This is a genomic window from Bifidobacterium apis, assembly GCF_036986835.1.
Classification (GTDB): domain Bacteria; phylum Actinomycetota; class Actinomycetes; order Actinomycetales; family Bifidobacteriaceae; genus Bombiscardovia; species Bombiscardovia apis_A.
In genome coordinates this window covers 1-57,671 of sequence record NZ_BTXD01000002.1, presented here as the reverse complement: position 1 = coordinate 57,671, position 57,671 = coordinate 1, and the positions used below count along the sequence as shown (strand labels likewise).

Annotated in this window: 50 protein-coding genes and 1 tRNA gene (1 of these 51 running past the window's edge); 38 read left to right on the top strand and 13 right to left on the bottom strand. The window is 62.7% G+C overall.

Annotated elements, in window-relative coordinates; translation table 11 throughout:
• On the top strand, nt 1–196 hold the end of the coding sequence (locus tag AACP62_RS04200; protein WP_339346617.1) for a RelA/SpoT family protein. The gene continues 2,165 nt to the left of window position 1, outside the view; the window shows 196 of its 2,361 coding nt (coding positions 2,166–2,361); its start codon lies off the left edge, out of view; its stop codon occupies nt 194–196.
• 206 nt (nt 197–402) lie between these two features.
• On the opposite strand, the gene AACP62_RS04195 is transcribed toward AACP62_RS04200, so the two are convergent.
• Nucleotides 403–1,947, bottom strand: coding sequence for a DUF349 domain-containing protein (locus AACP62_RS04195; RefSeq protein ID WP_339346615.1), 1,545 nt, complete (start codon nt 1,945–1,947; stop codon nt 403–405).
• Between the two features lie 84 nt (nt 1,948–2,031).
• Between AACP62_RS04195 and hisS the strand changes: the two genes are divergently transcribed.
• The 7 genes from hisS (at nt 2,032) to AACP62_RS04160 (ending at nt 11,708) form a co-directional block, all read left to right on the top strand.
• On the top strand, nt 2,032–3,417 hold the full coding sequence (hisS, locus tag AACP62_RS04190; protein WP_339346613.1) for a histidine--tRNA ligase: 1,386 nt from the start codon (nt 2,032–2,034) through the stop codon (nt 3,415–3,417).
• 39 nt (nt 3,418–3,456) lie between these two features.
• A complete protein-coding gene (gene aspS / locus AACP62_RS04185) occupies nt 3,457–5,259 on the top strand; it encodes an aspartate--tRNA ligase (RefSeq protein WP_045935270.1) in 1,803 nt (600 codons plus the stop codon).
• 161 nt (nt 5,260–5,420) lie between these two features.
• On the top strand, nt 5,421–6,236 hold the full coding sequence (locus tag AACP62_RS04180; RefSeq protein ID WP_269420626.1) for an amino acid ABC transporter ATP-binding protein: 816 nt from the start codon (nt 5,421–5,423) through the stop codon (nt 6,234–6,236).
• Between the two features lie 43 nt (nt 6,237–6,279).
• Nucleotides 6,280–7,110 (top strand): glutamate ABC transporter substrate-binding protein, encoded by an 831-nt coding sequence (locus tag AACP62_RS04175; RefSeq protein WP_339347280.1) that lies wholly within the window; start codon nt 6,280–6,282, stop codon nt 7,108–7,110.
• 1 nt (nt 7,111) lies between these two features.
• Nucleotides 7,112–7,789, top strand: coding sequence for an amino acid ABC transporter permease (locus AACP62_RS04170; protein WP_024627819.1), 678 nt, complete (start codon nt 7,112–7,114; stop codon nt 7,787–7,789).
• A 6-nt stretch (nt 7,790–7,795) separates the two neighbouring features.
• A complete protein-coding gene (locus AACP62_RS04165; RefSeq protein WP_339346609.1) occupies nt 7,796–8,986 on the top strand; it encodes an amino acid ABC transporter permease in 1,191 nt (396 codons plus the stop codon).
• Between the two features lie 118 nt (nt 8,987–9,104).
• A complete protein-coding gene (locus AACP62_RS04160) occupies nt 9,105–11,708 on the top strand; it encodes a DEAD/DEAH box helicase (protein WP_339346607.1) in 2,604 nt (867 codons plus the stop codon).
• A 10-nt stretch (nt 11,709–11,718) separates the two neighbouring features.
• Here AACP62_RS04160 and AACP62_RS04155 read toward each other — a convergent pair whose 3' ends face one another.
• Nucleotides 11,719–12,444, bottom strand: a complete 726-nt coding sequence (locus AACP62_RS04155) for an amino acid ABC transporter ATP-binding protein (protein WP_045936082.1) — start codon at nt 12,442–12,444, stop codon at nt 11,719–11,721.
• 86 nt (nt 12,445–12,530) lie between these two features.
• Entirely contained in the window at nt 12,531–14,045 is a 1,515-nt protein-coding gene (locus AACP62_RS04150) for an amino acid ABC transporter substrate-binding protein/permease (RefSeq protein WP_339346605.1), read from the bottom strand.
• A 246-nt stretch (nt 14,046–14,291) separates the two neighbouring features.
• Between AACP62_RS04150 and AACP62_RS04145 the strand changes: the two genes are divergently transcribed.
• Nucleotides 14,292–15,686, top strand: coding sequence for a replication-associated recombination protein A (locus AACP62_RS04145; protein WP_339346604.1), 1,395 nt, complete (start codon nt 14,292–14,294; stop codon nt 15,684–15,686).
• Nucleotides 15,687–15,928: 242 nt separating this feature from the next.
• A complete protein-coding gene (locus AACP62_RS04140; RefSeq protein ID WP_339346602.1) occupies nt 15,929–17,269 on the top strand; it encodes an MFS transporter in 1,341 nt (446 codons plus the stop codon).
• 113 nt (nt 17,270–17,382) lie between these two features.
• On the opposite strand, the gene AACP62_RS04135 is transcribed toward AACP62_RS04140, so the two are convergent.
• Nucleotides 17,383–17,823 carry a MarR family winged helix-turn-helix transcriptional regulator gene (locus AACP62_RS04135; RefSeq protein WP_045935273.1) on the bottom strand — a complete coding sequence of 147 codons (441 nt, stop codon included), beginning with the start codon at nt 17,821–17,823 and terminating at the stop codon, nt 17,383–17,385.
• Between the two features lie 409 nt (nt 17,824–18,232).
• Between AACP62_RS04135 and AACP62_RS04130 the strand changes: the two genes are divergently transcribed.
• Complete coding sequence (locus tag AACP62_RS04130) at nt 18,233–18,811, top strand: haloacid dehalogenase-like hydrolase (RefSeq protein ID WP_198179255.1); 579 nt, start codon at nt 18,233–18,235, stop codon at nt 18,809–18,811.
• Between the two features lie 34 nt (nt 18,812–18,845).
• Here the strand turns inward: AACP62_RS04130 and AACP62_RS04125 are convergent, their stop codons facing one another.
• From AACP62_RS04125 to AACP62_RS04105, 5 genes are read right to left on the bottom strand one after another with little or no spacing between them, the layout of a single operon-like run.
• Complete coding sequence (locus AACP62_RS04125) at nt 18,846–19,904, bottom strand: Gfo/Idh/MocA family protein (protein WP_339346598.1); 1,059 nt, start codon at nt 19,902–19,904, stop codon at nt 18,846–18,848.
• Nucleotides 19,870–20,361 (bottom strand): very short patch repair endonuclease, encoded by a 492-nt coding sequence (locus AACP62_RS04120; RefSeq protein ID WP_339346596.1) that lies wholly within the window; start codon nt 20,359–20,361, stop codon nt 19,870–19,872. Before AACP62_RS04120 ends, AACP62_RS04125 begins: the two co-directional genes overlap by 35 nt.
• 12 nt (nt 20,362–20,373) lie before the next feature.
• On the bottom strand, nt 20,374–20,913 hold the full coding sequence (locus AACP62_RS04115; RefSeq protein ID WP_198206474.1) for a peptidylprolyl isomerase: 540 nt from the start codon (nt 20,911–20,913) through the stop codon (nt 20,374–20,376).
• 13 nt (nt 20,914–20,926) lie between these two features.
• Nucleotides 20,927–21,298, bottom strand: a complete 372-nt coding sequence (locus tag AACP62_RS04110; protein WP_198206476.1) for a YccF domain-containing protein — start codon at nt 21,296–21,298, stop codon at nt 20,927–20,929.
• Nucleotides 21,289–21,996: a TetR/AcrR family transcriptional regulator gene (locus AACP62_RS04105; RefSeq protein ID WP_198206477.1), complete on the bottom strand. Its 708-nt coding sequence runs from the start codon at nt 21,994–21,996 to the stop codon at nt 21,289–21,291. The genes AACP62_RS04110 and AACP62_RS04105 overlap by 10 nt, the downstream gene beginning before the upstream one ends.
• A 207-nt stretch (nt 21,997–22,203) precedes the next feature.
• Here AACP62_RS04105 and AACP62_RS04100 point away from each other — a divergent pair, with 207 nt between their 5' ends.
• The 15 genes from AACP62_RS04100 to AACP62_RS04030 all read left to right on the top strand — a co-directional run bounded on the left by AACP62_RS04100 (nt 22,204) and on the right by AACP62_RS04030 (nt 40,866).
• Nucleotides 22,204–23,898: an MFS transporter gene (locus tag AACP62_RS04100; RefSeq protein WP_339346591.1), complete on the top strand. Its 1,695-nt coding sequence runs from the start codon at nt 22,204–22,206 to the stop codon at nt 23,896–23,898.
• Nucleotides 23,899–23,985: 87 nt separating this feature from the next.
• Nucleotides 23,986–25,665 carry an NAD+ synthase gene (locus tag AACP62_RS04095; RefSeq protein ID WP_425332905.1) on the top strand — a complete coding sequence of 560 codons (1,680 nt, stop codon included), beginning with the start codon at nt 23,986–23,988 and terminating at the stop codon, nt 25,663–25,665.
• A gap of 5 nt (nt 25,666–25,670) precedes the next feature.
• On the top strand, nt 25,671–25,907 hold the full coding sequence (locus AACP62_RS04090; RefSeq protein ID WP_029678951.1) for a hypothetical protein: 237 nt from the start codon (nt 25,671–25,673) through the stop codon (nt 25,905–25,907).
• 242 nt (nt 25,908–26,149) lie between these two features.
• Nucleotides 26,150–28,525, top strand: coding sequence for a formate C-acetyltransferase (pflB, locus tag AACP62_RS04085; protein ID WP_339346587.1), 2,376 nt, complete (start codon nt 26,150–26,152; stop codon nt 28,523–28,525).
• A 98-nt stretch (nt 28,526–28,623) separates the two neighbouring features.
• A complete protein-coding gene (gene pflA / locus AACP62_RS04080; protein WP_015021700.1) occupies nt 28,624–29,505 on the top strand; it encodes a pyruvate formate-lyase-activating protein in 882 nt (293 codons plus the stop codon).
• Nucleotides 29,506–29,920: 415 nt separating this feature from the next.
• Nucleotides 29,921–31,207, top strand: a complete 1,287-nt coding sequence (locus AACP62_RS04075; protein WP_339346580.1) for an HRDC domain-containing protein — start codon at nt 29,921–29,923, stop codon at nt 31,205–31,207.
• Between the two features lie 49 nt (nt 31,208–31,256).
• Nucleotides 31,257–32,633, top strand: a complete 1,377-nt coding sequence (gene tig, locus AACP62_RS04070) for a trigger factor (protein ID WP_339346579.1) — start codon at nt 31,257–31,259, stop codon at nt 32,631–32,633.
• Between the two features lie 179 nt (nt 32,634–32,812).
• Entirely contained in the window at nt 32,813–33,400 is a 588-nt protein-coding gene (locus AACP62_RS04065) for an ATP-dependent Clp protease proteolytic subunit (protein ID WP_029678947.1), read from the top strand.
• A gap of 9 nt (nt 33,401–33,409) precedes the next feature.
• A complete protein-coding gene (locus tag AACP62_RS04060; protein WP_045935285.1) occupies nt 33,410–34,078 on the top strand; it encodes an ATP-dependent Clp protease proteolytic subunit in 669 nt (222 codons plus the stop codon).
• Nucleotides 34,079–34,222: 144 nt separating this feature from the next.
• Nucleotides 34,223–35,536 carry an ATP-dependent Clp protease ATP-binding subunit ClpX gene (gene clpX, locus AACP62_RS04055; RefSeq protein ID WP_339346576.1) on the top strand — a complete coding sequence of 438 codons (1,314 nt, stop codon included), beginning with the start codon at nt 34,223–34,225 and terminating at the stop codon, nt 35,534–35,536.
• A gap of 70 nt (nt 35,537–35,606) precedes the next feature.
• Nucleotides 35,607–36,545, top strand: a complete 939-nt coding sequence (locus AACP62_RS04050; RefSeq protein WP_029678944.1) for an NAD kinase — start codon at nt 35,607–35,609, stop codon at nt 36,543–36,545.
• Nucleotides 36,545–38,317, top strand: coding sequence for a DNA repair protein RecN (locus AACP62_RS04045; RefSeq protein ID WP_339346572.1), 1,773 nt, complete (start codon nt 36,545–36,547; stop codon nt 38,315–38,317). The genes AACP62_RS04050 and AACP62_RS04045 overlap by 1 nt, the downstream gene beginning before the upstream one ends.
• Nucleotides 38,318–38,766: 449 nt before the next feature.
• The gene (locus AACP62_RS04040) at nt 38,767–39,174 is read left to right on the top strand and encodes a GntR family transcriptional regulator (RefSeq protein WP_339346570.1); all 408 of its coding nucleotides are present in this window, start codon (nt 38,767–38,769) and stop codon (nt 39,172–39,174) included.
• A 22-nt stretch (nt 39,175–39,196) separates the two neighbouring features.
• Nucleotides 39,197–40,153, top strand: a complete 957-nt coding sequence (locus AACP62_RS04035) for an ABC transporter ATP-binding protein (protein WP_425332921.1) — start codon at nt 39,197–39,199, stop codon at nt 40,151–40,153.
• The gene (locus tag AACP62_RS04030) at nt 40,150–40,866 is read left to right on the top strand and encodes an ABC-2 transporter permease (protein WP_339346567.1); all 717 of its coding nucleotides are present in this window, start codon (nt 40,150–40,152) and stop codon (nt 40,864–40,866) included. The genes AACP62_RS04035 and AACP62_RS04030 overlap by 4 nt, the downstream gene beginning before the upstream one ends.
• Before the next feature lie 17 nt (nt 40,867–40,883).
• On the opposite strand, the gene thrC is transcribed toward AACP62_RS04030, so the two are convergent.
• Nucleotides 40,884–42,365 carry a threonine synthase gene (thrC, locus tag AACP62_RS04025; protein WP_339346566.1) on the bottom strand — a complete coding sequence of 494 codons (1,482 nt, stop codon included), beginning with the start codon at nt 42,363–42,365 and terminating at the stop codon, nt 40,884–40,886.
• Nucleotides 42,366–42,567: 202 nt separating this feature from the next.
• Between thrC and glyA the strand changes: the two genes are divergently transcribed.
• From glyA to AACP62_RS03965, 12 genes are all read left to right on the top strand, one after another.
• Complete coding sequence (glyA, locus tag AACP62_RS04020) at nt 42,568–43,875, top strand: serine hydroxymethyltransferase (RefSeq protein WP_339346564.1); 1,308 nt, start codon at nt 42,568–42,570, stop codon at nt 43,873–43,875.
• A 118-nt stretch (nt 43,876–43,993) separates the two neighbouring features.
• Nucleotides 43,994–45,307: a glutamate-5-semialdehyde dehydrogenase gene (locus tag AACP62_RS04015; RefSeq protein ID WP_425332920.1), complete on the top strand. Its 1,314-nt coding sequence runs from the start codon at nt 43,994–43,996 to the stop codon at nt 45,305–45,307.
• Nucleotides 45,304–45,861 (top strand): phosphoribosylglycinamide synthetase, encoded by a 558-nt coding sequence (locus AACP62_RS04010; RefSeq protein ID WP_082069483.1) that lies wholly within the window; start codon nt 45,304–45,306, stop codon nt 45,859–45,861. The genes AACP62_RS04015 and AACP62_RS04010 overlap by 4 nt, the downstream gene beginning before the upstream one ends.
• A 5-nt stretch (nt 45,862–45,866) precedes the next feature.
• Complete coding sequence (nadD, locus tag AACP62_RS04005; protein WP_156149583.1) at nt 45,867–46,547, top strand: nicotinate-nucleotide adenylyltransferase; 681 nt, start codon at nt 45,867–45,869, stop codon at nt 46,545–46,547.
• Between the two features lie 103 nt (nt 46,548–46,650).
• The gene (locus AACP62_RS04000) at nt 46,651–47,667 is read left to right on the top strand and encodes a ribose-phosphate diphosphokinase (RefSeq protein WP_045935295.1); all 1,017 of its coding nucleotides are present in this window, start codon (nt 46,651–46,653) and stop codon (nt 47,665–47,667) included.
• An 81-nt stretch (nt 47,668–47,748) separates the two neighbouring features.
• Nucleotides 47,749–47,819 (top strand) — tRNA-Gln (locus AACP62_RS03995).
• 67 nt (nt 47,820–47,886) lie between these two features.
• Nucleotides 47,887–48,684, top strand: a complete 798-nt coding sequence (locus AACP62_RS03990; protein WP_082069369.1) for an HAD-IIA family hydrolase — start codon at nt 47,887–47,889, stop codon at nt 48,682–48,684.
• Between the two features lie 14 nt (nt 48,685–48,698).
• Nucleotides 48,699–50,081, top strand: a complete 1,383-nt coding sequence (gene glmU, locus AACP62_RS03985) for a bifunctional UDP-N-acetylglucosamine diphosphorylase/glucosamine-1-phosphate N-acetyltransferase GlmU (protein ID WP_339347276.1) — start codon at nt 48,699–48,701, stop codon at nt 50,079–50,081.
• Nucleotides 50,082–50,116: 35 nt separating this feature from the next.
• On the top strand, nt 50,117–50,593 hold the full coding sequence (rsfS, locus tag AACP62_RS03980; RefSeq protein WP_339346556.1) for a ribosome silencing factor: 477 nt from the start codon (nt 50,117–50,119) through the stop codon (nt 50,591–50,593).
• Nucleotides 50,586–51,326: a histidine phosphatase family protein gene (locus AACP62_RS03975; protein WP_339346555.1), complete on the top strand. Its 741-nt coding sequence runs from the start codon at nt 50,586–50,588 to the stop codon at nt 51,324–51,326. Before rsfS ends, AACP62_RS03975 begins: the two co-directional genes overlap by 8 nt.
• A gap of 95 nt (nt 51,327–51,421) precedes the next feature.
• A complete protein-coding gene (locus AACP62_RS03970) occupies nt 51,422–52,345 on the top strand; it encodes a hypothetical protein (protein WP_339346554.1) in 924 nt (307 codons plus the stop codon).
• A gap of 128 nt (nt 52,346–52,473) precedes the next feature.
• Nucleotides 52,474–53,559 carry a glycerol dehydrogenase gene (locus AACP62_RS03965; RefSeq protein WP_339346553.1) on the top strand — a complete coding sequence of 362 codons (1,086 nt, stop codon included), beginning with the start codon at nt 52,474–52,476 and terminating at the stop codon, nt 53,557–53,559.
• 79 nt (nt 53,560–53,638) lie between these two features.
• On the opposite strand, the gene AACP62_RS03960 is transcribed toward AACP62_RS03965, so the two are convergent.
• The 3 genes from AACP62_RS03960 to AACP62_RS03950 all read right to left on the bottom strand — a co-directional run bounded on the left by AACP62_RS03960 (nt 53,639) and on the right by AACP62_RS03950 (nt 57,228).
• Nucleotides 53,639–54,616 carry a PfkB family carbohydrate kinase gene (locus tag AACP62_RS03960; protein WP_339346552.1) on the bottom strand — a complete coding sequence of 326 codons (978 nt, stop codon included), beginning with the start codon at nt 54,614–54,616 and terminating at the stop codon, nt 53,639–53,641.
• A complete protein-coding gene (locus tag AACP62_RS03955) occupies nt 54,609–56,075 on the bottom strand; it encodes a purine-cytosine permease family protein (protein ID WP_339346551.1) in 1,467 nt (488 codons plus the stop codon). Before AACP62_RS03955 ends, AACP62_RS03960 begins: the two co-directional genes overlap by 8 nt.
• Before the next feature lie 154 nt (nt 56,076–56,229).
• A complete protein-coding gene (locus AACP62_RS03950; protein ID WP_339346550.1) occupies nt 56,230–57,228 on the bottom strand; it encodes an ADP-ribosylglycohydrolase family protein in 999 nt (332 codons plus the stop codon).
• Nucleotides 57,229–57,671 lie beyond the last annotated feature (443 nt).

The following is a 57,671-nucleotide window of genomic DNA, read 5'->3' as shown; positions in this document are numbered from 1 at the left end:
CGGCGTCAACATCCTGTCGGGCAGCCAGTCCACAGGCCGGGACCGGGTGGCGGTCAGCCAGTTCGTCTTCGAGATGGGCGACCCCCAGCATCTGAACACCCTCCTGTCGGCCGTCAGGAAGATCGACGGGGTCTTCGACGCCTACCGGCTGACAGGAGCCAAGGGCTCGGCCAGTCCCCATATGCGGGCCATCTGACCTTCCCCTGGAACCACCACTATGTGTACTTTTCCTCCAGAGTGTTGCGACGGCATCCTCCCCGCTGTTCCGTCGAAGTGATCACTTGCTTTCAGCCCTGAAAATTCGCCGGGCCAAGGTCTGAGAAGACGGTCGTCAACGGTGGTTACAGAAAGACCCCCGGTGGCCAATGACCAGCCCGGGGGTCCTAGCGGGAACGGCTGCGATCAGCGCACCGCGTTCATCCACTGCTCCTTGGTGGCCTTCTCGGCCTCCAGTTCCTTCTTCTTGGCCGGATCCTGCTCGGCGGCGATACGACGATCCAGGTCCTCAAGCTGGGCGGCCAGCTGCTGCTCGAAGCTGGAGACTCGGGCATCGGCCTCGGGGTCGGACTGGTTCCAGGCCGCATCCTCCACGGCCTTGATCTGCCGGTCCACGGCATCCATCCTGCCCTCGATCCGGCGCACGTCGTCACGGGGGACGAAGCCGATGGCGTCCCATTCCTCCTGGATCCTGGCCAGTTCCTGACGGGCCTGCTTGGCGGCCTTGGTGTCCTTGACGGGCAGCAGGGCCTCGGCCTTGGCCACCAGGGCCTCCTTCTTGGTCAGGTTCTCGCGCTCGTTGACCGAGGTCTTGTCACGGTCGGCCTGACGGGCGTTGAAGAAGACATCCGCGGCCTGACGGAACCGAGCCCAGAGGGCGTCGTCATCCTGACGTCCCGCCCGTCCGGCCTGCTTCCAGCGATCCATGAGCTCGTTGAACTGGCGGGAGGTGGGTCCCCAGTCGGTGGAGTCCTTGATCTGGTCGGCCTCGGCGATGATCTCCTCCTTGATCCGCTTGGTCTCGGACCGCTGGGCGTCACGCTGCTGGGCCCACTTGCGGTGTGCCTGGTTGAAGGTGGTGCGGGCGGAGGAGAAGCGCTTCCAGAGCGCGTCCGCGTCGGCCTTGTCGATGCGGATGGTGGTCCGCTGGTGGTGCTGCCACTGCTCGAAAAGTGAACGGAACTTGTCCGAGGTGGAACGCCAGTTAGTGGAGTCGCCCAGGGAGGCGGCCAGTTCCTCGGCCTTCTCTACGATGGCGGTCCGCTCCTTGATGGCCTTGGCCATGGCGTCCTTGCGGGCCTGCGCCAGCTCAGCCTTGCGGGCCTGGCCCTGTTCGGCCAGCTGGTCCAGCTGCGTGCGCAGGGCGGCCAGGTCGCCCACGGCCTCGGGTTGGCTGGTCTCCTCCTTGAGCGAGGCTATGGACTCGTCGATCTCGTGGGCCTTGATCTTGGGGCTGCGCAGCCGGGTTGCGAAGAGGTTCAGCTTCTCCTTGAGGTCCAGGTATCGGCGGGCGTAGAGGTTCAGGGCCTCCTTGGCATCAGCGTTGGGGAACTGGCCTACCTGGCGCTCCTGGTCGCCCTCGTGGACGAAGACGTTGCCCTGCTCGTCCACCCGGCCAAAAGCTTCCGCCTTGTCGATCTCCTCCTGGCTGTAGGTGGGAGCGGCCGGAGCGGCCTTGACGTGAGGGGCCTTGTGGGCCAGAGCCGCAGGGGAGGGAACCGCCTTGGGCTTGGGCGCGGCAGGCGCTTCGGCAGTTGCAGGCTTTGGCTCAGCCGGTACCGGTGTGCTCTGTGTCTGCGCGTCCTCGGTTGAAGCGGTCTGTCCGGGGGCAGCCTGTTCCTGTCCGGCTTCGGGTGTCGTCGCAGCGGCGACCTGGCCCTCCGCGTCCGCGGTGTGTTCCTCCTGCGGTGTCGAGGTGTTCTCGGGTGTGATGGCGGTGTTGTCGGCCATGGCCAGCTCCTTAGGCTTGTGTGTTGGAGAGATCGCAAAATATGGCAATACCATTTTCCTTGACCTCCTATAGTATAGGTTCTTATGGCAAAAGGCACATCTCTATCCGGTTTCCCTGAATGGCTTCCTTCACAAAGAGTGGTGGAGCAACGCATCATTGACACGCTTCGCAAAGTCTTTGAATTGAACGGCTACATCGGCATTGAGACCAGGGCCGTGGAAGAGGGTTCCAGCCTGCTCAAGAAGGGGGAGACCAGCAAGGAGATCTACCTACTCTCCCGACTGCAGGACCTGGGGCAGGAGAAGGATGTGCCAGTCGAGCGCCGGCTGGGCCTGCATTTTGACCTGACCGTGCCGCTGAGCCGCTATGTGATGGAGCACAGCAACGACTTGACCTTCCCCTTCAAGCGCTGGCAGATTCAGAAGGTCTGGCGGGGGGAGCGCCCCCAGGAGGGTCGGTTCAGGGAGTTCGTCCAGGCCGATATTGATGTGATCGGCAACGGGGAGCTGCCCGACCACTACGAGGTCGAGGTGCCCCTGGTCATGCTGAGCGCCCTGGAGGAGCTGCGGGCCTTCGGCCTGCCCAAGCCCACCGTGCACGCCAACAACCGCAAGCTCTCCGAGGGATTCTACCGGGGTCTGGGCTTGGAGGACGTGGAGGGTGTCCTGCGCGAGATCGACAAGCTGGACAAGATCGGCCCTGATGAGGTGGCCAACCTGCTGGTCGGTGAGTGCGGCGCCAACCAGGACCAGGCCAGGGCCTGCCTGGATCTGGCCGAGCTGACCGCCGACGATGGCAAGCAGCTGCGCCAGCGGTTCGACGCCCTGGTCGACAAGGTTGGCATCGACAAGCAGTCTCCTTCCTACGCTCTGGCCATCGAGGGGCTGGAGACGCTGGCCATGATCATCGACGAGGCCGCCCGCATCCGGCCAGGCTCGGTCATCGCCGACCTGAAGATCGCCCGCGGTCTGGATTACTACACCGGCTCGGTCTACGAGACCTTCCTGGAGGGGGCGCAGTCCCTGGGCTCCATCTGCTCCGGCGGCCGCTATGACAACCTGGCCAGCCAGGGCAACCGCACCTATCCCGGTGTGGGGCTGTCCATCGGGCTTTCACGGCTGCTCTCCTACCTGCTGGCCCAGGGGGTCCAGGCCTCCCGTGTCTCCCCGGCGGCGGTCATGGTCGCTGTCTGGGACGAGGAGGATCGCACCGCCAGCAACCACATCGCCCAGGACCTTCGGGCCAGGGGGATCGCCGCCGACGTGGCTCCCACCGCAGCCAAGATCGGCAAGCAGATCCGCTATGCCGACCACCTGGGGATCCCCTACGTCTGGTTCCCGGCCAAGGAGGGCCAGCAGGAGGGCGACCAGGTCAAGAACATCATTACCGGCGAGCAGATTCCGGCTGATCTGGTGTCGTGGACGCCGGATAGCCTGTATGCCCGGCAGAGTGTGGAATACCAGGCCTGACGCAGGGGCAGGCCGAGCATTATGGAGGTACAGGAAAGCATGGGCCAGTCGGCTTACAGAACGAGCTACGCCACGGATGTCACGCAGGATATGGTCGGTCGCCAGGTGACGGTGGCCGGATGGGTGGATCGCCGCCGGGATCACGGAGGCGTGGCCTTCATCGATCTGCGTGACCGCTCCGGTCTGGTCCAGATCGTCATCTACGATGAGGAAGAGGCCCGGCCCCTGCGCAGTGAGTACGTGATCCAGGTCACCGGCAAGGTTCGCGAACGCCCCGAGGGCAATGACAACGAGCACCTGTCCACCGGGCACATCGAGATCGTGGCCGACAAGATCGAGGTTCTGGCCAAGTCGGCCGCCCTGCCCTTCCAGGTGTCCACTGCCCTGGAGAACGAGGCCGAGAACAAGCTGCCAGGCGAGGATGTGCGGCTGCGCTATCGTTATCTGGACCTGCGTCGCCCCTCCATGCAGCACAACATCCGCCTGAGGGCCGCCATGAACAGGGCCGCCCGTGCCGCCCTGGACAAGATGGACTTCTGCGAGATCGAGACGCCGACCCTGATCAAGTCCACCCCCGAGGGCGCCCGCGACTTCCTGGTGCCTGCCCGCCTGGTGCCCGGATCCTGGTACGCCCTGCCGCAGTCCCCCCAGCTGCTCAAGCAGCTGCTGATGGTGGGCGGCTTCGAGCGTTACTACCAGATCGCCCGCTGCTACCGCGACGAGGACTTCCGTGCCGACAGGCAGCCCGAGTTCACCCAGCTGGACATCGAGATGAGCTTCGCCTCCCAGGAGGACGTCATGGCCATGGCCGAGCAGGTCATCGCCGAGGTCTGGAAGGCTGCGGGATTCGAGGTCACCCTGCCCATCCCCAGGATCAGCTGGCAGGAGGCCATGGACAAGTACGGCTCCGACAAGCCCGACCTGCGCTTCGGCAACCCCATCGTCGAGCTGACCGACTACTTTAAGGACACCCCCTTCCGGGTCTTCCAGGCCCCCTACGTGGGTGCCGTGGTCTACCAGGGCGCGGCCAACCTGCCCCGCCGGCAGTTCGATGCCTGGCAGGAGTGGGCCCGCCAGCGGGGTGCCAAGGGTCTGGCTTACGTCCAGTTCACCGGCGACGGCACCCTCAAGGGACCCGTGGCCAAGAACCTGTCCGATGCCGAACGCCAGGGCCTCAAGGAGGCTGTGGGCGCCTCGGATGGGGATGCCGTCTTCTTCGCAGCCGGACCCCGCGAGGCCTCGCAGACCCTGCTGGGTGCGGCCCGTGTGGAGATCGCCCGCCGCCAGGGGCTGCTCAAGCCCGACGAATTCGCCCTGACCTGGGTGGTGGACTTCCCGCTCTTCAAGCCCACCGACGACCCGGACGACGACGATGTGGCCGTGGGCCATTCCAAGTGGACCTCCATGCACCACCCCTTCACCATGCCCTCGGCCGACTGGATCGACCGCTTCGACAAGGATCCCGAGCACGCCATGAGCGACTCCTACGACATCGTCTGCAACGGCGAGGAGATGGGCGGCGGCTCGGTGCGAATCCACCGTGACGACATCCAGGACAGGATCTTCAAGGTGCTGGGCATCGGCCCCGAGGAGGCCCAGGAGAAGTTCGGCTTCCTGCTGGATGCCTTCAAGTACGGCGCTCCGCCCCACGCGGGCATCGCCTTCGGCTGGGACAGGACCGCACAGATCCTGACGGGGGCCGATTCCATCCGAGATGTCATCGCCTTCCCCAAGTCCGGCGGCGGCCAGGATCCCATGACCGGTGCTCCTGCTCCCATCTCCGACCAGCAACGCGCCGAGACCGGCGTGGACTGGGAGCCGGATCAGGAGGATGCCGACTGAGCGCATTCCGTCACTGATCGGCGAGAGACTACAAGGGCTGGAATCCTGCGGGGTTCCGGCCCTGATTGTTTAGGACCGTTTGTGCGTTTGGCCAGGCTCGGATTTCCAGGAGAACCGTTTCTATGGCCGTTCCGCAACAAAGGATGAGTAAACTGCCCAATATGAGCGAAACAACCAAGCATCCGTCGGAGCGGATCCTGCCGGAGAAACCGGCCTCGGATCGCCCCGTCAAGGACAAGTCCGGGCCGCTGGTCGAGCTGGCCCACGTCGAGAAGCATTTTGGCAGCCTGCACGTCCTCAAGGACATCAACCTGCAGGTCGACACCGGTGAGGTGCTGGTGGTGGTCGGACCCTCAGGCTCGGGCAAGTCCACCATGTGCCGGACCATCAATCGTCTGGAGTCCATCGACTCGGGTGTCATCAGGATCGAGGGGGAGCCCCTGCCCCAGGAGGGACGTGACCTGGCCCGGCTCAGGGCCGAGGTGGGCATGGTCTTCCAGTCCTTCAACCTGTTCGCCAACAAGACCATCCTGGAGAACATGACCCTGGCGCCCATCAAGGTGCGCCACATGCCCAAGAAGGATGCCGAGGACCTGGCCATGGACCTCCTGGCCCGGGTGGGCGTGGAATCCCAGGCCTCCAAGATGCCCTCCCAGCTCTCAGGCGGCCAGCAGCAGCGTGTGGCCATCGCCCGCGCCCTGGCCATGCAGCCCAAGGTCATGCTCTTCGACGAGCCCACTTCGGCGCTGGACCCCGAGATGGTCAACGAGGTGCTGGACGTCATGATCCAGCTGGCCCAGGAGGGCATGACCATGATCTGCGTGACCCACGAGATGGGCTTTGCCCGTCAGGCCGCCGACCATATCGTCTTCATGGCCGATGGGCGCATCCTGGAGAAGGACGACCCCGACGACTTCTTCGACCATCCCCAGACCCAGCGGGCCGCCGACTTCCTGTCCAAGATTCTGACCCACTGAAGCAGGAGGGAAGCATATCCGCATGAATGCAAGCATGCATGGCATGGGCCGGCCGCTGAAACGGCTGGTCAGGAATCTGACTGCAATCCTGTGTGCCCTGGGTTGCCTGGTCTCCCTGGCGGCCTGCGGTTCCGACAAGGAGGCAGGCAAGATCCGCGTGGGCATCAAGTTCGACCAGCCCGGCCTGGGCTTCAAAAAGGCCGGGACCTATGTGGGCTTCGACGTGGACGTGGCCACATACATCGCCGGCAAGCTGGGCTACAGCGCCGACGACATCGTCTGGAAGGAGGCCCCCTCCAAACAGCGTGAGGCCATGCTCCAGAACGGCGACGTGGACATGATCCTGGCCTCATACTCAATAACTGACGAGCGCAAGCGGGCAGTCTCCTTCGCCGGACCCTACATCGTGGCCGGCCAGGACCTGCTGGTGCGCAAGGAGGACCAGCATATCCGCGGCCCCGAGGACCTCAACGGCAAGCGGCTGTGCTCGGTGACCGGATCCACCTCGGCCGTCACCGTCAAGAAACGGTTCGCCAAGGAGGTCCAGCTGATGGAGCAGCCGGGCTATGCCGAATGCGCCACCGCCCTCTTCTCCGGCATCGTCGATGCAGTCACCACCGACGACATCATCCTGGCGGGGCTGGCCTCCGCCTCCCGTGGAAGGCTGCGGCTGGTGGGCAAGCCCTTCACCCAGGAGTATTACGGCGTGGGCATCAAGAAGGGCAATACCGAGCTGGCCCACAAGATCAACGCGGCCCTGGCCGACATGGAAGCCAACGGCTCCTGGCAGCGGGCGTTGGAGAACAACACCCGGGGCACCCACTACAAACCCGACCCGCGCTACAACCCGCCCAAGCCCAAGGAAGGGGAGTGAGATGTCAACCATCATCGAACTGTTTTCCGACTACGACATCCCGGCGGCCTTCTGGGTCAATATCCAGCTGACACTCTGGTCGGCCCTCTTCTCGCTGATCCTGGGCATCATCCTGGTGATCATGCGCATCTCGCCCATCTCCTCCCTGCGGGCCGTCGGCCGGGGGTATGTGGAGTTCTTCCAGAACATGCCTTTGACCATCATCATGGTCTTCATGGTCCTGGGGGCCTTCGCCCAGCTCAAGATCAGCTTCTCGCCGGAATTCTCCGTCAACTTCTTCTGGCTGGCGGTGACGGGCCTGTCCCTGTATACGGCGGCCTTCGTCTGCGAGTCCCTGCGCTCGGGCATCAACACGGTGCCTCTGGGCCAGGCCGAGGCGGCCCGTGCCCTGGGGTTGAGCTTCTTCCAGTCGGCCTCGCAGATCATTCTGCCCCAGGCCTTCCGCGGTTCGGTGGCGCCCCTGGGCAACACCTTCATCGCCCTGTTGAAGAACTCAACCGTTGCCGCAGCGGCCTCCGTGGCCTCCGAGAGCTCCTCCCTGATGAGTGAGATGATCGAGTTCCACGCCAACGCCATCGTGGCCATCTTCCTGATTTTCGCCTTGGGATACGTGATTCTGGTTCTGCCCATCGGGGCTTTGACCACGTACCTGTCCAACAAGCTGGCAGTGAGGAGGTGAGCGGCCATGGCACAGGACAATGAGAGCTCGCTGCTCTTCGATCAGCCCGGTCCCAAGGGCCGGCGCACCATACGAATCGCCAACTGGATAGCCGCCATCATCTTCGCCGTAGTGGTCATCCTGGTGCTGATGCGGCTGCACAACCCCCCGGACGGGGAGAACCAGCTGAGCTGGGAGCTCTGGCGCCCGGCCCTGGACTATGAAGCCTGGTCGGACTTCTACCTGCCCGGGCTCTGGCTGACCATCAAGGCCTCGGTTGTTGCAGTGATTGGTTCGGTCGTCTTCGGGTTCATCTTCGGCATCGGCCGTCTGTTGCCCAACGGACTGGTAAGGGCGGTCTCAGGCATCATAGTGGAGTTCTGCCGGGCCGTTCCGGTGTTGATGATGATGATCTTCTTCTGGCGCTGGTTCGCCTTTGCCGGAGTCAGCCAGGCCTCCTACTGGGCAGTCGTGCTGGGGCTGATCCTCTACAACGGCTCCGTGGTGGCCGAGCTGATCCGTTCGGGCGTGGGCAACCTGCCCAACGGTCAGCGCGAGGCCTCCCTGGCCCTGGGGCTGACCAGGACCCAGTCGCTGATGCAGATCGAGGTTCCGCAGGCCGTCTACGCCATGCTGCCGGCGGCCGTGACCCAGCTGGTCGTGGTCCTCAAGGATACGGCTCTGGGTTCCATCATCATGTATACGGATCTGCTGCAGGAATCCCGTCGTCTGGGTTCCATGTACTTCAACATCCTGCAGACCCTGGTGGTGGCCTCGGTGGTCTACTTCTTCGTCTGCTTCCTGCTCTCCCACTTCGCCCGCTGGCTGCCCAAGAAGATGCAGGAGCGCACCGCCGCCCCCGCCGACTTCGTGGAGCCGGCCGCGCCCGTGGCCATCATGGATCCCTCCAATGTCAACCAGATAGCCGTGGCCAAGGAGGTGGACGAGGACCGGTACGGCGGCGCGCCGTTGCAGTACCACGCCCATCACCGTGGATCCAACGCCTCCATCCAACACTGGAGGAAGACCCGTTACATCCAGGGCTATGACCGGACCCAGCCCGACACGCTGGTCGATCCGCACAAGGCGAGCCTGGAGATTCCGGACTTCCTCAAGCCCGGCCGTGGCAGCCGCTCCGCCGGCGATCAGAAGGCCGAGGGAAAGACCAGGAAGGATAAGAAAGACGGCAGCGGCAAAGACGGCAAGAACAGGAGCTGACAAAGATCACCCGGTTGCTTTGTTGCCTGGTCGCTTGCCCGTTTTATGGACTTAGGCGTCAGGTGACGAAGCCAGCCTCCGGCCGGACTTGTGTGCCTGGCCGGATAGACTGGTGGACATGGTCCAAGAACATGCTGATTCCTCAACCGCCTCAACCGACCGGCCCGTCTCCCTGGGCGACCTGGTCCCCGAGGCGGGAGGCCCCCGCAACCTGACCGAGGATCAGATCTACGACCGCTTCTTCTCCTGGGTGGCTTCCCGGGGCATCACCCCCTGGCCGCACCAGGAGGAGGCTGTCCTCTCCCTGGTTTCTGGCGACCATGTGATCCTGTCGACCCCGACCGGTTCGGGCAAGTCCATGGTGGCCCTGGCCATGCATTTCATCGCCCTGTGCACCGGACGGCGCTCCTACTACACAGCCCCGATCAAGGCCCTGGTCTCCGAGAAGTTCTTCGGCCTGGTCTCGGTTCTGGGCCGCGACCGTGTTGGCATGATTACCGGCGACACCCACATCAACACGGATGCCCCGGTCATCTGCTGCACGGCCGAGATCCTGGCCAACCAGGCCTTGAGGGAGGGCAGGAATGCCGATATCGGCTGCGTGGCCATGGATGAGTTCCACTATTACGGGGATCCGGATCGCGGCTGGGCCTGGCAGGTGCCTCTGCTGACCCTGCCCGATGTGCAGTTCCTGCTCATGTCTGCCACCCTGGGCGACGTGGATCAGATCGCCGTGGACCTGGAGCGCAAAACCGGGGTGGGTGTGGACATCGTCGCCGATGCCCCACGACCGGTCCCACTGGATTACCGTTATGTGGACACCCCCTTGCCCAACACTGTGGAGTCCTTGCTGGCCGATGGTGATTCGCCGGTCTACATTGTTCACTTCTCCCAGGATGCCGCCCTGGAGACGGCCCAGGCCCTGTCCAGTACTGGGGTCTCCGACCGGGGCCAGCGGGACCGGATCAAGGAGGCCATGGCCGGCACCCGCTTCACCACGGCCTTCGGCAGGATTCTGCAGCGGTTGCTGCGCACCGGGGTCGGGGTCCACCATGCGGGCATGCTGCCCAGGTACCGGCGTCTGGTGGAGCAGCTGGCCCAGGATGGTCTTCTGCCGGTCATCTGTGGCACGGACACCCTGGGGGTCGGCATCAATGTGCCCATCCACACGGTCCTACTGACCGGGCTGACCAAGTTCGACGGCTACAGGATGCGCCGCCTGCGGGCCCGGGAATTCCACCAGATCGCAGGCAGGGCCGGGCGCATGGGCTTCGATACCAGCGGGCTGGTCGTGGCCGAGGCCCCCGAATACGAGATAGAGAACGCCAGGGCCGTGGCCAAGGCCGGCAACGACCCCAAGAAGCTCAAGCGAATCAAACGCAAGAAGCCCCAGGAGGGGTTCGTCACCTGGGGCAAGGAAACCTTCGACAAACTGATCGAGGCCCGTCCCGAGACCCTGACGCCGCACCTGAAGATCTCCCACGCCATGGTGCTCAACGAGGTCGACCAGGGCGGGGATGCCAGGAGACGGGTCGAGGACCTGATCGAGGACTCCCGTCAGACACCGCAGCAGAAGGAGCATCTGCAGGACCGGGCCGACGAGATCTTCCAGACCCTGACCGACACCGGGGTCATCGAGACCGAACGGAACCCCGACGGCGGCCTGGACTACTTCACGACCGTGGACCTGCCCGAGGATTTCGCCCTGGACCAGCCCCTCTCGCCCTTCCTGCTGGCCGCCCTGGAGCTGCTGGATCCCGAGGACCCCGACTACGACATGAATCTGCTCTCCATGGTCGAGGCCACCCTGGAGGATCCCCGGCAGATTCTCAAGGCCCAGCAGCGGCAGGCCCGTGACGCGGCCATCCAGCAGATGAAGGAGGATGGCCTGGAGTACGAGGAACGGATGGAGCGTCTGCAGGAGGTGACCTGGCCCAAGCCCCTGGAGGAGCTGCTGGGGGAGGCCTTCGACCGCTACCGTCGGGATGTTCCCTGGGCCAACGACTATGAGATCCACCCCAAGTCCGTTCTGCGGGACATGATCGAGACGGCCTCGGACTTCAACGGCTACATCGCCCGCTACGGAATATCCCGGTCGGAGGGGACCCTGCTGCGCTATCTGTCCGATGCCTATCGGGCGCTCAGCAGGACGGTCCCCGAAGAGTTCATGGATGAGCGACTGGAGGACATCCTGGCCTGGCTGGGACTGATTGTGCGCTCGGTGGACTCCAGCCTGGTGGATGAGTGGGAGGCCGCGGGCAGGGCTGAAAATGGCGAAGTCGCAAGCGGCCTGGATGCCGCTCCGCCCAAGGTGGAGAACCAGGTGGTGGCGGACCGGCGTGGGTTGACCCTGCTGGTGCGCAACGCCATGTTCCAGCGGGTGGAGCTGGTTGCCGCCGACCGGCCGGAGGTCCTGGCCGACCTGGATGCGGACTGGGGCTACGGCCTGCGGGCCTGGAGCGACGCACTGGACGACCTTTACGAGGACCATGAGCAGATTCTGACCGATGCCCAGGCCAGGTCCTCGGACTTCTTCAGCATGGATGACCGTGACGAACGTCAGGGGCACACCTGGCGGGTCCAACAGATCTTCGACGACGTCGAGGGGGAGCGCGACTGGGGCATCGCCGGTATCGTGGACCTGGATGCCACCCAGGAGAGCGGCCAGGTGGTCTTCAAGGAGTACCGGGTGGGTCCCATCGAGGAACTGATGGACCTCTAGCCCCGAGGCGTTACAGGACCTTGGAGAGGAAGGACTGCAGACGAGGGCTCTGCGGGTGGCCGAAGATCTGCTCGGGCGTGCCCTCCTCCTCGATGATCCCGGCATCGGTGAAGATCACCCTGGAGGAGACCTCCCGGGCGAAGGCCATCTCGTGGGTGACCAGAATCATGGTCATGCCGCCCTCTGCCAGGGAGCGGATGACTTCAAGCACGTCGCCCACCATCTCCGGATCCAGGGCCGAGGTGGCCTCGTCGAAGAGCATGATGTCCGGGTGCATGGCCAGTGCGCGGGCGATGGCCACACGCTGCTGCTGCCCGCCTGACAGGTCCGTGGGCCGTGCGTCAGCCTTCTCCTGAAGCCCTACGGTCTCCAGCAGGTCCAGGGCCTGTTGCCGTGCATCCTCCTTGGGTGTCTTGTGCAACATGTGGGGGGCCAGCATGATGTTGTCGGCCACGCTCATGTTGGGGAAGAGGTTGAAGTGCTGGAAGACCATGCCCACGTGCTCGCGGAGCTTGTCGATGTTGGTCTTTGGGTCGGAGATGTCGATCCCGTAGACGCTGATGGTGCCCGAGGTCGGCATCTCCAGGGCGTTGATGCAGCGCAGCAGGGTGGACTTGCCCGCGCCGGAGGGGCCGATGATGGAGATGACCTCGCCCGGCTTGACCTCCATGTCGATCCCCTTGAGGACCTCGGTGTCGCCGTAGCGCTTGTGAAGGTCGCGGATGGATACGGCCATCTGGGACTCTCCCTGGTTGCGGCGACTTTGGTTCTGGCGGATGCGACGGGTCAGTCGTCCGGTGTCCATGTCCGGGTCCTCGAAGTTCATCGATGCAGCCTCCTATCGAGCATATTGGCCATCCAGGTCAGGGCGCTGATGGCGACGAAGTAGATGACGCCCACCATGAAGAGGGTTTCGGTCACGCGGAAGTTGGCCGCGTAGATCTGCTGTGCCTGGTAGAGCAGTTCGCCGAAGCCGATGGCCAGCAGCAGGGAGGAATCCTTGAGCATGATGACCAGCTGGTTGATGATGGAGGGCGTGGCGAACCTGACGGCCTGGGGCAGGATGACCCGGCGCAGGGCCATGTGACGTGTCAGGCCCAGACTTCGGGCCCCCTCCATCTGCCCGACGTCCACCGAGTCGATGGCCCCGCGCACGATCTCAACCAGGTAGGCTCCGGAGTTCAGGGACAGTGTCAGCGCGCCGGCCAGCCAGATGCTGATGCGGTGGCCGATCAGCTGGGGGACACCCAGGTAGAAGAAGAAGGCCCAGACCAGGACGGGTGTGCCCCTGAAGACCGCCACGTAGATGCGGGCAATCCAGGACAGGATCCGGTTGGGGCTGATTCGCCACAGTCCCAGGATGATGCCGATGGCCAAGGCGATGACGAAGGATATTGCCGTGATGGCCAGGGTGTTGCGCAGGCCCAGCATCAGGGAGGGGAAGGCCTGGCGGACCAGTTCGAAGAATCCTGGCCGGGAGGCGGGGGCACTCTTGCTGGAGTGGCCGCTGCCCACATAGGAATCGACCAGCTTCTTATAGCTGCCATCGGCCTTCATCTTGGCCAGGCCCTCGTTGAAGGCGGCCACGAACTCCTTGTTCTCGCCCTTGCGGACGGCTGCCCCGTAGGAGGCGCCAGGCTCCTTCTTGGTCACGGTCTTCAGTCCGTTGCCCTGGGCGATGCCGTAAGCCAGGACCGGGTAGTCGTCGATGACCGCCTGGGCATTGCCGGACTTGACCATCTCATACATGGTGGAGGACTGGTCCACCGCCTTGACCGTGAAACCGTACTGGGCCGCACGCTGCTTGGCGAAGGCCTCGCCCTCGCTGCCCGTCTTGACGGCCACCACGCTGCCTTGCAGATCCTTGTAGCTGTGGATCTGGTCGTTGTCCTTGGCGATGGCCATCTGCACGCCGGAGTCGAAATAGGGGTCGGTGAAGTCGTAGACCTGCTTGCGCTGGTCGGTGATGGTCATACCGGCTATGACCACATCGGCCTGCTGGGAGTTCAAGGCTTGAAGGGCGGCGTTGAAGCCCAGGGACTGGATCTGCACCGAGAACCCCTCGATGTCGGCGATCTTGCGGATCAGATCCATATCGATGCCGACCAGCTTGCCGGAGGAGTCCCTGAATTCAAAGGGGGCGAAGGTGGTATCGGTGGCGACACGGAAGGTGCGTCCATGGACCGCTTGGGCGGCGGGAGAGTCCTCGGCCGCCTGCGCCGGCGTGGCCAGGGGGGCGACGATCAGGGCTGAGAGCCCCAGGACCAGGGCGAGCAGGCCGATGGCCCACCTGCCTGGACCCGATGTCCATCCCTGGCGAACATGCTTGGCGATCACTGGCGATTCTCCTTATTGTTCCGACTGTGCCGGTCCCGGTTTTCCTCGGGCCAACCTGAAGATATATTCAGGCGGATGACCAGTAAACTGTACACACACCGTGTTTCCGGGACCCAACTACGCGCTGGGCGATACGGCCATATGGGTTCCCAGTCTAGCGCGTTCGTCCTGCTGTTTGTGGCAGGCACAGGCCTATGCTGGTGAGGGCGGGGAGCCACAGGGGCCCCGAGGAATGAGGTAGTGCATATGGTTGATGATCTCTTCCAGGCGGCGGATCCCCCCGAGGAGCACACCCTGCCTCTGGCGGTCAGGATGCGGCCCAGGAGCCTGGACGAGGTGGTCGGCCAGGACAAGGTCACGGCTCCTGGAACCCCCTTGGAGCGGCTGGCCCGCTCGGATCCGAACAACCGTCTGACCGCTCCCAGTTCGGTCATTCTTTTCGGTCCTCCCGGGGTGGGCAAGACCACCCTGGCCTATATTGTGGCCCGACAGTCCGGGCGGCATTTCGAGGAGCTTTCGGCCGTCACCTCGGGGGTCAAGGAGGTGCGGCAGGTCCTAGCCCAGGCCCGGGAGCGGCTGGTCAGCCAGGGGCGGGAGACGGTCCTCTTTATCGATGAGGTCCACCGCTTCTCCAAGTCGCAGCAAGATGCCCTGTTGCCCAGCGTGGAGAACCGGGATGTGACGTTTATCGCAGCCACCACGGAGAATCCCAGCTTTTCGGTCATCTCGCCCCTGCTTTCGCGCTCGGTGGTGGTCAAGCTGGAGGCCCTGGACGACCAGGACCTGGCCACGCTGGTCCGCAGGGCCGTCAAGGACCAGCGTGGGCTCAAGGACCAGGTGCGGCTGGCTCCAGAGGCCCTGGACCAAATTGTGCGCTTTGCCGGAGGTGACGCCCGTCGGGCCCTGACCATTCTGGAGGCTGCGGCCGGGGCGGTCACCGAGGACGGGTCTCGCGCCAAGGGTGCGCGTCGCCCGCTGATCAACGCCAAGGTGGTCTCCTCGGTCATGGACGTGGCCACCGTCCGCTATGACAAGAAGGGCGACGATCACTACGATGTGGCATCGGCCTTCATCAAATCCATGCGGGGGTCCGACGTGGATGCGGCCCTGCACTACCTGGCTCGGATGATCCGGGCCGGCGAGGATCCGCGCTTCATCGCCCGACGCATCATGATCGCCTCCGCCGAGGAGGTGGGCATGGCCTCTCCTGAAGTGCTGGAGATCACGGTCGCGGCTGCCCAGGCCGTGGCCATGGTGGGCATGCCTGAGGCCCGTCTGATTCTGGCCGAGGCGGTCATCGCCGTGGCCACAGCGCCCAAGTCCAACGCGTCTTACCTGGCCATCAACCAGGCCCTGGAGGACGTGGACGCCGGGCATATCGGCCAGGTTCCCCTGCACCTGCGCAACGCTCCCACCAAGCTGATGAAGGCCTGGGGCAACCACGAGGGCTATCAGTATGCCCACGATGCGCCGGATGCAGTGGCACCCCAGCAGTACATGCCGGACGAACTGGTCGGACGGCGCTACTATCACCCCAATGATCGGGGCTATGAGCGTCAGCTGGGCCCACGTCTGGAGGCGATCAGGGCCATCCTGGACAGGGCCGTCGGGCCGGAGGGAAACGCCGGGTCTGGGCAATGACCGTCCGGACTCCTATACTGGTCACCCAATAGACGTTGAGTAGCCACACAATGACCGAAACGCCGCAGGGTCCAGGCCTTCCATATTGACGGTCGCCATGCTCCCAGAAGGAGCCTGTCGCCGTCGGCAGGTCTGGCATGGACGCATGGGGCATGCCTGCCTCATGCACGGGCGCGAGGGTGACGATGTCGACAGCGGTCATTGACAATGCAGACATATCCGAACAATCCAAGAATCTCGGCATGGCCGAGGACGACCTGGCGGTCCGAGAGATTACCCGGCGAGTAGACAATGCTCGTGAATCGGCTACTTTTTATAAGATCGTGGCCCTGGTGGCCGCGGGAATGCTCATGGACAGCATCGATGTCTATGTGGGCAGCGCAGTAGCCAGTTCGGCATTGAGCACGGGATGGTCCACGGTCGCCCAGAATTCCCTCTTCCTGTCGGCCGGTTTCCTGGGGCTCCTGGTGGGCTCGCTGCTGGCCGGTTTCATCGGAGACCTGCGGGGGCGCAAGACCGCCTATCAGATCAACCTGCTGCTCTTCGGAGGCTTTACCCTGCTGGGCGCTCTGGCGCCGAACATGGCTGTCCTTTCGGTCTGCCGGTTGGGGGCCGGCCTGGGGCTGGGCGCCGAGATTGTCACCGGATTCTCCATGGTCAACGAATTCGCTCCCATCAGGCACCGCGGCCGCTGGAGCGCCATCGTCTCACTGGTGGCCAACACAGGAGTGCCTCTGGCCATGCTCCTGTGCGCCTGGATCATTCCGCGCTGGTCCTGGCGGCCGCTCTTTGTCGGCATTGGCCTGGCGGCGGCGCTGATCTGGTATCTGCGGCGTGACATCCCCGAGTCCCCTCGCTGGCTGGCCCTGCATGGGCGGATGGACGAGGCCATCCAGGTGGTTGAGCTTCTGGAGGCCGGCAATGGTCGAGGAGGGTCAAGCTCCGATTCTGTCAGCGGTTCCGCACTTGCCGGCAAGGATGAGGGCCTTGAGGCACCCGCCAAGGCATCGGGTAGCGTGATTCGCGGACTGATTGTGGCCACCGTGGCGGTCTCGGCCACCAACGTCTGCTCCTACGCCTTCACATCCTGGGTGCCCACCATCCTGCTCAAGCGGGGCATAGATCTGAGCGGATCCTTGTGGATCAGCACGCTGATGATGCTGGGCGCCCCCCTGGGCTGCCTGATCGGATCCCTGCTTCTGGACCGGATCGGCCGCAAGCGGATCATCGTCACGGCCTTCCTGCTGACGGCGGTCTTCGGCCTGCTCTACGCTGCGCAGACCAGCCAGGTCACGGCCATTCTGGTGGGCATCCTGCTCATGGCCAGCCTCTATGTCCTCATGTCTTCGGTGGTTGCCGTCTACGCCCCCGAGCTCTTCCCGACCACGGTCCGCTTCCGCTGCGTGGGCATCGCCAATGCCGTCGCCAAGCTCTGCAACGTGCTCATGCCAGTGTTGATTGGCGCCATGCTCAGCCAGTGGGGGAGCACTTCGATCTTCGTCACCATCAGCCTGGTGGCCCTGGCCTCCATGCTGGTCGTGGGCCTGATGGGCTGGGAGACCTCCGGTCGTTCGGTGGGCTGATAGAGGCTGGTCCAAGGTCGCCAGGAATCTGAAAATCAAGGGGCCTGGCCTGAGCCTGGAGCCGTCCAAGGGCGGCGAAAGGTTCGGCCAGGCCCCTTTCTCAGTAAGAGATATCAGAGCTGGTTGGCCAGCAGCCGGTTGTAGACGCAGCGCAGTTCGCTCTGGAAGGTCTCGGGGTCGATATCGGGATTCTGCTTGAACAGATCGATCCACCAGTTGTTGACCGACCTGATTCTCCTGCGGGCTATGTCCGCGCCCGACCTGGTCAGGGCGATGATGTTGACCCGGTGATCGGCGGGGTTCTGTTCACGGCTGACCAGACCCTGGGCCTTCAAAGCCTTGAGATCCCGGGCCAGCAGACTGGGGTCTACGCATAGGTCCCGGGCTATCTGGCGCTGGCTGAGGCCGGGGTGGTCATAGAGGTATATAATCAGATCACCCTGGGTGCCTCGTAAGGTGGTTTCGCCTGTGTACCGGCTGGCATCGTTGCGTGCATGCCGGTAGATTCCGGCTATACAGCTGCTCAGGTTGTGGTAGTGGCTCTTCTTCAACATCGCTGCTGCCCCCTAGCTGGTAAGGAAGATCAAAGAGTTCGGCGGGCATGATTGACCGCATGGACCCCTTCGGCGCCGTTCCCCTTCCAGGCCTGTTTCCGGCAACTCCCTAGCCTCGGCCCGGCACGGACGACGCATTTTTCATCATATCAATACCGTCGACACCATGGGTATCGTCCACGATCCAGACATGGGCCGGGCAAGCCATGATTTCTTTGATGCCGATTCGGCTCGAAGCCTTTCATCGTCGATTGTGCAGGGATTCTCTGCCTACTTCGGGCCTGTGCTCAGGCTTATGGGCTTAAAGGAATTGCCTTGTTGCCCTGCCAAGGTCGCGGACTATCACCGTCATTGCTCCACGGTATGCTAAGATGTTCCCTTTTCGTGACGGGACCTGGAAAGGATTGGCATGCGGGTACTGGACTTCGACGGCACCATCTACGATGGCGAGAGCCTGCTTGACTTCTACCTGTTCACTGTCCGCAAGGATCCGCGGGTGCTGCACTACCTGCCGGTTGCCCTCTTCTATGCCGTCCGCTACCGTCTGGGCCGGGTCACCCTGGAGCAGCTGGATTCGGCCATGCGTCGGGTGGGCTCGCGCTACCTGCGTCGACTGACCTCGCGTCCCGGCTTTGACATGGATCGCCTGGTCAGCCAATTCTGGGATGCCAACATGCACAAGATCATGGATTGGTACACCCCCCAGGCCGACGACGTGGTGGTGACCGCCTCCTTCGATCTGGTGGCGGGGGAGGCCTGCCGGCGACTGGGCATCACCCGCTGCATCGGCTCCACCCTGGATTTGGAGTCCCTGACTGTGGGCTACCTCAACTTCGGACCCGACAAGCCCCTGCATTTTCAGCGGATCCTGGGCCGGGAGACGGCCATCGACGCCTTCTACACCGATTCGGCCTTCGACCTGCCCATGATCGATCTTGCCCGGCGGGCCTACCTGGTCGAGCATGGCAGGGTCCGCCGCATCAAATAGGCAGGGCCGTCACCGTGGCTTTTATCTACAGCTTTTATCTGCTGGTTCTCGATTCGAAGGGAAAGACCAACCCCCACTGGCGGCGCAGGGAGTCCATGAGCTCCATGATGCGCATGGTGTCCTTGTGGGGCATCTGGGCGCACTCGGTCTTACCGTCCAGGATGGCCTGTGCGGCGCTGGCCACCTCGTACTCATAACCGGTCAGCTGGTCGGGGATGGGGTAGCTCTTCCTCAATTTATGGTCCCCGTCGTACAGGTCTATGGACTCCACGTTGTTGATATTGATGCACTGCAGGTAACCCTGGTCTCCCCAGATGCTGCCGGTCCGGTCGCTGTCCGAAACCATGGAGCTGGTCGCTTCCCCCACGGATCCATCCTTGTAGAAAATGGCTGTAAAGTTCTGGCTGTCCACGCCCTCTGGGCTGCGGACCCAATCCGTGCAGACCCGTTCAATGGGCTTGGGTCCCATGACCATGTCGATGAAGTTGAGAGGGTAGACGCCCACGTCGAGCAGGGCGCCGCCGGCCAGGGCCGGGTCGGTCATCCTGGCCTTGCCCACGGTTACATATCCCAGGTTGGCGGTCACGGTCCTGACGGTGCCGATTGCCCCCGAGGAGATGATGCCGTCGATGATGGAGCGCGAGGGCATGTACCTGGTCCAGATGGCCTCGGTGCAGAGTAGGCCGGTGTTCTCGGATGTCTCCATGACCTGCCTGGCCTGATCGGCGTTGGCGGCGAAGGACTTCTCGACCAGCACGTTCTTTCCGGCCTTCATGCAGGCGATGGCCTGCTCGGCGTGGAGGCTGTGAGGCGTGGCGATGTAGACCAGATCCACTTGCGGATCATCCAGGAGCTCCTGGTAGGAGCCATAGGAATGTGCGAACCCATATTTTTCGGCGAAGGCGGCTGCACGTTCCCCGTCCCTGGCTGCCACGGCGTAGGGGGCCACCAGGTGGCTGTACTGCGGGTCCTGGGCCATCATGACCACGGTCTTGGCCAGGGCGTTGGCTATCCGTCCGGCACCGAGAATGGCGAAGTTGACCCGCATGCCCTTCTGCTCAGCCTCTTGTCGTTTGCCGTTCAATCTGCTCATCCTTGACTCCTTCGTTCGAATCGCCATATGCTGTGATGGCCTCATACAATTTCTGCAGGGTTTCCTGGGCGTGGCGGGCATCCAGCTGACACTCCCAGACTGTGAAGACCCGCCAGCCCATGGCTTTCAGCTTTTCCCCCTGCTCCTGATCCCGCAGACGGTTCCTTGTCAGCTTTGTGGTCCAAAACTCCACATTGGATTTGGGAAGGGAGAATTTGGCACAGCCCTGATGCATGTGCCAGAAACAGCCGTTGACGAATACCATGGCCCGCCACTTGGGCAGAACCACATCAGGATGGCCCGGATACCTCTTGTCATTTTTGCGAAAACGCAGACCTCGCGAAAAGAGGTAGGACCGGACCTGGCGTTCTATTGATGTTTCCGTGCCCCTGATCCGGGACATGGTGTAGCTGCGTGTGCCGGGCTGGAATCTGCTGGATGTCTTTTTCGAAACCATCCCCGGCACGGCTCAGAGGACTTCGATGCTGTTGATGAAGACCGGCTCAAGGGGACGGTCGCCCGAGTCGGTGGCCACGGCATCCAGCTTGTCGACCACCTTCCGGGAATCCTCATCGGCAACCTGGCCGAAGATGGTGTGGTGCCCGTTCAACCAAGGGGTGGGCACGGTGGTGATGAAGAACTGCGATCCGTTGGTGCCGTGGGTCTTTCCGGTGGCGGGGTCCCGGCGCAGCCCTGCATTGGCCATGGCCAGCTTGTAGGGTTCCTCGAAGGTCAGGGAGGGGTCGATCTCATCGTCGAACTCGTAGCCGGGGCCGCCTGTGCCGGTGCCCAGCGGGCAGCCGCCCTGGATCATGAAGTCCTTGATGATCCGGTGGAAGGTCAGCCCGTCATAGAAAGGATCCTGTCGCTTCTGGCCCGTCTCGGGATCGGTCCAGTCCTTGCGGCCGGCGGCCAGGTCCAGGAAGTTGGCCACGGTTTCGGGGGCCTTGTCGTCAAAGAGGTCCAGGCGAATGTCGCCTTCTGAGGTATGCATGATGACTGTGCTCATGTCCCCAATCCTTTCATAAGACGGCGACGCGCACCGAGGATCCGAAGGGCATCAGGGCCAGGCGGGCCATCTTGAAGGCCTGCAGACCGAAGGGTATGCCCACCACGGTCAGCATGGTGACCAGTCCGGCCGCCAGATAGGCCAGAGCCAGCCACCAGCCGCCCAGGATGATCCAGAGCAGGTTGGCCAGCCAGGAACCCAGCCCGCCTCCATAGATGACCTGTCGGCCGAATGGTGTCAGGGTCAGTCTTGCCATCTTGAGGGCCTGGACGCCCAGGGGTATGCCCACCACGGTCAGGCAGAGCACGATGCCAACAAGGGTCCAGGCCAGGGCGATGACCAGTCCTCCCAGTAGCAGCCAGCAGATGTTGCCGATCAGGCGCATGTAGGTCCTTCCGTCAGGGTGGCGGTGACGGCCTTGGCGCAGGCGGTCACCTTCTCGATGATGATGGTCAGTCGTTTCTGCCGTTGTTCGAGGGTAAGTTCCTGGTCCAGGGCATCAATCAGGCGCATGCCGGATTGGACGATGCCCCGCGTCACCTCTACACCCATGGCCGGATCCGCTGGTCGCAGGGCTGTCCAAGCCTGGATCAGCGGCTGGTTGACCTGCCGGTGGAAGTCCAGAAGGGCTAGGATCTGCCGGTCTGTGGATCGATCGCTCTTCGGGGCGGGCTCATGGGGATTCGAGGGGTTGCCGTAGATCAAGGACTGGCGTAACTGCTCGTCGTGCTGCTCGGCGTAGAGGTTCATCAGCCAGCCGTGTCCATGCAGTCCGGCCTGCTCCAGATTGGTCCGGGTCCAAACCTCGACTGTTCGGCGCGGTTCGTCTGTTCTGCCCAGGGCCTGGTCCAGGGCCTGACCCCAGTCGGGCAGGTGCCGCTCCATGACCATGTCGCAGAGTTGATCGGCATCCCGGGCGTAGCGATAGAGGGAGTTCCGGGCCAGGTTGGTGCGTCGGGCCACCTCGGCCATGGTCAGCTGGCTGCGTCCGCCGGTGCGCAGGATGGCTTCGGCGGCGGTCATGATCTGGTCCAGGGTTTTGGCTCGGTGTTCCTGGAGCGTGGATTCGCGGATCCTGGGCATGGTCCTCCTTGGTCCGGCCTCCTGGGTGCAGCGGTGATGAATCGAGTTCAGCCGGTCATGGGGCATATGATATGGCCTATTTACAGCAGAACCAAGCCGAAAGGGCCTCTTTAGCGTGCGGCTTGTCCGCGCTGAGTGAACTTGCCAAGCGGGTTTTCGCGACGTATAGTCGCAAAAAATTCGCAGATCAGGGTGAGGGGAGATCTGATGACCGGATCGGCAAGCATAGACGTGAAGAAGGGCAGTCAGAAAGGCAGCCAGGAGTCTCAGGAGGCTGCACCGCCCTGGCGTGCGCTCTGGGTGTTGGCTCTGGGTCTGGCCATGATTGTGCTGGATTCGTCCATCGTCAACGTCTCCATACCCTCCATCATCGCCGCCATCCATATCAACCTGGCTCAAGCCCAGTGGGTGACCGCCCTCTACAGCATTGTCCTGGCGGCCCTGCTCCTGCCTTCCGGTCGTCTGGGGGACATGATCGGACGCAAGCGGATCCTTCAGGTGGGCACGGTCATCTTTGTGCTCGGTTCCGTTTTCGCCGCATCGGCCTCATCCGGCACAATGCTGCTTCTGGCCCGGCTTGTTCAGGGAATCGGTGGATCCTTGGTCATGCCTTCCACCTTGTCTACCGTGTCCGCCACCTTCCGGGGTCGGCACCGGGCCACTGCATTCGGCATCTGGGGGGCTGTCATGTCATCCGCGGCGGCGGTCGGCCCCTTCCTGGGCGGGGTCTTCACCAGCACCATCGGATGGCGGTGGATCTTCCTGGTCAATCTGCCCCTGGGGCTGATCGTCCTCGTGGCCAGCGCAGTCTTTGTGCCCGAGACCAAGTCCGCTCCTCGGAAGACCGATGATCGGTGGGGGATGCTTGCCGACTGGAAGGGCATACTCCTTTCGGCCCTGGGGTCGGCCTTGGTGGTCTTTGCGCTGATTGAGGGGCAGACCTACGGCTGGTGGCGTCCCCGCGCCGCACTTGAGCTGGGCCCATTGCGGTGGTCTGCCTCGGCACCCCTGTCGCCGGTTCCAGTCAGTCTGCTCTTGGGATTGGCCCTGCTTGCCGCCTTTGCGCTGACCGAGCTGGCCAGGGCGCGCAGGGGCAAGATGGTCATCCTGGACGTGTCCATGTTCGCCATCGGCACCTTCGGCTGGGGCAACCTCACGGCCGCCATCGTCAACGCCGGTCAGTTCGCGGTCATGTTCATCCTGCCCCTCTACCTGATCAACGCCAGAGGCCTGAGTCCCCTGGGGGCCGGATCCATCCTGGGTGTCATGGCCTTGGGGTCGGTCGTTTCGGGCGGCCTGGCCCGTGTGGTCTCAACCCGTCTGGGGGCCGGCGGCACGGTGCAGACGGGTCTGCTGATGGAGATCGTCGGTGTGGCCCTGTCCGTTCTGCTCATGCGTGGATCGGTGCCGGTCTGGCCCATGACCCTGACTCTGATTATCTACGGCGCCGGTCTGGGCTTTGCCTCGGCACAGCTGACCAGCCTGGTGCTCTCCGGTGTTCCGGTTTCCCAGTCCGGCCAGGCTTCGGCCACCCAGTCCACCATCCGCCAGTGGGGGACCGCCCTGGGCGCCGCAGTTTCCGGTTCCGCCCTCTCACTGGCTCTGAGCCTGGTGCTGCCAAGACATCTGACGGCCCTCAAGGGAATCTCGGCGCAGATGGCCGATGGCCTGGTCAGATCGGTTCAGTCCTCTGCAGGAAATGCCATCGTTGGTCTGCGCGCTCAAGGTACTCGGGGCCGGTTGGGAGCCTTGGGTCCTCAGGTGACCAATGCCCTGACCGATGGGTTCACCCAAGGCGCCCAGTGGGCTATGGGCTTCGCGGTTCTTTTGCTCCTCCTGGGGCTGGTCGCCTCTGTGCTGGTACGCCGGGCCGCCCGTAAGGCTGGTGCCGATAAGGTCTGAGGCATCCGTAATCCCGTCTTCTCTGTATCGGTCCACACTCGGGACTGTCTGTCTGCCCGTGGGCCGGCCCTGACACGGTTTAGAATCATGGGTATGCGCATACAAGAGGAACAGCCGCGGCGGGATGGCGATCTGCTGGTGGCTCTGGCTCAGATCGACACCTGTGTGGGCGATCTTGACGGCAACGCCGACATTATTATGGACTACTCCCGAAAGGCAGCTGAGCAGGGGGCCACGCTGGTCGTCTTCCCGGAGATGAGTCTGACCGGTTACCCGATTGAGGATCTGGCATTTCGTGCCAGCTTCCGTCGGGCCGCCTGGTCTCGGGCCGACCGTCTGGCCGGGGAGCTGGAGGAGCAGGGTCTGGGCCATCTCTATGTGATCGTGGGAACCGTCGGCACCGACACGGATCAGGACAGGCCCCGCAACCGGCTGGTGGTCCTGCACCAGGGTCGGGTCGAGGCCGGCTACGACAAGCACTTCCTGCCCAACTACGGGGTCTTCGATGAGTACAGGATTTTCACCCCGGGGGATAGGACCGTCGTCCTGGAGGTGCAGGGGCACCGGATAGGGCTGGCCATCTGCGAGGACATCTGGCAGGAAGGTGATCCCATCAGCGACCTGGCTGGCCGGGACATCGACCTCCTGGTGACTATCAATGGCTCTCCCTTCGAGGAGGGCAAGGGGCACGTCCGTTACGAGCTGGCGACTCGTCGGGCCAAGCAGGTCGGCGCGCCTCTGCTCTATCTGAACCAGGTAGGCGGTCAAGACGATCTGGTCTTTGACGGAGGCAGTTTTGTGGTGGACCAGGATGGCACGCTGCTGGAGCGCTCGCCAAGGTTTGTCCAAGATCTGTCCACTTGGACCCTGCCTGCACGGGGGGAGCGCCCACTGCCCAGCCAGTCCTGCATGGCGGAAGAGATGCCTGGGGATGAGGAGGTCTATCGGGCCTGTGTGCTGGGTCTAAAGGACTATATGGCCAAGAATCATTTCACCGGCGTCTGCCTGGGGCTCTCAGGCGGGATCGACTCGGCCCTGGTGGCGACCATGGCTGCCGATGCCTGCGGAGGGGAGCATGTGCGCGGGATCTCCATGCCCAGTCGCTACTCCTCGGAGGGCTCCCGGGACGATGCCGCCGATCTGGCCCAGCGTCTGGGCGTGCGTTATGTGGTGCAAGCCATAGGCCCCGAATTCGACGCCTTCCAAGGGCAGTTGCATCTGGAAGGGGTGGCTGAAGAGAATCTGCAGGCCCGAATCCGCGGCGTCATCGTTATGGCCTACGCCAATGCCGAGGGGCTTCTGGCCCTGGCCACAGGCAACAAGTCCGAGCTGGCCTGCGGTTATTCAACTATCTATGGCGATGCAGTCGGTGGCTATGCGCCCATCAAGGATCTGCTTAAGACCCGGGTCTGGCAACTGGCCCGCTGGCGCAATGCCCAGGCCCAGGCACGGGGTGAACGTGAGCCCATCCCGGTCAATTCCATTGTCAAGCCACCCTCGGCCGAGCTCCGTGAAGGGCAGAAGGACTCCGATTCTCTGCCAGACTACAGCCTGCTCGACAAGGTCCTTGAGGCATACATCGAGCATGCCCACGGTCGGGCCGACCTCCTGGACGACGGTTTCGATCCCGACACGGTCGACACGGTCATGCGGCTGGTGGATAGGGCCGAGTGGAAGCGGCGTCAGTATCCGTTGGGGCCCAAGGTCACCTCCCTGGCCTTCGGCCGGGATCGCCGGCTGCCAGTCACCAACGCCTTCAGGGAGTGATCGCTATGGGTTCCGAACAGGAGCGGACGGCCTGGTACTTCAACACCGTCACCGGCAGACCCGAGCAGGGCAAGCTGTCTCCCCAGGACAGGCGGATGGGCCCCTACCGTAGCAGGCAGGAGGCCCTTGATGCCTGGAAGATTGCCAAGCGCAGGAACAAGGAATGGGATGAAGAAGACCGTCGTTGGCGGCAGGCCTGGGAGGGAGATCCTGGGCAGGGACAGTCATCAGCTGACAGATGAAGCTCGCGCTGAATCGGCAATCAGCGCTGGCGACCAGTTGGCCGTTCAATCAGAACGGATCGGTATTCAGACGGTGTGCCGGGCGCGCTCTCAAGATATGGGCGTGGCGCCCATTGCGAGTCTGTTTGCAGTGTGATATAGCTCACGTCGCGATTCTGTTTCCCGTGGTAATGCGCACCGTATACTTGAAAGTGACAGTGGTGTGAGGAAGCGCCATTGACCATATCAACAAGGAGTTGACTATGACAGCAGTTGAGACCAATACCGTCTCTCCCGCAGAGCTGCAAGCCAAGGCTTGGAAGGGCTTCAAGGGCGAGGACTGGAAGAAAGACATCGACGTTCGCGACTTCATTCAAAAGAACTACACTCCGTACACTGGTGATGAATCCTTCCTGGCACCGGCTACGGAGAAGACCAAGTTCCTGTGGAACTACCTGGATGACAATTTCCTTGCCGTAGAGCGCAAGCAGCGCGTCTACGACGTGGACACCCACACCCCGGCGGGCATTGATGCCTTCCCGGCCGGATACATCGACGGCAAGCCTGCCGGCGAGACCCAAGACGACGTGATTGTCGGCATGCAGACCGACGTTCCCTGCAAGCGTGCGATGATGCCCTACGGCGGCTGGCGCATGGTTGAGCAGGCCCTCAAGGAGGCCGGCAAGGAGCCCGACCCCGAGGTCAAGAAGATCTTCACCCGGTATCGCAAGACCCACAACGATGGCGTCTTCGACGTCTACACCAAGAGGATCAAGCTGGCTCGCCACAACAAGATTCTGACTGGTCTGCCCGATGCCTACGGCCGTGGCCGTATCATTGGCGACTACCGTCGTGTGGCCCTGTACGGCATCGACGAACTGATTGCCCGCAAGAAGGCCGACAAGGATTCGATTCCTTACCGCAACGACTTCACCGAGGAAGAGATCGAGCACTGGATTCGCTTCCGCGAGGAGCACGCCGAGCAGATCAAGGCTCTGAAGCAGCTGCTAACTCTGGGCAAGGAGTACGGCCTGGATCTGAGCCGTCCTGCCATGAATGCCAAGGAAGCTGTCCAGTGGACCTATATGGCCTACCTGGCCTCGGTCAAGAGCCAGGACGGCGCCGCCATGTCCATCGGCCGCCTGTCCGCTTTCTTCGACGTCTACTTCGAGCGTGATCTGGCCGCTGGCCTGATCGACGAGACCGATGCCCAGGAAATCATCGACAACATCGTGATGAAGCTGCGCATCGTGCGCTTCCTGCGGACCAAGGACTACGACAACATCTTCTCGGGCGACCCCTACTGGGCCACCTGGTCCGACGCCGGTTTCGGCGACGACGGCAGGCCCATGGTCACCAAGACCTCCTTCCGTCTGCTGGCAACCCTGACCCTGGAGCACCTTGGACCCGGCCCAGAGCCCAACATCACCATCTTCTGGGATCCGAAGCTGCCTGAGGGCTACAAGCGCTTCTGCGCCCGTATCTCCATCGACACCTCCGCCATCCAGTACGAGTCCGACAAGGACATTCGCGCCCACTGGGGCGATGACGCCGCCATCGCATGCTGCGTGTCCCCCATGAGGGTCGGCAAGCAGATGCAGTTCTTCGGCGCCCGTGTCAACTCCGCCAAGGCCCTGCTCTACGCCATGAACGGCGGCCGTGACGAGATGACCGGCATGCAGGTCATCGACAAGGACGTAATCAAGCCTGTCACCCCCAAGGAAGACGGTTCTCTGGACTTCCAGGAGGTCAAGGACAACTACGAGAAGGCCCTGCAGTGGCTGAGCGAGACCTACGTCGAGGCTCTGAACATCATCCACTACATGCACGATAAGTACGACTACGAGTCCATTGAGATGGCCCTGCACGACAAGGAGGTCTACCGCACCCTGGGTTGCGGCATGTCCGGCCTGTCCATCGCCGCTGACTCCCTGTCGGCTATCAAGTACGCCAAGGTCTACCCGATCTACAACAAGGATGCCAAGGGCACCCCTGAGTATGTCGAGGGCGCTGACGACGACCTGATCGTCAACTACAAGACCGTTGGCGAGTTCCCGATCTACGGCAACGACGATGATCGCGCCGACGATCTGGCCAAGTGGACCGTGTCCACCGTCATGGGCCAGATCAAGCGCCTGCCTGTCTACCGCGGCGCTGTGCCGACCCAGTCCATTCTGACCATCACCTCCAACGTGGAGTATGGCAAGAACACCGGGTCCTTCCCCTCCGGCCACAAAAAGGGCACCCCGTACGCTCCCGGCGCCAACCCCGAGAACGGCATGGATTCGCACGGCATGCTGCCCTCCATGTTCTCCGTGGGTAAGATCGACTACAACGATGCCCTGGACGGCATCTCGCTGACCAACACGATCACCCCCGACGGCCTGGGCCGCGACGAGGATGAGCGCATCAACAACCTGGTGGGTATCCTGGACGCCGGCAACGGCCACGGGCTCTACCACGCCAACATCAACGTCCTGCGCAAGGAGCAGTTGGAGGATGCCGTCGAGCACCCCGAGAAGTACCCGCACCTGACCGTGCGCGTCTCGGGCTACGCCGTCAACTTCGTCAAGCTGACCCGCGAGCAGCAGCTCGACGTGATCTCCCGCACCTTCCACCAGGGCGCGGTGACCGACTGATCGCCCTCGTGCGATAGTCAACCGTTGATGAGACGGTGAATCATGGGGCGGGGCGCACCAAGGCCCTGCCCCCTTTTCGTCTTTTTCAGGAGGATCCGATGACGGAGACCACCACCTTCCATACCACACAGCCGCACATGCTCAAGGAATCCAAGGTCTACCAGAGCCAGACCCTGATGGGCGGCCTTTCGGGGTTCGAATCGCCCATTGGACTGGACCGGCACGACCGTATGAATGCCCTACGCACGGGCGACATCGGATTTGTTCACTCCTGGGACATTAACACTTCAGTGGACGGGCCGGGCACAAGGATGACCGTCTTCATGAGCGGATGCCCCCTGCGTTGCCAGTACTGCCAGAACCCCGACACCTGGAAGATGCGCGATGGCCAGCCCGTATATCTGCAGGCCATGATCGACAAGGTGGCCCGCTACCAGGACCTCTTCAAGAGCACGGGCGGAGGAATCACCTTCAGCGGCGGCGAGTCCATGATGCAGGCAGCCTTTGTCTCACGCGTCTTTCGCGCTGCCAAGGAGATGGGCGTCCACACCTGCCTGGACACCTCGGGCTTCCTCAATCGCAATTACACCGATGCCATGATTGACGATATCGACCTGTGCCTGCTGGATGTCAAGTCCGGCGACGAGGCCACCTACAAAAAGGTGACCGGCGGCACGCTGGCCCCCACAATCGAATTCGGCAAGCGTCTGGCAGCCCGTGGCAGCAAGATCTGGGTTCGCTTTGTGCTGGTGCCAGGGCTGACCGACTCCGAGGAGAACGTCGAGAATGTGGCTCGGGTGTGCGAACAGTTCAAGGATGCCATCGAGCACATTGATGTGCTTCCCTTCCATCAGCTTGGACGGCCCAAGTGGCATGAGCTGCGCATCCCCTACCCGCTGGAGGATGCCAAAGGCCCCTCTGCGGCCCTGAAGGATCGGGTCAAGAAGCAGCTGGAGGCCCACGGCTTCGTGGTCTACTGAGGCGTGGAACCCAATTTGGTTCCAGGGCGGATCCAGGAGAAACCCGAATAATTCTCTTGTGACTCCCCACGGCAGATGTCGTGGGGAGTTTTTTTGCTCGGGCGCAGGCCAGCCGGCCAATCAGCAAGTGACCGACTCACTGAATGGCAGAATCATCAGATGAATGGCACGCCGAATGACCGGCCTAATGATTGGCAGGTTCAATGATTGGCAGATTTAATGATTGGCAGATTCAATGGGTGACGGATTCAATGGATGACCGACACTGAAAAATCGATAAATTCCCGGCATGGCATTCACAGTGAGAAATCGTCGGTGGGTTGAGACCATGGACTATGCTTTCAGGCGTGTGTTTTCCGGGCCGGTAGGTCCGGTGGAGTTTTGGAAGACAAACTAAAAAAGAGGTTGAGCGCAGGTGACCACGGAACCTAAGACGCAGCTGCTTTCAGAGCCCGCCCAGGGTGTGCCGTCGGTCATCGACGATATGGCCGGATACCGCCGGGCCTGCCGGTTACTGTCCCAGGGGAGCGGTGCGCTGGCTGCTGATGCTGAACGCGCCTCTGGCTTTCGCTATGGCCACGACGACTACCTGGTCCAGTTCAAGCGCCAGGGGGCGGGGATATTCCTGCTGGACCCACCGGCTCTGAGGCAGGCGGGCTGTGACTGGTCGGAATTCAATAAGGCTGTTGATGGAGCCCAGTGGATTATCCACGACTCCCCTCAGGATCTGCCCGGCTTCCATGCATTGGGCATGAGGCCCTCATCGCTCTTCGACACCGAGCTGGCGGCCAGGATGCTCAACCTGGGTCATTACGGCCTGTCTGCAGTGACTGCGCACTACCTGGGGCTGACGCTGGCCAAGGAGCATTCTGCTGCAGACTGGTCCTACCGCCCGCTGCCCCGTGATTGGCGCAATTATGCCGCCTTGGACGTGGAGTTGCTGGATCGGGTGCGGTCGTGCGAGCTGGATGATCTGCGCCATCACGGCAAGGATGAATGGGCAAGGCAGGAATTCGCCTGGTTGCTGCAGCAGGGCAAAATCCCCAAGCAGGAGCCTGAGCAGCCCTGGCGGCATATCTCGCATATCAACGCCCTGCGCAATGACCGTCGAGGCCTGGCTGTGGCCCGTTCCCTGTGGACCACCCGTGACAAGCTGGCCAGACGCAATGACATTGCTCCGACGCTCCTCCTGCCTGACAAGGCCATCATCGAGGCCGGCAGACTCAAGCCGCACAACAACGCCCAATTCCGCTCCATCCGATCCTTGAATGAGCGGGTCAGGATCCACACCGGCGGCGAGCAGGACCGGATGTTCGAGCGCTATGCGCCCATCCAGCGCCGGGTCAGGCCCTCGGTCTGGAAACAGGCCATCCTGGAAGCGCTGAGTCTGCCCACCGAAGAACTGCCGGTGCCTCCCAAGCCGCGGTGTGAGGAGACCAACGCCCCCAAGTCCATGCAGGTCTGGCGGCACCGCCACCCGGACCGATATGCCAGGCTGGAGGCAGCGCGCAAGGCGGTGACTGAGGTGGGACGCCGGACCAACACCCCCGACGAGATTCTGATCAAGCCCCGCTACCTGCGCAACCTCTGCTGGACCGACGAACCGGAGAAGCGGGATGTGGCCGACTTCCTGCGTCAGGAGGGCGCCCGCCCCTGGCAGGTTTCGCTCCTGTCAGAGTCCCTGACTCGCGCTATTATGTAACGGTTGCCTTACTGGCAGATCAAACGGTTTGGATGAATTGGAGCGCAGCGTGAAAATCAGCGTCAGAAACCTCGAGCCCACCAAGGTCAGGCTCACCATCACCGTCGATCCCGATGAGCTGAACCCCTACCTGGATCAGGCCCGTAAGGAGATCGGCAAGCAGGTGACCATCCCCGGCTTCCGAAAGGGCCATGTGCCCGGACCCATCATCGATCAGCGCGTGGGCTTTGCCAGCGTGGCGGGCGAGGCCGTCAACGCCGGCGTGCCCGAGCTCTACTCCAAGGCCCTGGAGGAGAAGCAGCTGCACGCCATGGCACAGCCGCAGATCGATGTCAAGGACATTCCTTCCTCGGCCAAGGACGACACCAAGCTCAAGTTCACCGCAGAGGTGGAGATTCGTCCCAAGTTCGACCTGCCCGACATCGAGGGCATGGAGATTGAGGTCCCCAAGCCCGCCGTCACCGACGAGGACGTGGACAAGCGTCTGGACAACCTGCGTCAGCGCTTCGGCACCCTGGTCAGCGTGGATCGCCCCGCCACCAAGGGTGACTATGCCAACATCGACCTGGATGCCGTCATTGACGGCGAGTCCGTGGACTCCCAGCAGGGGGTCAGCTACGAGCTGGGCTCCAACACCATGCTGGACGGGCTGGACGAGGCCCTGGACGGGCTGTCCGCCGGGGAAGAGACCACTTTCGAGGGCACCCTGGAGGCCGGTGAGCATCAGGGCGAGAAGGCCCAGATCAAGGTCAAGGTCAACTCGGTCAAGGCCGAGGAGCTGCCCGACCTGGACGACGAGTTCGCCAAGGAGGCCTCGGAGTTCGAGACCCTGAAGGAGCTGCGCGAGGATGTACGCAAGCAGTGCCAGGTGGATGCCGAGGGTCGGCAGGCCACTGACGCCCGCGACGCCTTCATTGCCAAGCTCCAGGACGGCCTGGACATCCCGGTGCCCAAGGGCATCAAGCAGTCCATGGTGACCGATCAGCTCAAGAACACCGGCAAGGATCCCGACAAGGCCAGCAAAGACGAGAAGGCCGAGGCCGAGCAGACCGTGGAGAAGGAACTGCGCGACCAGATGACCCTGGACGCCCTGGCCGAGAAGCTGGGCATCACGGTCAGCCAGGCCGACGTGACCAACTTCCTGGCCTCCATCGCCCAGCAGTACGGCATGGATCCCAGCGCCTTCATCAACGGCATCGTCCGCAACGGCCAGCTGGGTTCGGCCGTGCAGGAGGTCGGCCGCTCCAAGGGTATGCTGGCCGGCATGCGGGCCGTCACCTTCAAGGATCCCGATGGCCAGGAGGTGGACCTGAGCCGCTTCCTGGGTGAGGATGAGCCCCAGGCCCAGGAGGAGCAGGACGAAAGCGTCCAGGCTGCTTCCGCCGCAGCTGAAGTGGCCGACCAGCTCTCCCAGGATCAGGAGTAGCTTCCAAAGCAGCAGACAGGGCCGCACCCAATGGCGAAACAGCCTGGGTGCGGCTCTGTCGTAGCGGTTGCGCAAAGAGCGGAAAGACCGTGGCCGCGTCGATTGTGGGGGCTACTCTCAATACAGATACGTTTATCGAAGGAGACAGGGTGAACAACTCATTGGCAACCAGTCCCGTGATGGAGGAGGGGGAGGCCCCTACGCCGACCGATCCCATCTTCAACCGACTGCTCAAGGACAGGATCATCTGGCTGGGGGACGAGGTCAAGGACGCCAACGCCAACGTCATCTGCGCACAGATGCTGATGCTGGCGGCCGAGGATCCCAAGAAGGATATCTGGCTCTACATCAATTCGCCTGGTGGCTCCATTACGGCGGGCATGGCCATCTATGACACCATGCAGCTGATCGAGCCCGACGTGGCCACGGTCGCGGTCGGGATGGCTGCCTCAATGGGCCAGTTCCTGCTCTCCAGCGGAGCCAAGGGCAAGCGCTTCGTCACCTCCCATGCACGGGTGCTCATGCATCAGCCCTCGGGTGGCGTCGGAGGCACGGCTACCGATGTCAGGATCAACGCCGAGCTGATCATGGACATGAAGCGCACGCTCTCCCAGCTGACGGCCGAGCAGACCGGCCACACCCTGGAAGAAATCTACCGGGACAACGAATACGATCACTGGTTCACGGCCCAGCAGGCCCTGGAGTACGGCTTTGTCGACCGGATCGTGACCACCCACGGCACTATGACCGCGGATCAAGGGAAGTGAGCACTCCACATGGCATCTGAAGAAGCGCAATTCGTAGCACGGGCCCGTCGATTGGCTGGCCCTCGTGGCCTGGCCGCCATGCCCACCGACCGTTATGTGCTGCCGCAGTTCGAGGAGCGCACCCCCTACGGCTACAAGCGCCAGGACCCATACACCAGGCTCTTCGACGACAGGATCATCTTCATGGGCGTCCAGGTGGATGACACGTCCTCGGACGACATCATGGCCCAGCTCCTGGTTCTGGAGAGCCAGGATCCCAACCGCGACGTGATCATCTACATCAACTCGCCGGGGGGATCCATGACGGCCATGACCGCCATCTATGACACCATGCAGTACATCAAGCCCGATGTGCAGACCGTCTGCCTGGGCCAGGCTGCCTCGGCTGCCGCCGTTCTTCTGGCCGCCGGGACCAAGGGCAAGCGTCTGATCCTGCCCAACGCCCGTGTGCTCATTCACCAGCCGGCCATGGAGCAGGACTTCGGCAAGGCCACCGAGATTGAGATCCAGGCCAAGGAGATGCTGCGCATGCGCACCTGGCTGGAGGAGACCCTGGCCAAGCACACCGGCCAGGATGTGGAGAAGATCCGCAAGGACATCGAAGTGGACACCATTCTGACCGCCCAGCAGGCCAAGGATTACGGGATGGTGGACGAGGTCCTGGATCACCGCAATTAGCTCCGGTGGCTGCGCGCATGATTGATCGTCCGGATGGCGGTGGGCCCCTGGGGCCTACGGCCTCCGGACGTTTTGGCATCATGGCCGATGCCAGTCAGAATTTGATTTCGGCGATCCTCGCGGATTCTCCAGGAAGGGAGAGCCATGGGCCGTGTGGTCAGCTACAATGACGGACTGAATCGCTGCGAGTTCTGCGGCAAGGATGAGCACCAGGTGCGTCGTCTGGTCAAGGGGCCTTCCTGCGCCATCTGCGACGAATGCATACGTCTCTGCGCCCAGATCATCCAGGAGGACATGGCCAAGGATGCCGCCGACCAGCGGGTGAGCCTGCCTGCCCCCTCGAAGATATTCGCCTATCTGAACCGGTACGTCATCGGCCAGGAGGCCGCCAAGCGCACCCTGTCGGTGGCTGTCTACAACCACTACAAGCGCGTCAATATGGACTTGGGCGACCGTGGCCATGTTGCTGACATCGCGTTTGATCGCAAGGACGCGACACCACGCGTCCAGGTGGACAAGTCCAACATCCTGCTCATGGGTCCCACCGGCGTGGGCAAGACCTACCTGGCACGGACGCTGGCCACCATCATGAACGTCCCCTTCGTCATTGTGGACGCCACCAGCCTGACCGAGGCCGGGTATGTGGGCGAGGACGTGGAGTCAGTCCTGCAGGGGCTGCTCCAGGCTGCAGGTGGCAACATGGACTTGGCACAGCGGGGGATTATCTACATCGACGAGATCGACAAGATCGCCAGAAAGTCTGGCGAGAATACCTCCATCACGCGTGACGTGTCCGGCGAGGGGGTCCAGCAGGCCCTGCTCAAGATCATCGAGGGCACCCAGGCCCGCGTGCCGGTACAGGGTTCGCGGCGGCACGGGGATGTCCGCACGGTCGTCATGGACACGGCCAACATCCTCTTCATCTGCGGCGGCGCCTTCGTCGGTCTTGAGGAAATTGTCCGTCGACGGCTGGGTCTGCGAGAGAGCGGATTCTCGGCTACCCAGGGGAGTGATAGGGTGCCCGACGATCGGGTCATGAGTCAGGTCAGGGCCGAGGATCTGGAACAGTTTGGCTTGCTTCCCGAGTTCGTGGGGCGCTTGCCGGTCATATCCACCCTGGAGCCGCTGGGCGCCGATGAGCTTCGGCGGGTGCTGACCGAACCGGACAATGCCCTGGTCGACCAGTACCGGCGCATGTTCCTGGATGACGGGGCCGATCTGGTCTTCACCGATGCCGCCTTGGATCGGGTTGCTGCCATCGCCCTGGAGCGCAAGGTGGGCGCCCGAGGATTGCGGGGAATCATTGAGCACACCCTTGAGGCAACCATGTTCGAACTGCCCGATAGGACGGACGTCTCCCGTGTTGTGGTGGATGCCGATGCCGTGGACGGGACGGGATCGCCCCACTATGAGACCGGTCAGGGCGTGGCCGCAGCTGCTGGTCGTCGTTTGGCCTGACCCCGCCACGATGAGCTCTGCTGTTGGCCGGGCCCGATAGGATGTTCATTGTTGCCGGAAGGGAGGCCCCATGGGTGCTCGTAGCGCTGTCGTGGTCACGCACAGCCGGGTCCGGGCAAGCGGCCACCTGGTGGACGAGGTCGAGGAGCAGCTGCGCCGGGACGGATTTCGCGTCTCGATTGTCGACAACATTGCCGCCCCGGAATTCGGCAGCCCCAGCCAGAAGGTGGCCGATGACACCGAGATCGTCATCGTTCTGGGTGGCGACGGGACAATTCTGCGGGCTGCGGAGTTGGTCAAGGGCACCGAGGTGCCCATCCTGGGGGTCAATCTGGGTCATGTGGGGTTCCTGGCGGAATTCGAGAGCTTCCAGATAGGGGAGGCCATTCGCCGGGTGGCCGATCATGACTACTCCATCGACGAGCGCATGGTGGCCCATGTGGACCTGTGGATACCCGGGGCCGATCGACCACTGAGCGACTGGGCTCTCAACGACATGACCCTGGAACGATATGATCGGGGCAAGATGATCGAGGTATCGGTCAGAGTGGACGATGTGGAGATGAGCTCCTTTGGCTGTGACGGCATGATTGTGGCTACCCCGACCGGATCGACAGCCTATGCCTTTTCGGTGGGCGGACCCATCGTCTGGCCGGATGCGCAGTCGCTGCAGATGGTGCCCATAGCTGCTCACGCCCTCTTCGCCCGGTCCCTGATTATCGGCCCAAAGTCGCAGTTCACTCTGGATATTCTGGGTGATTCACAGTCGGCTGGCTGGATCTGTAATGACGGGCGCCGCCAACGGCCTGTGCCCAAGCGGTCCCGCATCGTGGTGCGGCAGTCCCACGACATCCTGAGGCTGGCCAGGCTGTCGGGAGTGCCCTTCACCAGACGGCTGGTCTCCAAGTTCGATCTGCCTGTGGTCGGCTGGAGGGAGCAGCATCGCCCCTCGGCGGCTGCGAATGGGCAGGACCAGGGGGAGCCGTCAGAGTCGAACAAGGAGCACTGATGTTGGAAGAGCTGGAAGTACGAGACCTGGGTCCCATCCATCACGCCCTGTTGCGGCCCGCCGCCGGCATGACGGCCATCACCGGGGAGACCGGGGCTGGCAAGTCCATGCTGCTCAACGCCATCAGGCTGATCTCGGGGTCCACTGCCCGCCCCCAACTGGTGTCGCCTGGAGCCCGTGAGTCCTGGGTGCAGGGGATTTTCGATGCTGGAGCGGCAGGAGCTGAGAATCCAGTGACCGCTGCCATCACCGAGGCTGGTCTGCCCTTGGAGGATGAGGGGCAGATCTTCCTGGCCCGAACCATGCCGGTCAAGGGGCGTTCCCGTGCCGCTCTGAACGGCAGGACGGCACCTCGTGGCTTGCTGGAGGAGGTGGCTGGAATGCTGGTCACCGTCCATGGGCAGGCGGATCAGATGCGTATGGCCAGTCCGGCCCGGCAGCGCGAATTTCTGGATGCCTATGCCGGTGATAGCCCGCAGCTGGAGGCTTTTTCCAAGGCCTTCAGGCAGTACCGACAGGCCCAGGACCATCTGGAGGAGCTGCGTAACCAGCAGTCCGGCGCTATGGCCCAAGCTGATTATCTTCGCGAATCCATCGCCCGGATCGACCGGGTCGACCCCCATTCCGGCGAGGATCGTGAACTCAAAGCACAGCGGGACAGGATCGAGTACGCTGCCCAAATCAGTCAGGGGGTCATGTCCGCACTGTCCGCCCTGGACTCCGGTCAGATCGACCCCGATGCTGACGCACCATCGGCTACGGCTCTGGTCGAAAGAGCCATTGCTGCCCTGGAGGGCATCGGTGTGGAGGGGGTCTTTCAGGAGTCGGCCCAGCGGCTGCGCGCGCTGAATGCCGACCTGTCTGACCTGGTCTTCACCCTGAGCAGCCAGCTGGACGACGAAGGCCAGGAGGGCGATCTGGACAAGATCAATGCTCGCATTCACGATCTCGATGAGCTGACCCGACGCTGGGGACCGGACATCGACGACGTTCTGGCTTGGCGCAAAAAGGCTGCATTCGAACTTGAGGACATGGATGCCTCACCTGAGAAGTTGGAGGAGCTTCAAGGTCAGGTTGAGCAGCTTCGCGGAAGCGCCTTGAAGGCCGCACGGAATCTGTCTGCGTCACGAGCCAAAGCTGCAAGACGACTGAGCGATCTTGTCGATGGCGAATTGCGCTCCCTGGCCATGGCGGGCGCTGGGCTTGAGATTCGCGTCAGGCCGCGCCAGAACCAGGCTATGGATGCGCATGGTCTGGACCAGATCGACTTTCTCTTCAGGCCGTATCCAGGTTCGGACCTGCTGCCCATGGGCAAGAGCGCCTCGGGCGGAGAACTCAGCCGTCTCATGCTGGCTCTGGAGCTGGTGGCCGCCGAAGGCCGGACCTCATCAGGACCTGACGGGACTGGCCATGGGCATACTGGCTTAGATTCTCAGGTTGGCGGTCCGACCATGACCTTCATCTTCGACGAGGTGGATGCTGGTGTCGGCGGACGGGCTGCTGTGGAGCTTGGTCGTCGTCTGGCCCGGCTGGCTGTCACCGCCCAGGTGATTGTGGTCACCCATCTGCCACAGGTAGCTTCCTGGGCCGATCGACAATTCGTCGTGGCCAAGGGCCGGGAGGGCGGCGATGCCGTAGAAACCCTGGTCCACCAGGTGGAAGGCAAAGACAGAGAGCGGGAGATCGCCCGGATGCTGGCCGGCAGCGAGTCCGCAACCTCCCTAAAGCACGCCCGAGAGCTTCTGTCCTCCAGCAGACTCCAGACCCGATAGGTCTGGTTGTCCTCTGAACTTCGTGGTGCCGAAGTCCGTCGATTCAACGACTTTGGCAAGTTTTGGCGACTTTGCTGCCTTTTGTGGTCGTGCTGATGCATGCTCGACATCCGTGCTTCTGCTGCTCTTCATTCTTACGATTCAACAGCAGGCAATCGGTGTAGATGGCCGTGCGGCAACGACCATGCCGGATTTTCGTTGATGACACTGTATCCGCCTTTTACATGAACAATGCGGCGATGACCTCGTCCAAATGGATTTTGTCCGAAATTCTGGTCGGCCGGAATTTCAGCACTATAGGGCCGTATCTATCAGTTCTCGAATCATGTTCGTAGATCCTTGGAAAATCAGCGGTTGGGTTGTCTTCATAACCGAACTGTTATAGTGTATATATGAACACCGGCACAGCTCAGCCAGGGTTGTACCGACAATCAATGAAAGGGGCTTGGATGAAGCTGATCATCTCATCCCTGTCCGGACAGCCGATTTACCGGCAGCTCGAGGACCAGATACGTTCGGCCATCCTGATCGGAGACCTGAAAGCGGGGGAGGGACTGCCTTCCCTGCGTCATCTCTCGCAGGAACTCAGGGTGTCCGTGCTGACTGTGACCCGCGCCTATACCGAACTCGCCCAAGAGGGCTTGGTGGAGAACATTCAGGGCAAGGGGACCTTCGTGGCCGACAGCGGCGACCAGGTCATGCGGCAGCATCTGGAGGACCGCGTGCAGTCCCTGCTGGGCGAGGCGGTCGATACGGCTCGTCGGGCCGACATGGAGCCGGACCGGATTCGCGGCATGCTCGACGGCCTGCTGGGCGGCAAGGGTCCTGCACCAATGACCGAAGAAGGAAAGGAATAGCAGCATGTGTGCATCACCGCCGATGACTACTTCTGTTGAAGGGGTCGACTATGCCCTGCGCGTCAGTGACCTGGGGAAAAGCTACGTCAAGGCTGACGGCACGGGTTTCCGCCTGCAGCAGGTCACCATGGACCTGCCCATGGGCTACATCATGGGATTGATAGGCCCCAACGGCGCAGGCAAATCCACCCTGATCCGGCTCTTGCTGAACATGACCCATCGAGACAGCGGAGAAATCAGCATTTTGGGCCGTGATCCCTTGAACCAGGAGGAAGAGGTCAAAGCAGACTTGGGCGTGGTATTCGATTCCATTTATTTCCTGGAGACATGGAAGGTCAAGGCCGTCGAGCCAGTGATGGCACCCATGTATCCCTCTTGGAACAGTGATCGCTATCAGGACTATCTGCGTCGGTTCGGTCTGCAGGAAAACCGCAAAATCGGCAAGCTCTCCCGTGGCATGCAGATGAAACTGATGCTGGCCGTCGCCCTCAGCCACGATGCAAGGCTCTTGATTCTGGATGAGCCCACCAGTGGTCTGGATGTCCTGGCCAGGGACGAGCTCATGGATATTCTGCTGGACTACATCGGCGACGGTCGTCACTCGGTGCTTTTCTCCACGCACATCACCGCGGATCTTGAACGGGTGGCTGATTTCGTTACCTACATCAATCGAGGGTCTGTCTTCTACACCGGTCCTAAGGACGAGCTGATGGAGGCTTTTCAGATAGTGAGAGGAGGGCCGGACGATCTGGCTAGAGAACAAATGCCGCATCTGATGGGCTTGCAGCGTTCCGCCACTGGTTTCGAGGCTTTGGTGCCCACTGAACACTTGAAGGATTTTCTGGCATCGGCTTTCCCTGCCGCCGTGGAGCCTTCGGATGGCCGCTACCTTGTGGAGCGGGCCGACTTTGACAACATCATCAGACTGACCGCAGGCTCACCTGTAGCAGCCGACAGGAATAAGGAGGTGGAGTCATGAAGGCGATAGCCAAGCAGATCAGGTTGGACATGCAACGTTTCTCAGGAGCAGGGAGAACTTGGGTCGGTGTGCTGATTTTCATGTCCGTGCCCCTCATCGGAATCCTGTTGAACTTAGTCATGGTCTTGACAGGCAATGACGGGGAAGATGCACGGACTGCGTTGACGGGGGCAGTAACCAGCATGGGGATCGGGCTGCTTGTAGGCCTGGTATTCGGTATGTTCGTCGATTTCAACAGTACGGCAATTCGTTTGAATGGTCTGCTGCCCATAACACGTGATCACCAGGTATTTGGACGTTATGCTACTGTAATTCTGCTGATCCTAGTTCAATCTTGCGGCTATGCAATATTCTTCTTCTACGCTACTGATTCATTTTTGCATGGTCAGGACCATTGGCGCGACACTGTCTTGTTTGCTTTGGGGTTGTTCCTGTTGGAATCGTTGCTTTTTGCAGTAGCTACACCCTTGTTTTATTGGCTGGAACCAGTTAAGGCAATGATAGTCTTCCTGGCGCTTCTTGGTTTGGTACCAATCATGGCCCTCATCGGCAGTTTGCTGCCCTTGGACTGGGGGACCTTCTGGAATTCAATCATGCGATCTTTGACTTCCGACCTGTGGCGGCCGATGGTCCTCGGGCTGGCTTTGATTCTGGCGGTTGATATGGTTTCGATAGTCATATCTCGCAAGGTCTATGCCAGGAAGGAGATCTGAGCCAATTTGTCCAAGTTTCAGGACTGCATGACCGCGTGGCGGACGTAGTCGGACATCTCCCTGGGATCGATGCAGTCCTGAAAGCGCACAGGTGCGCTTTCCAGGGCGCGCAGAGCCTTGGGAGGCCTGGTGTTGGTGGCCTCGGCCAGGATGTCCATGCAGCCGAAATCGCTGTCCGGGGTCTCCAGACCCAGGGATTGGCAGACCACCCGGGGGAACTTGTAGGGGCTGGCCGTGGACAGCAGCACCCGGGGTACGGCAGGATCCCTGTCGGTCTGCCCGGTCATGACCTGGTAGCCGCAGGCCGTGTGCGGATCGATCAGGTATCCACGGTCCTCCCAGCAGCCGCTGATGGCTGAGGCCACCTGGTCCTCGTCGGCCCAGCCGCAGGAGAAGAGCCCGCGGATTCTGGTCAGCAGGGCTTCGGGCACCTGGTAGCGTCCTGTGGACTCCAGGTCGGCCATAAGCGAGGCAATCAGTTCGGTGTCGCCGTCGGCCATGTAGTAGAGCATCCGCTCCAGGTTGGAGGAGATCAGGATGTCCATGCTGGGGGAGGTGGTGGTGTAGAAGGGGCGGTTGCGGTCATAGATGCCTGTGGTCAGGAAGTCGTTGAGGACCCGGTTGCGGTCCGAGGCCACGGTCAGGCGGGCCACCGGAAGGCCCATCATCTTGGCGTAGTATCCGGCCAGCACATCGCCGAAGTTGCCGGTGGGCACGCAGAACTCGACCGGATCCCCAGGTCTGATCACCCCCCGTTCCATCAGGGACCCGTAGGCCCGGAAGTAGTAGACGACCTGCGGGGCCAGGCGGCCCACATTGATGGAGTTGGCCGACGAGAGAACGGTTGAGGCCTTCTCGTCCAGCTCACAAGCCAGGTCCGCGTCGGCGAAGATGGACTTGACTGCGGACTGGGCATCGTCGAAATTGCCCCGAACCGCGCAGACCTGCAGGTTGCCGCCCTCCTGGGTGACCATCTGCAGGCGCTGGATCTGACTGACCTTGCCTTGAGGGTAGAAGACGGTGATGCCCGTGCCCGGCGCGTCTGCGAAACCGGCCAGCGCCGCCTTGCCCGTGTCTCCGGAGGTGGCCGTAAGCACCATGATCCGTTCGCCATCCTCCCCGGCCAGGGCCATCAGTCTCGGCAGAAGCTGCAAGGCCACATCCTTGAAGGCCGAGGTGGGCCCGCGGAAGAGCTCCAGTGCGAAGTCGTTGCCGCCCAGGTCCACCAGAGGGGTGATTGCCGGATCGGACCACTGCTCTCCGTAGGCTGCGTCCAGGCAGGAGTCCAGCTGAGCGGAAGAGTAATCGCTCAGCAGTCCCGAAAGGACCAGTTTGGCCGTGCCCTTGTAGTCCAGGCCGGCAACCGTGGCAGGGTCGATGGTCAGTGCGTCCAGTCCATCGCTGACGTAGAGTCCGCCGTCAGAGGCCAGGCCTCGTCTGATGGCCTGCTTGGACTGCAGCTGCTCCTTGCCGCCTCGGGTGCTGTGGTATGTGCTCATGGTTGCCTGCCCCTCCGCCATGTCGCCGAACTGATCATTACCAGGGCATTCTACCCCGCGCAGGGGTCCGAACCATTGCACTGCTCGGCTCGCGGATGAAACCGTCCATGGACGTCAGGGCTTGCCAGGGGCCGGCATGGCGTACAGTATTGCCCACCAGCCCTGTATCCGAGGCTGTATGTCAAAGACAAAGGAGCGACCCATGGTCGAAGAGAACCCGGTACAGCAATCCTACGATGTCCTGAACTCTTCGATCTCGCAGGTGGATCCGGAGATCGCCGCACTGCTGGATGGGGAGTTGGAGCGTCAGCGCGGCGGTCTGGAGATGATCGCCTCTGAGAACTTCGTGCCCAAGGCCGTCCTGCAGGCCCAGGGATCCGTGCTGACCAACAAGTACGCCGAGGGCTATCCCGGCAGACGCTACTACGGCGGATGCGAGTGGGTGGACCAGGTCGAGAACCTGGCCCGGGACCGCGCCAAGGCCCTGTTCGGCGCCGAATATGCCAACGTCCAACCGCATTCGGGCGCCCAGGCCAACGCCGCCGTCTACCAGGCGCTGATCAAGCCCGGCGACACCGTGCTGGGCCTGGCCCTGGACCATGGCGGCCACCTGACCCACGGTATGAAGATCAACTTCTCCGGACGCTTTTACCATGCTGAATCCTACGGGGTCGATCCGGACACCTTCCGCATCGAGCCCGAGATCATCCGCCAGCGGGCGCTGGAGACCCATCCGGCCCTGATCATCGGCGGGTGGAGCGCCTATCCGCGCATTGAGGACTTTGCAGCCATGAAGGAGATCGCCGATGAGGTGGGGGCCAAGTTCTGGGTGGATATGGCCCACTTCGCCGGCATGGTTGCGGCCGGTCTGCACCCCAGCCCGGTGCCCTATGCCGATGTGGTCTCCTCCACGGCCCACAAGACCCTGGGCGGACCCCGGTCAGGGTTCATCCTGGCCCGTCAGGAGTATGCCAAGAAGCTCAACTCCTCGGTCTTCCCCGGCAACCAGGGCGGCCCGCTCATGCATGTGATCGCCGCCAAGGCTGTGGCCTTCAAGCTGGCCGGCACGCCTGAATTCAAGGAACGGATGGAGCGCACCCTGGAGGGCGCCAAGATTCTGGCCGAGCGTCTGATGGCCAAGGATGTGGCCGACAACGGCATCACCGTGCTCACTGGAGGTACGGATGTCCACCTGGTCATGGTGGATCTGCGCAACAGCGAGATGGACGGCCGTCAGGGGGAGGACCTGCTGGCCAGGATCGGCATCACCGTCAACCGCAATACTGTGCCCTTCGATCCGCGCCCGGCCTCCGTGGCCTCCGGTCTGCGGATCGGGACCTCCGCCCTGGCCACTCGCGGATTCGGCCCGGCCCAGTACGAGGAGGTGGCGGACGTGATCGGCACTGCGCTGGCCCAGGGCCCCCAGGCGGATCTGGATGCCCTCAAGGCCCGGGTGGACCGGCTGGTCGAGACCTTCCCGCTTTATCCTGAGCTGGACCAGACCCACTGATCGGCCCTTGGAGGTGGGAGGCGCGGCAATGCCCTCCCCCTCCTGTCGTCATTGCCCTCGCTGAGGGTTACAATCGGTACAGAATATGGGTCTGGCGGACCCTTGAGGGCGAAAGGATCTGACGAACATGAGCGAAAACGAGAACTCCGATCGTCAGGATGTGTTCAACCAGGTCTGCGCCATGGCCGATGCGGCGGCTGCTGCACAGGCAGGTCTGGCAGGCATGACCGGCCAGGCCAGGAATGCCCTCTTGCTGGCCCTGGCCGATGCCCTGATCGATCAGGCCGATCAGATTGCCGCGGTCAATGAGCAGGACTGCACCCAGGCTTTTGAAGAAGGAATGAGCGCCGGACTGATTGACCGTCTGCGCTTGGATAAGGTTCGCATCGCGGATGCCGCCCGGGGCGTGCGTATGGTGGCCGGGCTGACTGATCCCCTGGGCGAGGTGGTTCGCGGCCATGACATGCCCAACGGCATGCGGCTCAATCAGGTGCGGGTCCCCTTGGGCGTGGTGGCCATGATCTACGAGGCCCGGCCCAATGTCACCATCGATGTGGTGGCCCTCTGCCTCAAGTCCGGCAATGCGGCCCTCCTGCGAGGGGGTCATGCGGCCGAACGCACCAATCGCGCCCTGGTGGAGCTGATAGGCGGGGTGCTTCGTGAGCAGGGGCTGGATCCGGCTCTGGTGGCTTCCGTGGACCGATACGGTCGCGAGGGGGCCCAGGCTCTGATGAAGGCGCGCGGTCATATCGATCTGCTGGTGCCCAGGGGTGGCCGGGGGCTGATTCGCAGCGTAATTGAGCAGGCCACCGTGCCCACCATCGAGACCGGTGCCGGCAATGTCCATATATACGTGGACCGCTCGGTGGACATGGATCAGGCCATCCCCATCATCGTCAACGCCAAGACCCAGCGGGTGGGTGTCTGCAACGCCGCCGAAAAACTGATCGTCCACCGGGATGTGGCCGCTGAATTCCTGCCACGTGTGGCGCAAGCGCTGACCCGGGCCCAGGTCGAGCTGCACCTGGACGCGGTCTCCATGGACATCCTTGCCGGACATGGTCTGCCCGAAGAACTGCTGGTCCGCGCAGAAGAGGATGACTGGGATCGTGAGTATCTGGACTTGAAGATGGGGGTACGTGTGGTGGACTCCCTTGACCGGGCCATCGAGCACATCAACCGTCACTCCACCGGCCATACCGAGGCCATCCTGGCCCGGGACTACGAGGCTGTGGAGGAGTTCTCCCGCCGGGTGGATTCGGCTGTGATCATGGTCAATGCCTCAACCAGATTCACCGATGGTGGCATGTTCGGCATGGGCGCGGAGCTGGGCATCTCCACCCAGAAGCTGCATGCCCGAGGACCCATGGGCCTGCAGGAGCTTACCACCACCAAATGGATCGGCTACGGCAGGGGGCAGGTGCGGCCGTGAACGAGAAGATCGAAGAGCTCTTCCAACGCGAGCACGACAATCCGCGTATCTGGCTGAGGGTGGCTTCAGAGCGGCTGAGCCTGCTGCGGTACGTCTTTCTGGTCCAAATCGAGGACGGCATCCCGGATGCGGACCAGCGTTCCTGCCTGGAGTACGCCGATGCGGTCCTGATTGGCTGGCCTGATGAACATGCCGATGATGTGCATGACTTGGATCAGGACCAGCTCAACCAGGTCAGGCACGACATCACCGTCATGGAGGAGCGTGTGCCGGTCTTCCGCAAACAGGAGCAGGAGGGTCGCATCGCCGACCTGTCCGATTCATTGGTAGCCATCACCGGATGCGTGGCCCAGGTCCGTCGGGCCTACCAGCCGGGCTTCCCCCTGCCCACCTACTCCGAAATCCGTCGCGTGGTCCAGGAGGAGTGGAATGCCGACATGGAGCGGATCGATCCTGACCGGGTCAACCCCAGCGCCGAGCAGATGCGCCAGGAGGCCGAGTCCGAGAACGAGGAGAACGCCTCGGAAGCCAGACGGGAGGGCGAGCAGGCGTGAACCGGATGATGTCTGAACTGTCCAAGGAGGGAGAAACCGGGCAGGAGCCATCGGAAATTGACGGGTCCTGTAGGCCTGCCCACCATAACCGCCGACCCCGGGTGGGGATCATGGGCGGCACTTTCGACCCCATTCACAATGGCCACTTGGTGGCTGCCTCGGAGGTGGCCTGGGTCTACGACCTGGATGAGGTCATCTTTGTGCCCACCGGCCGCCCGGCCTTCAAACTGAACAAGACGGTGACCAATGCCGAGGACCGCTATCTGATGACCGTGATCGCCACGGCCTCCAACCCCAAGTTCACGGTCTCCCGGGTGGACATCGAGCGTCCTGGCATCACCTATACCGTGGACACCCTGCGCGACATCAAGCGCATGCGCCCCGACAGCGACCTCTTCTTCATCACCGGGGCGGACGCTGTGGCCGAGATCATGCGCTGGAAGGATGCCAACCGGATGTGGGATCTGGCCAAGTTCGTGGCCGTCTCCCGACCCGGCTACTCCTCCAGCCTGGACGACCTTCAGGTGCCTGCCCAGCGGGTGGATACCCTGGAGATTCCGGCCCTGTCCATCTCGTCCACGGACGTGCGGCGTCGTTCGGCCCGGGGCATGCCGGTCTGGTACCTGGTCCCGGACGGGGTGGTGCAGTACATCAACAAGCACGGGCTCTATCGCTCTGCTTCCTGAGCTTCGCATACCGTCGGACTCGCCAACACGGACTGTCCGGCTGTGTCAGCGCGCGCCATTATTATGGGGGCTGTCCGCTTCAGCGAAAACAACGTTTGGAGATATGGTGAGCGCGATACTCAAAGGCAGACCAGGAAAAAATCTCATACTTGTCACAGGCCGGGCCCATCCCAGACTCGCGGCGGACGTGGCCGATCAACTCGGCATTGACGTCCTCGAGACGACAGCCTACGACTTTGCCAACGGCGAGATGTATGTGCGTTATACGGAGTCGGTGCGTGGAGCCGATGTCTTCGTCCTGCAGACCCACTCCGACCCGGTCAACAAGTCCATCATGGAACAGCTGATCATGATCGACGCCCTCAAGAGGGCCTCGGCGCGGTCCATCACCGCAGTCTGCCCGCTCCTGGGCTACTCCCGTCAGGACAAGAAGCATCTGGGCCGCGAGCCCATCTCCTGCCGGCTCATGTTCGACCTGCTCAAGACGGCTGGCGCGGACCGGATCATGTCGGTCGACCTGCACGCCGCCCAGTCCCAGGGCTTCTTCGACGGGCCTGTGGACCACCTGATCGCCATGCCTGTGCTGGTGGACTATGTACGTGACAGGATGGACCTGTCCAAGGTGGCTGTGGTCTCGCCGGATGCCGGCCGCATCCGGGTGGCCGAGCAGTGGGCCCAGCGCCTGGGAGGCGTGCCCCTGGCCTTCATCCACAAGACCCGTGACATCACCCAGCCCAACAAGGCCGTGGCCCACCGTGTGGTGGGCGACGTGCGCGGCCTGGACTGCGTGCTGGTGGACGACCTGATTGACACCGGCGGCACCATTGCCGAGGCCTGCAACGTGCTGGATGAGGCTGGCGCCAACTCCATCACCATCGTGGCCACCCATGGCGTCATGTCCGGACCTGCCGTGGAACGGCTCAAGTCCTGCAAGGCCAAGGAGGTCATCCTGACCGACACGGTCCCCATTCCCCAGGAGAAGCGCTGGGACGGCCTGACCGTGCTGTCCATCGCGCCCCTGCTGGCCTCGGCCATCAAGGCGGTCTTCGAGGACGGCTCGGTGGCACGGCTCTTCGACACCTATCCGGCCCATCACGGCCAGGGCTTCCTCTTCGCTTGAAGCCCCGCCTGCCCGGCATGGCGTGGCGTAATCGTCCGGCTGTGGCATAATGAACCTGGCGGGGCCCCAGGGTCCCGCCTTTCCCCCATGGTGTAAAGGCAGCACACGGGTCTTTGGAACCCTTAGTCTTGGTTCGAATCCAGGTGGGGGAGCTTACGCTCGCCGATTCCGGTCGGAGACGGCCTCCTTGGGGTCGGTGACCAACCGAAAGGAACTGTCTTGGCAGTCAAGAAGATCGAAACCTGGCTCACCGACATGGACGGCGTGCTGGTGCACGAGAACACGGCCCTGCCCGGAGCTGCCGAATTCATCGACACCCTCAAGCGCAACAACCGCCAATATCTGGTGCTGACCAACAATCCCATCTACACCCCTCGTGACCTTTCAGCCCGCCTTGGTCGTTCGGGCATCGACGTGCCCGAGGATCGGATCTGGACCTCGGCCCTGGCCACTGCCGACTTCGTATCCCGGACCATGCCACGGGGATCGGCTTATGTGATCGGCGAGGCCGGACTGACCACGGCCCTGCACGAGGCAGGCTTCATTCTTTCCGACATCAAACCGGACTATGTGATCCTGGGCGAGACCCGGACCTACTCCTTTGAGTCCATCACCACAGCCATCCGCCTGATTCTGGGCGGCGCCCGCTTCATCTGCACCAACCCGGACGCCACAGGCCCCAGCGAGAACGGCGTCCTGCCGGCAGCCGGCGCTGTGGCGGCCCTGGTGACCAAGGCCACCAACCGGGAGCCCTACTTTGTGGGCAAGCCCAATCCAATCATGTTCCGCACGGCCCTGAACAGGGTGGGCGGCCACTCCGAGACCACGGCCATGATCGGCGACCGGATGGACACCGACGTGGTGGCCGGAGTCGAGGCCGGCCTGAACACTTTCCTGGTGCTGACCGGCATCACCACACGATCCGAGGTGGAGACCTTCCCCTACCGCCCGGACCAGGTGGTGAACTCCATTCAGGATCTGATCGACATCGCCGAGAGCGGGGTGGTGGAGTTTTGAGCGGCGGGCAGACACTGACCGCTGGCATCATTCTGGCCGCAGGCGAGGGTACCCGCATGCACTCGGCCCATCCCAAGGTTCTGCACACCCTGGCCGGCAAGACCTTCCTGCAGAGGGTCATGACTTCGGTGACCGCCCTCAATCCCGAGCTGACGGCTGTGGTGGTTCATCATCAGGCCGACCTGGTGGCGCAGGCTGCACGTTCTTATGATTCCCAGGTGCGCATCGTGCGTCAGGACAGCCGACCGGGAACGGGGCGTGCGGTCCAGTGCGCGGTAGACCAGCTGGATGGGGAGCTTCGGCACGACGGCCAGGTGCTGATCGTTGCCTCGGACATGCCCCTGCTGGATGCGGACACGTTGCGTAGTCTGCTTGACTACCATGTCAGCTCCGGCGACGGGGCCACGGTGCTGACGGTCAATCTGGACGACCCCACCGGATACGGCCGCATCATACGTGACCAGGATGGACGGGTCCTGCGCATCGTCGAACAGCGTGACGCCACCGGCACCGAGCTGGCCGTCAAGGAGGTCAACACCTCCGTTTATGTTTTCGAGGCTGACCTGTTGCGACAGGCGGTCCGCGGTCTGGACGACAGCAATGCCCAGGGGGAGTTTTATCTGACAGATGCCTTGGAGACAGCCCGCCGCCTGGGCAGGGTCGGGGCCTTCGCTGCCCCTGATCCACTCAAGGTCGAAGGCGTCAACGATAGGATCCAGCTGGCCGATCTGGCCAAGGCCCATAACCTGCGGGTCTGTCGAGAGTTCATGCGCCAGGGGGTGACCATCCTGGACCCGTCCACCACCTGGATCGAGGACGATGTGGTTATCCAGCAGGATGCCGTCATTCTGCCCGGTTGCTTCCTGCAGGGTCATACCGAGATTGCCTCGGACGCGGTCATCGGCCCCTATACCACCCTGATCGATGCCATCGTCGAGCCGCAGGCCAAGGTGGAACGTTCCCGCGTGCAGGAGACCCGGATCGGAGCCCGGGCCAACATCGGTCCCTGGACCTACCTGCGGGCCGGCAACGTCCTTGCCGAGGACACCAAGGCCGGGGCCTTCGTGGAGATGAAGAAGGCCACCATCGACCACGGGACCAAGGTGCCCCACCTTTCCTATGTGGGGGATGCCCACATAGGCCACGACAGCAACGTGGGAGGCGGGTCCATCACGGCGAACTACGACGGCGTGCACAAGAACCGCACCGAGATCGGATCGGAAGTGCACGTGGGCGCAGGGAATCTCTTCGTAGCTCCTGTCCAGGTGGGCGACGGGGTCACCACCGGGGCCGGATCGGTCATCCGCCATCCGGTCGAGGATGGAGCCATGGTCTATTCCACCAACGATCAGCACCAGGTTCCGGACTGGAAGCCCGCCTGGGAGCGGAAATCATGACAGCATCTGCTTCACAACAAGGAAAGGCGTGACAAGTGCCAGCATTGCAGGAATCCATCGACGCGGTCCGGGTGGCCGCTCGGGCCGCCAACAATGTCAAGGCCATGGACATCGTGGCCTTCGACGTCTCCCAGCCCATCGCCATCACCGACATCTTCATGGTGGCCACCGGCAGCAACGAACGTCAGGTCCTGGCCATCGCCGAGGAAGTGGAGAAGCAGCTCCACCTGCAGAAGAACCTGGATCCGCGTTCGCGGGAGGGCGTCCAGGAGGCCCAGTGGGTTCTGCTGGATTACGGGGACTTCGTCATCCACATCATGCACAAGCAGGCCCGGGCCTACTACGACCTGGAACGGCTATGGAAGGACTGCCCCCAGGTGGACCTGCAGCTGGAGCACCCCTTCACCCTTGCCGCTGATGACCCGGACGGCCAGGTGGCCTCCAAGGCGGACGATCTGAATGGGGATGATCTGCGCAGCCGTTTCGCTGACCCTCAGGAAAGCCATGACTGATTCGGATACCACCGCCGAGGATGGACGGCATGTGCGCTCCATGACCGTGGTCCGCCATGGGCAGACTTCATACAATGCGGGCCATCGGATGCAGGGCCAGATTGACATCCCCCTCAACAGCGTAGGCCGCTGGCAGGTGGAGAGGACAGCCGAGGAGCTGCGGGCTGAGTATGTGGATGACGCCCCTCAAGACCGTCACCTGCTGGTGGTCTCCTCTGACCTGGGTCGGGCTGCCGCCACCGCGCATGCCTTCGCCGACCCCTTGGGCCAGACGGTCCATCTCGATCCCGGACTGCGTGAACGGGGCTTCGGTGAGTGGGAGGGAGCCAGCGCCGAGGAGGTCCGTCAACGTTGGCCCGAGGATTACGAATCCTGGTCCCGGGGTGCCGGGGGAGAGCTGCTCCACGGTGCTGAAACCAAGGCCCAGGTGGGCAAACGAGGTCTGGAAACCCTGAACCGGTGGATTCACCGGGCTGGTCCGGACACTGATCTCATGGTCTTCTCCCATGGTTCCTTTATCGCTGAGGCCCTTCAGGCTCTACTGGGCATGGCCAACGCATATCCCGAGTACCTGGGCCTGGTCACCATGCGTAACGCCCACTGGGCCCGATTGATGCCACGCGATCTGCCGGATGGCGGTCTACGCTGGTCCATGATCGATTACAATCGTGGTCCGGCCATCGCCATGCGGGGTGACTGGGACAATCCCCGGGGGCTGGTCCAGACCGACTGAGGCTCATGGGCGGTCGGCATACCATCACAGTATCGCCATGACGACCAGCTACCATAAGAGCGCAGCCACCAGCCATAGGATCAAAAGGGGTCGGAGTGAAGCAGTTCTTTCATGACATTTCCTGGGCGCAGATCATCGCCGGCGCTCTTGCAGCCATGACCTCCTTCTGGCTGGCCGCCAAGATCGGCGTGGCTGGATCCATCATCGGCGTGGCCATCGGTTCCATTGTCTCTGCCGTGGCCTCGCAGATTTACAAGAATGTTCTGGAAGCCTCTGGCCAGAAGCTGCAGGAGTCCGTGGTCGGCAGCGCCGACCAGGACGATGACGACTCCAAAACTGATTCGGACGCCGATGGGCAGACCACTACCTTGCCGGCTCAGGGCAAGGGTCGTTCTGACGATTCCGGCGATGCCCCCGACGGATCAACCAAGGTCATGGCCCCGGTAGATGGTTCCACGCAGGTCATGCCTCCCGTCGGTGACGAAAAGTCGGCATCCAAGACCGGCAGGACCGTTTCGTCCAGCAATGGTCCACGAACCCATACGGCTTCCATTACGGCAACCAGCAAGAAGAAGCTGGATCAGCGCCGCCGCAATGTCATCATCGTCTCCGTGGTCAGCGCCCTGGTGGCCGTGCTGCTGTCCGCCCTGGCCATCAATGCCCTGACCAAGGGCGAAGGCACCGACAAGGTGGTTCGTAACGTGGTCAGCCCACCGACCAGCCAGGTGGTAACCCCCAGCCAGGAGGAGGAGACCCCCTCCAAGCCCGCGCGGCGCACCGAGGAGCCTGAATATCAGGCGACTCCCGGTGCCCCTCAGAACCAGCCCTCCGGGTCGAATCAGAACCAAGGCAGCGAACAGGGATCCGGATCCGGGCAGGGTCAGCAGCAGGGAGGGAACCCCTCGAGCTCGCCTTCACCGTCTGCCGACGCGACCGGCTCCACGCCCAGTCCCTCCAGCACGACTCCTACGCCACAATCGTCCCCGACGAGCACAACCAGCCCATCTCCCCATAACTGACCTGCCGTTCGGCGCGGCACACCCATCCCACCATGTAATGTGACTAGGGTCACTTTCGGGCGGTCCAAGAGGCCCGTCCCTAAGGATTTGGTCCCGAAGGCGGGATCAGCAATGAGAAAGGTGTGTATATGCGCAAGGTTCTGTGCTCTCCAGGCTCCTATGTTCAGCAGGAGGGCGCCATGGGAAAGCTGGCTGGAGAATACGCGGCTCTGGGTACCAAGGGCGCCCATCTGATCGTCGATCCGGTCATCGACGGGCTCTACCACGACGACATCATCGCCTCCTTTGAGCACGATGGGATCCCCTACGAACTGATGGAATTCGGCGGCGAGTGCTCCATGGAGGAGATCGACCGCCATCGTGCCCGTTTGGGCAGCAGCGACGCAGTGATTGGCATCGGCGGCGGCAAGACCCTGGATACTGCCAAGGCCGTGGCCCACTTCGCCCATCTGCCGGTCATGATTGTGCCCACGGCAGCCTCATCGGATGCGCCTTGCTCAAGGCTGTCCGTGCTCTACACGCCTGGGGGTGTCTTCGACCGTTATCTGCCACTGCCTGCCAACCCCAACGTGGTCCTTATGGATACCGACGTCATCGCCAAGGCTCCGGTGCGCTTCCTGGTATCAGGGCTGGGCGATGCCTTCGCCACATACTATGAGGCGGCCGCCTGCGTGCAGTCGAACGCCGTGACCATGACCGGAGGACACGCCACCATGGCCGCCTTCGCCCTGGCCCGTCTCTGCCGCGACACCCTGCTGGAGGATGGCGTCAAGGCCGTGGCCGCCGTCAAGGCCGGTGTGCGCACAGCCGCCCTGGAGAAGATCATTGAGGCCAATACCTTGCTGAGCGGTCTAGGCTTCGAGAGCTCCGGCCTGGCTGCAGCCCACGCCATTCATGATGGGATGACCGCCCTGGAGGGCACCCACTCCATGCTGCATGGCGAGAAGGTGGCCTTCGGCACCCTGGCCCAGCTTGTCCTTGAGGATCGTCCCCTGGAGGAGACCCGCCAGGTCTACGACTTCTTCCGTAGCGTGGGTCTGCCCACATCCCTGGAGCAGATCGGCATCGGCCAGGCCAGCGAGGAGGATCTGCTCCAGGTCGGCGAGCATGCCTGCGGTCCTGACGAGACCATGGGCAACATGCCCTTCGACGTGACCCCTGCCGATGTGGCTCACGCTCTGCGCGCAGCCGATCAGCTGGGCAAGCAGCTCTGAGCTCTCCTGTCCTGATCCCTCTGTGGGTTGCCAAGTGGCCGTCGGCATGCAGTCGGCGGTCGCCTGTATTTAGCTTGGTTTACATTGGCCCCTCCTGCAGGGAGGCAGCAGCCTTTCGTATGGCTTGTTCATCTGGGCATGTGGCTGGACCTGGCTGCGTGGTGGAAAGGGCCCCTGCGCAGTTGGCCAGTGTCAGCGCCTCTTCGATGGGCAGGCCCTGGAAGATGCCCGCACAGAGGACGCCCGAGTGTGCATCGCCGGCACCGTTGGTGTCTATGGCATGGACCTGCGGGGTCGGAATGTATCGGCTCTGCCTTGCATCCTTGGGTTGGCAGTACCAGGCACCACGGGCGCCGGCCCTGAGAACCACCGGACTGTCCAGTTTCAGCGAGAGCGAACGGCAGACGGATTCCGGCTCGGTTGCATTGCCGGTTTCGGGTCGGCACTCCAGACGCTGAGCCAGGATTGGTCCCTCGCGTTCATTCAGTGACCAGATCGGATGCAGTCCGTTGACAGCATCAAGCACATCCAGTGCAATATCGGCCACCATGGGTCCCAGGTCGAAGAGCACAGGGAATCCTTCGCCCTGGTGTAGGTGTGCGAATCCGACCAGGCTCCGGGTGTTGTCCTTGTGGCAGAAGGAATACCCGCTCAGGTAGACGACGTCGCCGGGAACCAGGTCCATGCTTTCGTAGGTGCCCTCCGGTACGCGGGTCTCTGCGCCCCTTGCCGACACAAAGGTGCGTTCGCCCGAGGGCTCGATCATGGCTACCGAGTATCCGGTATCACAGTCATCCAGCACAGGCCCCTGGGCGGGGACCCGCAGGGCTGCAAGGGCCCCACGGGCCATGTCCGCCATCGGACCTGTGCCGATCGCCCCCATATAGGCTATCGGCGCCCCCATCTGCCTGGCTGCGCGAATCACGTTGTACCCGCCGCCGACGTTTATGGCGCTTCGCCTGGCGAAAATATCCCCTCCGCGCTCCGGTAGATGGTCGATGTCCATGCTCAGGTCAACCACCACCTGACCGAGATGGAGGATCCTTGGCTCAGTCATCACCACTGCTCCTCACCGCCATGGAATCCTCGGAGAGGACGTGCAGAATGGCGTAGAGAATTCCTCCCAGCAGGAGGGAAACCAGCCATGCCAGGCCGTTCCTGCCCAGGAAGCTGTCGGCCAGCGGTCCCGAGAACCAGACCTCGTCCTTGGAGACCTGGGCCGTCACGAACAGGAAGCCGACGACTATTCCGAGCAGCCAGCTGATGATGGCTGGGAGGTTGACGCCGTGCCAGTACCAGTAGGGGGAGTCGGCTCGAAGGTTCAGAAGGCCGTCGGAATCGTAGCGCTTGCGGAAGATCATGTCTGACAGGAAGATGCCTGCCCAGGTGCTCAGAGGCACTGCCAGCAGGGAGATGAAAGTGACGAAGGGGCCGTAGAACCCGTCGGAACCCAGCGTGAAGTACAGGGCTCCGCAGGTGGTCACCACCACGTCGACCACGACCGCATAGACGCGGGGGATTCTGATGCCCAGGGTGATGGTGGTCAGGCCGGCAGAATATACGGAAAGGTTGTTGGACATGAGCAGCCCGGCGAATGCGGCAATCAGATAGGGGATGGAGACCCAGGCGGGTAGGGCGCTTCGAACCGCGGCGACCGGATCGGCGGCGGAGGCAATGGTGGAGTTGCCAGCTGTAAGGACCGACCCCAGGCCGATGACGACCACCAGTGGAATGCCGGCGCCGGCCGCTGCAGTCAGGACCAGAGAGCCGGATTTCACCGAGGTCTTCTGGTAGCGGGCCATGTCTGCGCCGGAGTTGACCCAGCCGATGCCCGTCCCCGCGGCTATGGTGCCGACACCGATAAGGAAGGCGCTGGCTGATCCGGGGGCATTGCCGATGAAGGAGGACCAGTCGACGGTCGTGGCCAGATAGATGGCCACCAGGAGGGTGAGGGCGCCGAATATCCAGGTGGCCCACTTCTGCACGGTGAGAATGAAGGCGTGACCGGCGGCCGAGACCACCACGGTCAGGGCCACGAAGACGGCAATGCAGACGAAGGTCAGGAAGGGGGAGCGCCTGGCATCGGCCGAGGTGCCGAAGATGATGGCGATCAGGGAGAGCAGCGCAAAGGCGCCGGTCATGGTGTTCACCGTCTCCCAGCCCAGTCTGGACAGCAGGGCCACCAGGGTGGGGCCCGCATTGCCTCTGACGCCGAAAATGGCCCGGGACAGGGTCAGCGTGGGGGCGCCGCCCCTTCTGCCGGCTATGGATATGATGCCGACCAGGGCGAAGGATCCGAAGGCCCCGATGGTCGTGGCGAGCACGGCCTGCCAGAGGTTGAGGCCCTGGGCGATCAGGGTAGCTCCCAGAGGGATCCCCAGGATTGAGATGTTGGCGGCGAACCAGACCCAGAAGAGCTGGCCGGGCGACCCGTTCCTCTGGTCCTCGGGCACAGGCTCGATGCCCCTTTGCTCAACCCTGGAGAGGATGGTGCCTTCTTTTGGTGCAGTTGACATGGATTGTCTCCTTTGACTCACGTTGTACTGAATGTAGCGATGGATCAGCTGTTCTGGCAGTTGGCCTGGTCTGTGTGGTCCCCGCAATCTTGGGGGGGGGGCTGGATTCTACATTGTTGTGTTCCTGACGGAATCAGTCTTGTCGGTTTGCGCTTTACTGCCTTAGGGCAATCAGGCCACGGGCGGTTTTCTGCAGGTCGAGGTGAGATACCGAAGCCACCCGGGAACAGAGTGTGGGGTCAAAGGCCTCGGGACCTGCACTCGCGCCGGTCATTGCGCCGGTCATTGCAGCGATGGTGTCCGTATCGCCACCAAGGTTGACTGCGGCGAACAGAGCCGATTGGGGATCGTCGGAGAACCTCCAGGCCAGGGCGAAGGCGGCTGCCACAGACTCATTGGATTCGACCGAGGTGCCGCAGTCTTCAATCAGGTGGCGTTCGAAGTCGCCCTCATCACTGAATTCCTCAGACAGCCGTATTGCCTGGCGGGCCCGTGCGGGAACCGATGCCTTGGGGGTCCAAGCCCCTGAGGTCTCCATGGCGGGCACCAGGCGCAGGGACTCCTGCAACGCCCGGCGAACGGTCATTCCCTCAAGTCCCAGACTGACTGTCGTAGCGATCAACGCTGCGCTTTGGAAGCCTGCGACCGTGTCGTGGGTGACCTGGCAGGACTCGTAGATGCGATTGGCGAGCCTCCTGGTGTCCTTGGGCCTGTTGGCTATCCCTACCGGGGTGACTCGCATGGCGGCCCCGTTGGTGGTGCCGGTCCTTCCCGTGGTCATGATGTCTGCGCCCTGGCGAACCTGTTCCAGAGCCAGCTTGGTGGAGGGCCCGAGCAAGTCCAGCGATCCGCGCGACTTCATATCGTCCTCCCAGGCCAGAAGGCGCTTGGCGAACTCTTTCGGATCGATGTGTCCCTTGCCATCGATGATCAGTTCCGCCACGATCAGCGCCTGCTCGGTGTCATCGGTCACAGCCCCCGCAGGCATACCGGGAGCTATCGGCTGATCCGCAATGGCATCACGAAGGGTGTCGACTCTGCCGTAGGCCTCATGGATGGCTGCTGGACTCATGCTCTGCGTGGGCATGCCCAGCGCGTCCCCCAAGGACAGCCCGGTAAGCGCGCCAAGTGCGCCCTTTTCAGTTCTGGTCATTGTTGTGTAGGCCTCCGGAGTCGTTGCGATGGGTCCACCAATCTGTCGGCCGATAGATTTGCAGAATTTTAATCAGAATCATTGTAGGTCCTTGGAAGAGTGCCGGCGCAACCATTGCAGCAGGCTTGATTCGCAATGGAGTCAGGAATCCGAACGTGTCCGCCTCTGTGGAGCGGTAGATAAAAACAATGCAAACATGCCAGGGTCAAAGCCTTGATCGCGATGTGGGCTCCATCGAGTGTGGACGGCCATCGGATGGGATTGCCCGTTGATGGCCCATCTGGGTTTGCCGGTTGGAACCGTAACTGCGTTTGCGGGGCTATAGGAACTAAACGCGTTGTTTATGTTGGGGGTTTGGCCTTGTGGCTGTAAGCGTGTTGGGTGGTTGTTAATAGGTCGGGTTGTTAATAGGGGTCTTGCAGGGGTGCCCGTTCCTGTTCGAT

What these genes read in the sequence shown, in the direction of transcription:
- AACP62_RS04030 (WP_339346567.1), top strand. Translation starts at nt 40,150, where the DNA reads ATGAAGGCGATAGCCAAGCAGATCAGGTTGGACATGCAACGTTTCTCA.
- AACP62_RS04170 (WP_024627819.1), top strand. Translation starts at nt 7,112, where the DNA reads ATGTCAACCATCATCGAACTGTTTTCCGACTACGACATCCCGGCGGCC.
- AACP62_RS04060 (WP_045935285.1), top strand. Translation starts at nt 33,410, where the DNA reads ATGGCATCTGAAGAAGCGCAATTCGTAGCACGGGCCCGTCGATTGGCT.
- AACP62_RS04160 (WP_339346607.1), top strand. Translation starts at nt 9,105, where the DNA reads ATGGTCCAAGAACATGCTGATTCCTCAACCGCCTCAACCGACCGGCCC.
- AACP62_RS03975 (WP_339346555.1), top strand. Translation starts at nt 50,586, where the DNA reads ATGACTGATTCGGATACCACCGCCGAGGATGGACGGCATGTGCGCTCC.
- AACP62_RS04165 (WP_339346609.1), top strand. Translation starts at nt 7,796, where the DNA reads ATGGCACAGGACAATGAGAGCTCGCTGCTCTTCGATCAGCCCGGTCCC.
- AACP62_RS04105 (WP_198206477.1), bottom strand. Translation starts at nt 21,996, where the DNA reads ATGCCCAGGATCCGCGAATCCACGCTCCAGGAACACCGAGCCAAAACC.
- AACP62_RS03965 (WP_339346553.1), top strand. Translation starts at nt 52,474, where the DNA reads ATGCGCAAGGTTCTGTGCTCTCCAGGCTCCTATGTTCAGCAGGAGGGC.
- thrC (WP_339346566.1), bottom strand. Translation starts at nt 42,365, where the DNA reads ATGAGCACATACCACAGCACCCGAGGCGGCAAGGAGCAGCTGCAGTCC.
- AACP62_RS04140 (WP_339346602.1), top strand. Translation starts at nt 15,929, where the DNA reads ATGGCCGAGGACGACCTGGCGGTCCGAGAGATTACCCGGCGAGTAGAC.
- AACP62_RS04100 (WP_339346591.1), top strand. Translation starts at nt 22,204, where the DNA reads ATGACCGGATCGGCAAGCATAGACGTGAAGAAGGGCAGTCAGAAAGGC.
- AACP62_RS04125 (WP_339346598.1), bottom strand. Translation starts at nt 19,904, where the DNA reads ATGAGCAGATTGAACGGCAAACGACAAGAGGCTGAGCAGAAGGGCATG.
- AACP62_RS04130 (WP_198179255.1), top strand. Translation starts at nt 18,233, where the DNA reads ATGCGGGTACTGGACTTCGACGGCACCATCTACGATGGCGAGAGCCTG.
- AACP62_RS04065 (WP_029678947.1), top strand. Translation starts at nt 32,813, where the DNA reads ATGGAGGAGGGGGAGGCCCCTACGCCGACCGATCCCATCTTCAACCGA.
- AACP62_RS04135 (WP_045935273.1), bottom strand. Translation starts at nt 17,823, where the DNA reads ATGTTGAAGAAGAGCCACTACCACAACCTGAGCAGCTGTATAGCCGGA.
- pflB (WP_339346587.1), top strand. Translation starts at nt 26,150, where the DNA reads ATGACAGCAGTTGAGACCAATACCGTCTCTCCCGCAGAGCTGCAAGCC.
- nadD (WP_156149583.1), top strand. Translation starts at nt 45,867, where the DNA reads ATGATGTCTGAACTGTCCAAGGAGGGAGAAACCGGGCAGGAGCCATCG.
- clpX (WP_339346576.1), top strand. Translation starts at nt 34,223, where the DNA reads ATGGGCCGTGTGGTCAGCTACAATGACGGACTGAATCGCTGCGAGTTC.
- AACP62_RS04040 (WP_339346570.1), top strand. Translation starts at nt 38,767, where the DNA reads ATGAAGCTGATCATCTCATCCCTGTCCGGACAGCCGATTTACCGGCAG.
- AACP62_RS04120 (WP_339346596.1), bottom strand. Translation starts at nt 20,361, where the DNA reads ATGGTTTCGAAAAAGACATCCAGCAGATTCCAGCCCGGCACACGCAGC.
- AACP62_RS04050 (WP_029678944.1), top strand. Translation starts at nt 35,607, where the DNA reads ATGGGTGCTCGTAGCGCTGTCGTGGTCACGCACAGCCGGGTCCGGGCA.
- AACP62_RS04090 (WP_029678951.1), top strand. Translation starts at nt 25,671, where the DNA reads ATGGGTTCCGAACAGGAGCGGACGGCCTGGTACTTCAACACCGTCACC.
- hisS (WP_339346613.1), top strand. Translation starts at nt 2,032, where the DNA reads ATGGCAAAAGGCACATCTCTATCCGGTTTCCCTGAATGGCTTCCTTCA.
- AACP62_RS04045 (WP_339346572.1), top strand. Translation starts at nt 36,545, where the DNA reads ATGTTGGAAGAGCTGGAAGTACGAGACCTGGGTCCCATCCATCACGCC.
- AACP62_RS04175 (WP_339347280.1), top strand. Translation starts at nt 6,280, where the DNA reads ATGGGCCGGCCGCTGAAACGGCTGGTCAGGAATCTGACTGCAATCCTG.
- AACP62_RS04195 (WP_339346615.1), bottom strand. Translation starts at nt 1,947, where the DNA reads ATGGCCGACAACACCGCCATCACACCCGAGAACACCTCGACACCGCAG.
- AACP62_RS04155 (WP_045936082.1), bottom strand. Translation starts at nt 12,444, where the DNA reads ATGGCCGTATCCATCCGCGACCTTCACAAGCGCTACGGCGACACCGAG.
- pflA (WP_015021700.1), top strand. Translation starts at nt 28,624, where the DNA reads ATGACGGAGACCACCACCTTCCATACCACACAGCCGCACATGCTCAAG.
- AACP62_RS04000 (WP_045935295.1), top strand. Translation starts at nt 46,651, where the DNA reads ATGGTGAGCGCGATACTCAAAGGCAGACCAGGAAAAAATCTCATACTT.
- AACP62_RS04095 (WP_425332905.1), top strand. Translation starts at nt 23,986, where the DNA reads ATGGGTATGCGCATACAAGAGGAACAGCCGCGGCGGGATGGCGATCTG.
- AACP62_RS03955 (WP_339346551.1), bottom strand. Translation starts at nt 56,075, where the DNA reads ATGTCAACTGCACCAAAAGAAGGCACCATCCTCTCCAGGGTTGAGCAA.
- AACP62_RS04110 (WP_198206476.1), bottom strand. Translation starts at nt 21,298, where the DNA reads ATGCGCCTGATCGGCAACATCTGCTGGCTGCTACTGGGAGGACTGGTC.
- AACP62_RS03950 (WP_339346550.1), bottom strand. Translation starts at nt 57,228, where the DNA reads ATGACCAGAACTGAAAAGGGCGCACTTGGCGCGCTTACCGGGCTGTCC.
- AACP62_RS04145 (WP_339346604.1), top strand. Translation starts at nt 14,292, where the DNA reads ATGGTTGATGATCTCTTCCAGGCGGCGGATCCCCCCGAGGAGCACACC.
- AACP62_RS04180 (WP_269420626.1), top strand. Translation starts at nt 5,421, where the DNA reads ATGAGCGAAACAACCAAGCATCCGTCGGAGCGGATCCTGCCGGAGAAA.
- AACP62_RS04115 (WP_198206474.1), bottom strand. Translation starts at nt 20,913, where the DNA reads ATGAGCACAGTCATCATGCATACCTCAGAAGGCGACATTCGCCTGGAC.
- aspS (WP_045935270.1), top strand. Translation starts at nt 3,457, where the DNA reads ATGGGCCAGTCGGCTTACAGAACGAGCTACGCCACGGATGTCACGCAG.
- AACP62_RS03960 (WP_339346552.1), bottom strand. Translation starts at nt 54,616, where the DNA reads ATGACTGAGCCAAGGATCCTCCATCTCGGTCAGGTGGTGGTTGACCTG.
- AACP62_RS04035 (WP_425332921.1), top strand. Translation starts at nt 39,197, where the DNA reads ATGACTACTTCTGTTGAAGGGGTCGACTATGCCCTGCGCGTCAGTGAC.
- glyA (WP_339346564.1), top strand. Translation starts at nt 42,568, where the DNA reads ATGGTCGAAGAGAACCCGGTACAGCAATCCTACGATGTCCTGAACTCT.